51 protein-coding genes, 1 other RNA gene, 1 pseudogene and 1 riboswitch (1 of these 54 running past the window's edge) are annotated in these 56489 nt (G+C 65.3%); of the genes and pseudogenes, 28 read left to right on the top strand and 25 right to left on the bottom strand.

The genetic code is table 11. The features are described from left to right. The 6 genes from mraY to rsmH form a co-directional block, all read right to left on the bottom strand. Positions 1–936, bottom strand: the 5' portion of a protein-coding gene (gene mraY / locus EAV90_RS30415; protein WP_122401968.1) for a phospho-N-acetylmuramoyl-pentapeptide-transferase. The gene continues 168 nt to the left of window position 1, outside the view; only the first 936 of its 1104 coding nucleotides appear in the window; it begins with the start codon at positions 934–936; its stop codon lies beyond the left edge, outside the window. A 182-nt stretch (positions 937–1118) separates the two neighbouring features. After that, on the bottom strand, positions 1119–2501 hold the full coding sequence (locus tag EAV90_RS30410) for a UDP-N-acetylmuramoyl-tripeptide--D-alanyl-D-alanine ligase (RefSeq protein WP_129145568.1): 1383 nt from the start codon (positions 2499–2501) through the stop codon (positions 1119–1121). Next, on the bottom strand, positions 2498–3970 hold the full coding sequence (locus tag EAV90_RS30405) for a UDP-N-acetylmuramoyl-L-alanyl-D-glutamate--2,6-diaminopimelate ligase (protein ID WP_129145567.1): 1473 nt from the start codon (positions 3968–3970) through the stop codon (positions 2498–2500). The genes EAV90_RS30410 and EAV90_RS30405 overlap by 4 nt, the downstream gene beginning before the upstream one ends. 84 nt (positions 3971–4054) lie before the next feature. Further along, positions 4055–5809 (bottom strand): peptidoglycan D,D-transpeptidase FtsI family protein, encoded by a 1755-nt coding sequence (locus tag EAV90_RS30400; RefSeq protein ID WP_122401965.1) that lies wholly within the window; start codon positions 5807–5809, stop codon positions 4055–4057. Beyond that, complete coding sequence (gene ftsL, locus EAV90_RS30395; protein WP_129145566.1) at positions 5806–6198, bottom strand: cell division protein FtsL; 393 nt, start codon at positions 6196–6198, stop codon at positions 5806–5808. The genes EAV90_RS30400 and ftsL overlap by 4 nt, the downstream gene beginning before the upstream one ends. A 3-nt stretch (positions 6199–6201) precedes the next feature. Further along, positions 6202–7191, bottom strand: coding sequence for a 16S rRNA (cytosine(1402)-N(4))-methyltransferase RsmH (gene rsmH, locus EAV90_RS30390; RefSeq protein WP_164937175.1), 990 nt, complete (start codon positions 7189–7191; stop codon positions 6202–6204). Positions 7192–7628: 437 nt separating this feature from the next. On the opposite strand from rsmH, the gene EAV90_RS30385 reads away from it, so the two are divergent. Beyond that, positions 7629–8489, top strand: coding sequence for an N-acetylmuramoyl-L-alanine amidase (locus EAV90_RS30385; RefSeq protein WP_174221563.1), 861 nt, complete (start codon positions 7629–7631; stop codon positions 8487–8489). A gap of 185 nt (positions 8490–8674) precedes the next feature. On the opposite strand, the gene EAV90_RS30380 is transcribed toward EAV90_RS30385, so the two are convergent. Then, positions 8675–9907, bottom strand: a complete 1233-nt coding sequence (locus tag EAV90_RS30380; protein ID WP_129145564.1) for an RNA polymerase sigma factor — start codon at positions 9905–9907, stop codon at positions 8675–8677. Between the two features lie 22 nt (positions 9908–9929). Beyond that, positions 9930–10283, bottom strand: a complete 354-nt coding sequence (locus EAV90_RS30375) for a YciI family protein (RefSeq protein WP_122401961.1) — start codon at positions 10281–10283, stop codon at positions 9930–9932. A 150-nt stretch (positions 10284–10433) separates the two neighbouring features. Between EAV90_RS30375 and rnpB the strand changes: the two genes are divergently transcribed. Further along, an RNA gene (gene rnpB / locus EAV90_RS30370) (RNase P RNA component class A) lies at positions 10434–10914 on the top strand. A gap of 278 nt (positions 10915–11192) precedes the next feature. On the opposite strand, the gene EAV90_RS30365 is transcribed toward rnpB, so the two are convergent. Beyond that, a complete protein-coding gene (locus tag EAV90_RS30365) occupies positions 11193–11621 on the bottom strand; it encodes a DUF983 domain-containing protein (RefSeq protein WP_164937174.1) in 429 nt (142 codons plus the stop codon). A gap of 79 nt (positions 11622–11700) precedes the next feature. Here EAV90_RS30365 and EAV90_RS30360 point away from each other — a divergent pair, with 79 nt between their 5' ends. Further along, on the top strand, positions 11701–13071 hold the full coding sequence (locus EAV90_RS30360) for an aminotransferase-like domain-containing protein (RefSeq protein WP_164937173.1): 1371 nt from the start codon (positions 11701–11703) through the stop codon (positions 13069–13071). Positions 13072–13078: 7 nt separating this feature from the next. Here EAV90_RS30360 and EAV90_RS30355 read toward each other — a convergent pair whose 3' ends face one another. Then, positions 13079–13339, bottom strand: a complete 261-nt coding sequence (locus tag EAV90_RS30355) for a hypothetical protein (protein WP_162500169.1) — start codon at positions 13337–13339, stop codon at positions 13079–13081. A gap of 231 nt (positions 13340–13570) precedes the next feature. Between EAV90_RS30355 and EAV90_RS30350 the strand changes: the two genes are divergently transcribed. Further along, positions 13571–14314, top strand: coding sequence for a sulfite exporter TauE/SafE family protein (locus EAV90_RS30350; protein WP_122401957.1), 744 nt, complete (start codon positions 13571–13573; stop codon positions 14312–14314). A gap of 50 nt (positions 14315–14364) precedes the next feature. On the opposite strand, the gene EAV90_RS30345 is transcribed toward EAV90_RS30350, so the two are convergent. From EAV90_RS30345 to EAV90_RS30330, 4 genes are all read right to left on the bottom strand, one after another. Beyond that, the gene (locus tag EAV90_RS30345) at positions 14365–15771 is read right to left on the bottom strand and encodes an MATE family efflux transporter (RefSeq protein WP_129145561.1); all 1407 of its coding nucleotides are present in this window, start codon (positions 15769–15771) and stop codon (positions 14365–14367) included. A 66-nt stretch (positions 15772–15837) separates the two neighbouring features. Beyond that, positions 15838–17637 carry an ABC transporter ATP-binding protein gene (locus EAV90_RS30340; protein ID WP_164937172.1) on the bottom strand — a complete coding sequence of 600 codons (1800 nt, stop codon included), beginning with the start codon at positions 17635–17637 and terminating at the stop codon, positions 15838–15840. A 338-nt stretch (positions 17638–17975) separates the two neighbouring features. Next, complete coding sequence (locus tag EAV90_RS30335; RefSeq protein WP_129145559.1) at positions 17976–19562, bottom strand: DHA2 family efflux MFS transporter permease subunit; 1587 nt, start codon at positions 19560–19562, stop codon at positions 17976–17978. Between the two features lie 95 nt (positions 19563–19657). Continuing rightward, complete coding sequence (locus EAV90_RS30330) at positions 19658–20956, bottom strand: HlyD family secretion protein (protein ID WP_129145558.1); 1299 nt, start codon at positions 20954–20956, stop codon at positions 19658–19660. 196 nt (positions 20957–21152) lie between these two features. Between EAV90_RS30330 and EAV90_RS30325 the strand changes: the two genes are divergently transcribed. Both EAV90_RS30325 and EAV90_RS30320 read left to right on the top strand, forming a co-directional pair. After that, positions 21153–21788: a TetR/AcrR family transcriptional regulator gene (locus EAV90_RS30325; protein WP_122401953.1), complete on the top strand. Its 636-nt coding sequence runs from the start codon at positions 21153–21155 to the stop codon at positions 21786–21788. 43 nt (positions 21789–21831) lie between these two features. Next, positions 21832–22167: a DUF6665 family protein gene (locus tag EAV90_RS30320; RefSeq protein ID WP_122401952.1), complete on the top strand. Its 336-nt coding sequence runs from the start codon at positions 21832–21834 to the stop codon at positions 22165–22167. Positions 22168–22245: 78 nt separating this feature from the next. On the opposite strand, the gene EAV90_RS30315 is transcribed toward EAV90_RS30320, so the two are convergent. Then, positions 22246–23448: an extensin-like domain-containing protein gene (locus EAV90_RS30315; protein WP_129145557.1), complete on the bottom strand. Its 1203-nt coding sequence runs from the start codon at positions 23446–23448 to the stop codon at positions 22246–22248. A gap of 537 nt (positions 23449–23985) precedes the next feature. On the opposite strand from EAV90_RS30315, the gene EAV90_RS30310 reads away from it, so the two are divergent. Together EAV90_RS30310 and EAV90_RS30305 are read left to right on the top strand one after the other, a co-directional pair. Further along, a complete protein-coding gene (locus EAV90_RS30310; protein ID WP_129145556.1) occupies positions 23986–24759 on the top strand; it encodes a DUF2147 domain-containing protein in 774 nt (257 codons plus the stop codon). 296 nt (positions 24760–25055) lie between these two features. Beyond that, a complete protein-coding gene (locus tag EAV90_RS30305; protein ID WP_245162577.1) occupies positions 25056–26504 on the top strand; it encodes a FecR domain-containing protein in 1449 nt (482 codons plus the stop codon). A 261-nt stretch (positions 26505–26765) separates the two neighbouring features. On the opposite strand, the gene EAV90_RS30300 is transcribed toward EAV90_RS30305, so the two are convergent. After that, positions 26766–27353, bottom strand: a complete 588-nt coding sequence (locus tag EAV90_RS30300; protein ID WP_122401948.1) for an NUDIX hydrolase — start codon at positions 27351–27353, stop codon at positions 26766–26768. 69 nt (positions 27354–27422) lie between these two features. Beyond that, entirely contained in the window at positions 27423–28286 is an 864-nt protein-coding gene (gene asd / locus EAV90_RS30295; protein ID WP_122401947.1) for an archaetidylserine decarboxylase, read from the bottom strand. A 35-nt stretch (positions 28287–28321) separates the two neighbouring features. Between asd and EAV90_RS30290 the strand changes: the two genes are divergently transcribed. Beyond that, positions 28322–29986 (top strand): aminotransferase class III-fold pyridoxal phosphate-dependent enzyme, encoded by a 1665-nt coding sequence (locus EAV90_RS30290; RefSeq protein WP_129145554.1) that lies wholly within the window; start codon positions 28322–28324, stop codon positions 29984–29986. A gap of 326 nt (positions 29987–30312) precedes the next feature. On the opposite strand, the gene EAV90_RS30285 is transcribed toward EAV90_RS30290, so the two are convergent. The 3 genes from EAV90_RS30285 to EAV90_RS30275 all read right to left on the bottom strand — a co-directional run bounded on the left by EAV90_RS30285 (position 30313) and on the right by EAV90_RS30275 (position 32880). Then, positions 30313–30972 carry a hypothetical protein gene (locus EAV90_RS30285; protein WP_129145553.1) on the bottom strand — a complete coding sequence of 220 codons (660 nt, stop codon included), beginning with the start codon at positions 30970–30972 and terminating at the stop codon, positions 30313–30315. A gap of 131 nt (positions 30973–31103) precedes the next feature. Next, positions 31104–31793: a class I SAM-dependent methyltransferase gene (locus EAV90_RS30280; RefSeq protein ID WP_122401944.1), complete on the bottom strand. Its 690-nt coding sequence runs from the start codon at positions 31791–31793 to the stop codon at positions 31104–31106. A 34-nt stretch (positions 31794–31827) separates the two neighbouring features. Further along, positions 31828–32880, bottom strand: a complete 1053-nt coding sequence (locus EAV90_RS30275; RefSeq protein ID WP_129145552.1) for a glycosyltransferase family 4 protein — start codon at positions 32878–32880, stop codon at positions 31828–31830. 273 nt (positions 32881–33153) lie between these two features. Between EAV90_RS30275 and EAV90_RS30270 the strand changes: the two are divergent. After that, positions 33154–33869, top strand: a pseudogene (locus EAV90_RS30270) (L,D-transpeptidase). Between the two features lie 112 nt (positions 33870–33981). Beyond that, positions 33982–34401: a c-type cytochrome gene (locus EAV90_RS30265; RefSeq protein WP_122406503.1), complete on the top strand. Its 420-nt coding sequence runs from the start codon at positions 33982–33984 to the stop codon at positions 34399–34401. Between the two features lie 135 nt (positions 34402–34536). On the opposite strand, the gene EAV90_RS30260 is transcribed toward EAV90_RS30265, so the two are convergent. Both EAV90_RS30260 and EAV90_RS30255 read right to left on the bottom strand, forming a co-directional pair. Beyond that, entirely contained in the window at positions 34537–34860 is a 324-nt protein-coding gene (locus EAV90_RS30260; protein ID WP_245509657.1) for a hypothetical protein, read from the bottom strand. Beyond that, on the bottom strand, positions 34853–35647 hold the full coding sequence (locus EAV90_RS30255) for a DUF899 domain-containing protein (protein WP_129145551.1): 795 nt from the start codon (positions 35645–35647) through the stop codon (positions 34853–34855). The genes EAV90_RS30260 and EAV90_RS30255 overlap by 8 nt, the downstream gene beginning before the upstream one ends. A 150-nt stretch (positions 35648–35797) precedes the next feature. Here EAV90_RS30255 and EAV90_RS30250 point away from each other — a divergent pair, with 150 nt between their 5' ends. From EAV90_RS30250 to EAV90_RS30215, 8 genes are all read left to right on the top strand, one after another. Beyond that, positions 35798–37018 (top strand): HTH domain-containing protein, encoded by a 1221-nt coding sequence (locus EAV90_RS30250; RefSeq protein WP_129145550.1) that lies wholly within the window; start codon positions 35798–35800, stop codon positions 37016–37018. Between the two features lie 30 nt (positions 37019–37048). Continuing rightward, on the top strand, positions 37049–37687 hold the full coding sequence (locus EAV90_RS30245; RefSeq protein ID WP_164937171.1) for a Vgb family protein: 639 nt from the start codon (positions 37049–37051) through the stop codon (positions 37685–37687). 140 nt (positions 37688–37827) lie between these two features. Next, entirely contained in the window at positions 37828–39399 is a 1572-nt protein-coding gene (locus EAV90_RS30240; RefSeq protein WP_122401938.1) for a DUF4403 family protein, read from the top strand. Between the two features lie 311 nt (positions 39400–39710). Beyond that, entirely contained in the window at positions 39711–40820 is a 1110-nt protein-coding gene (locus EAV90_RS30235) for an ABC transporter ATP-binding protein (RefSeq protein ID WP_122401937.1), read from the top strand. A 65-nt stretch (positions 40821–40885) separates the two neighbouring features. After that, complete coding sequence (locus EAV90_RS30230) at positions 40886–41935, top strand: ABC transporter substrate-binding protein (RefSeq protein WP_129145548.1); 1050 nt, start codon at positions 40886–40888, stop codon at positions 41933–41935. A 282-nt stretch (positions 41936–42217) separates the two neighbouring features. Then, positions 42218–43468 carry an ABC transporter permease gene (locus tag EAV90_RS30225; protein ID WP_129145547.1) on the top strand — a complete coding sequence of 417 codons (1251 nt, stop codon included), beginning with the start codon at positions 42218–42220 and terminating at the stop codon, positions 43466–43468. After that, positions 43465–44292 carry an ABC transporter permease gene (locus tag EAV90_RS30220; protein ID WP_162500166.1) on the top strand — a complete coding sequence of 276 codons (828 nt, stop codon included), beginning with the start codon at positions 43465–43467 and terminating at the stop codon, positions 44290–44292. The genes EAV90_RS30225 and EAV90_RS30220 overlap by 4 nt, the downstream gene beginning before the upstream one ends. Positions 44293–44680: 388 nt before the next feature. Next, entirely contained in the window at positions 44681–45892 is a 1212-nt protein-coding gene (locus EAV90_RS30215; protein WP_129145546.1) for an ABC transporter substrate-binding protein, read from the top strand. A gap of 162 nt (positions 45893–46054) precedes the next feature. Here EAV90_RS30215 and EAV90_RS30210 read toward each other — a convergent pair whose 3' ends face one another. Continuing rightward, positions 46055–46576 carry a PRC-barrel domain-containing protein gene (locus EAV90_RS30210; RefSeq protein WP_122401933.1) on the bottom strand — a complete coding sequence of 174 codons (522 nt, stop codon included), beginning with the start codon at positions 46574–46576 and terminating at the stop codon, positions 46055–46057. A 466-nt stretch (positions 46577–47042) separates the two neighbouring features. Then, positions 47043–47243, bottom strand: coding sequence for a hypothetical protein (locus tag EAV90_RS30205; RefSeq protein ID WP_122401932.1), 201 nt, complete (start codon positions 47241–47243; stop codon positions 47043–47045). Between the two features lie 230 nt (positions 47244–47473). Here EAV90_RS30205 and EAV90_RS30200 point away from each other — a divergent pair, with 230 nt between their 5' ends. The 6 genes from EAV90_RS30200 (at position 47474) to thiC (ending at position 53176) form a co-directional block, all read left to right on the top strand. Beyond that, positions 47474–48007, top strand: a complete 534-nt coding sequence (locus EAV90_RS30200; protein WP_122401931.1) for a lytic transglycosylase domain-containing protein — start codon at positions 47474–47476, stop codon at positions 48005–48007. Positions 48008–48195: 188 nt separating this feature from the next. Further along, positions 48196–48337, top strand: a riboswitch (TPP riboswitch). Further along, entirely contained in the window at positions 48325–49335 is a 1011-nt protein-coding gene (locus EAV90_RS30195) for an FAD-dependent oxidoreductase (RefSeq protein ID WP_129145545.1), read from the top strand. It overlaps the preceding riboswitch by 13 nt. After that, the gene (thiS, locus tag EAV90_RS30190; protein WP_122401929.1) at positions 49326–49523 is read left to right on the top strand and encodes a sulfur carrier protein ThiS; all 198 of its coding nucleotides are present in this window, start codon (positions 49326–49328) and stop codon (positions 49521–49523) included. The genes EAV90_RS30195 and thiS overlap by 10 nt, the downstream gene beginning before the upstream one ends. Before the next feature lie 175 nt (positions 49524–49698). Further along, complete coding sequence (locus tag EAV90_RS30185) at positions 49699–50481, top strand: thiazole synthase (RefSeq protein ID WP_129145544.1); 783 nt, start codon at positions 49699–49701, stop codon at positions 50479–50481. Beyond that, positions 50468–51112, top strand: a complete 645-nt coding sequence (locus EAV90_RS30180) for a thiamine phosphate synthase (protein ID WP_122401927.1) — start codon at positions 50468–50470, stop codon at positions 51110–51112. Before EAV90_RS30185 ends, EAV90_RS30180 begins: the two co-directional genes overlap by 14 nt. Before the next feature lie 165 nt (positions 51113–51277). Further along, complete coding sequence (thiC, locus tag EAV90_RS30170) at positions 51278–53176, top strand: phosphomethylpyrimidine synthase ThiC (protein WP_129145542.1); 1899 nt, start codon at positions 51278–51280, stop codon at positions 53174–53176. 100 nt (positions 53177–53276) lie between these two features. On the opposite strand, the gene EAV90_RS30165 is transcribed toward thiC, so the two are convergent. Continuing rightward, positions 53277–53846, bottom strand: a complete 570-nt coding sequence (locus EAV90_RS30165) for a DUF4262 domain-containing protein (RefSeq protein ID WP_129145541.1) — start codon at positions 53844–53846, stop codon at positions 53277–53279. A 29-nt stretch (positions 53847–53875) separates the two neighbouring features. Here EAV90_RS30165 and EAV90_RS30160 point away from each other — a divergent pair, with 29 nt between their 5' ends. The 3 genes from EAV90_RS30160 (at position 53876) to EAV90_RS30150 (ending at position 56301) form a co-directional block, all read left to right on the top strand. Beyond that, positions 53876–54388, top strand: a complete 513-nt coding sequence (locus tag EAV90_RS30160) for a mismatch-specific DNA-glycosylase (RefSeq protein ID WP_129145540.1) — start codon at positions 53876–53878, stop codon at positions 54386–54388. Between the two features lie 351 nt (positions 54389–54739). Beyond that, entirely contained in the window at positions 54740–55387 is a 648-nt protein-coding gene (locus EAV90_RS30155) for a glutathione S-transferase family protein (protein WP_164937170.1), read from the top strand. Positions 55388–55608: 221 nt separating this feature from the next. Beyond that, positions 55609–56301, top strand: coding sequence for a glutathione S-transferase family protein (locus EAV90_RS30150; protein ID WP_129145539.1), 693 nt, complete (start codon positions 55609–55611; stop codon positions 56299–56301). The last annotated feature ends 188 nt before the right edge of the window (positions 56302–56489 follow it).

Here is a 56489-nt window from a genome sequence, read left to right as displayed (position 1 = left end):
GATGACGGAGACCGCCTCCAGCACGAACAGGCCGCCGATCACCGCAAGCACGATCTCGTGCTTCACCGCGACCGCGATGGCACCGAGCATTCCGCCGAGCGCGAGCGAGCCGGTGTCGCCCATGAAGATCGAGGCCGGCGGCGCGTTGAACCAGAGGAAGCCGAGGCCCGCCCCTAGCAGCGCGCCGCAGAGCACGGCGAGTTCGCCGGTGCCCGCGACATATTTGATCTGGAGATATTCGGCGAACACGGCGTTGCCGGCGAGATAAGCGATCATCGCAAAGCTCGCGGTCGCAATCATCACCGGCACGATGGCGAGGCCGTCGAGACCGTCGGTGAGGTTCACCGCGTTGCCGGAGCCGACGATGACGAAGGCGCCGAAGATGACGAAGAACCAGCCGAAATGCAGCACCGTGTCCTTCAGGAAGGGAATCGTCAGCGCAGTCGATGCGGGATCGCGGTTCAGCCGCACCAGCGCATAGCAGGCGACCAGCGCGATCGCCGCCTCGATCAGCAGGCGAAGCTTGCTGCCGAACCCGGTCGTGGTCTGCTTGGTGACCTTGAGGTAATCGTCGTAGAAGCCGACGAAGCCGAAGCCGAGCGTCACTGCGAGCACGATCCAGACATAGGGGTTGAGCGGATTGGCCCACAGCACCGTGCCGACCGTGAGCCCGGACAGGATCATCAGCCCGCCCATGGTGGGCGTGCCCTTCTTGGCGAGATGCGATTGCGGACCGTCGGTGCGGATCGGCTGGCCCTTGCCCTGGCGGATGCGCAAATGATCGATGATCCAGGGTCCGAACAGGAACACGAACAGCGCGCCGGTGACGACGGCGCCGCCGGTGCGGAAGGTGATGTAGCGGAAGACGTTCAGGACCGTGCGGATTGCACCGAAGCCCGGAAATGTATTGGAGAGCTCGATCAGCCAGTAAAACATTCAGACGGTCCTATGGCGCCTTCGCACGCGCAGCCTTGGCCTGGTTCTCGGCCTTCATTTTGGCCTCAACGTGCCTCACGCGCATTCGCTGGTCTTCATCATCGGGTCGGACGCGACCTCAGGGGAAACGGACGGCTTCGTGCCGCAAAAGAGGGATTCGGGAACAGCGCCTTCCAAGCAGTTTACGCCTTTGCCTGCAAGGCGGCCACCAGCCCCGGCACAAACTTGTTGACCCAGAACATCTTCTTGCTGCCCTTGACAACCACGACGTCGCCTGCCTTCAGCAGGCGCGCAACCTCGCTCGGCTTCAGCGTGGCGGGATCGTCGTGCCAGCCGAGGCCCTTGCCCGCTGGCAGCACGTCGTAGAGATGACGCATCAGCGGGCCGACGCAGTAGACCGCGTCGATGCCTTCGAGATGCCTGGCGAGGCCGGTGTGATAGCTCGGTGCGTCCTCGCCCAGCTCGAGCATGTCGCCGAGCACCGCGATGCGGCGACCGCCGCTGATGTTGCGCGCCTCAAGGCTTTGCAGCGCAGCCGCCACGCTGGCCGGATTGCCGTTGAAGCTGTCGTCGATCACGGTGATGTCGCCGATTGCCTGCTCGACGCCGCGGCCGGTCATGATGCCGACGCGGTCGAGCTTGATCGCGAGCGTCGCGACGTCGAGATGCGCAGCATGAATCGAGGCCAGCGCAGCCAGCGCATTGTGCACCCGGTGCGGCGCGCCGGGGGTGAGGCTGAAGGCGATCTCCTTCTTGCCGATCGCGGCCACGACCTGCCAGCTCTCGCCGTGAGGCGCATGCGCGACCTCGTGCACCTCGGTGTGCTCGCCTCCGAAGCGCACGACCCTGCCTTTCCACTCGGGCGCCTTGATCCCGGCGGGCAGCAACAGCACGCCATCTTCGGGCAGGCCGAGCGCGATCGACACCTTTTCGCGCCGGATAGCGTCGAGCGAGCCGAGCTTCTCCAGATGCACCGGCTGGACGTTGACGACGAGCGCGACGGTCGGCCGCGTCAATTCGCTGAGCCGCGCGATCTCGCCTTGCTGGTTCATGCCCATCTCGACGACCCAGAGGCTGGCGTCCGGCTTGGCATTGCACAGCGTCAGCGGCACGCCCCAAAAATTGTTGAAGCTCGAGGGGCTGGCATAGGCGTTCGGATAAGCCGCCAGAAACTCCTTGGTGCTGGTCTTGCCGGCGCTGCCGGTGAGCCCGATCACCGGCCCGCGGAAGCGGGCGCGGGCGGCGCGCGCGAGGCCCCAGAGGCCGTCGATCAGCGTATCCTTCACGACGATCTGGGGAATGCGGATGCCCGCGATCTCGTGCGGCACGATCATCGCGACCGCGCCTGCGGCTTCCGCCTTGTCCGCGAACTCCCAACCGTCGCGCGCGCTGGCGAAGGCCGAGATGAAGCCGCCGCTCGGCGTGCCGCTGAGCGCGACGAACAGGCTGCCCGGCTTCACCAGTCGGCTGTCCTGGGTGACGAAATCGATCGGCGTATCCGGGAAAGATCCGGCGGCGCCCAGCGCACGCGCGACCTCGGCAACCGTCCATATCGGCGCGCTCATGCAATCCTCGACGCTAGTGCGGCGGCAACCGCCTCGTGATCACTGAAGGGCAGCACCTCTCCACCGACGATCTGCCCGGTCTCGTGGCCCTTGCCGGCGATGAGCAGTGCATCGCCGTCTTCCAGCTCCTCGATCGCGGCGCGGATCGCGGCAGCGCGGTCGCCGATCTCGCGTGCGCCCTTCGCAGCGGCGAGGATCGCGGCGCGGATGGCATCCGGCTTCTCGCTGCGCGGATTGTCGTCGGTGATGATGACGCCGTCGGCATTCTCCGCCGCGATCGCGCCCATGATCGGACGCTTGCCGGCATCGCGGTCGCCGCCGGCACCGAACACGACGACCAGCCTGCGCTTGGCATAGGGCCGCAGCGCCTGCAGCGCTTTCGCCAGCGCGTCGGGCTTGTGCGCATAGTCGACGAAGATCGGCGCGCCGTTGCGCTCGCCGACGCGCTCGAGCCGGCCCTTGGCGCCTTCGAGATGTTCGAGGCTTGCGAACACGTTTGCAGCGTCGCTGCCGGTGCCGATGGCAAGGCCGGCCGACACCAGCGCGTTCTCGATCTGGAATTCGCCGACCAGCGGCAGCCGGATCGCGTAGCCCCTGCCGCGATGTTCGACCGTGAGCTTCTGCGCAAAGCCTTCGACCACGGCCTCGGTGAGGCGGATGCCCTCGCCTGCGCCATCACCGTTGCGGCCCACCGCCATGATGCGCAGGCCGCGCGCCTTCGCCGCATCGATCGCTTCCGCCGAGCAATCATGATCGGCCGAGATCACGGCGGCGCCGCCCGGCGGGATCAGCTCGCGGAACAGGCGAAGCTTTGCCGCGAGATAATGCGCGACCGTCGGATGGTAATCCATATGGTCGCGCGAGAGATTGGTGAATCCGCCGGCCGAGATATGCACGCCATCGAGGCGGTACTGGTCGAGCCCGTGCGAGGACGCCTCGAAGGCGAGATGCGTGACGCCTTCGCGCGCGATCTCGTCGAGCTGCCGGTGCAGCGCGATCGGATCCGGCGTCGTCAGCGAGCCGTATACCGTGCGCTTCGGCGAAACGAGACCGATGGTGCCGATGCTGGCGGAGGCATGTCCGAGCCGCTCCCAGATCTGACGCGTGAAGGCGGCAACCGAGGTCTTGCCGCTGGTTCCGGTCACCGCCGCAATCGTTGCGGGCTGCGCGGGGAAGAATCTTGCGGCGGCGAGCGCCAGCGCGCGGCGCGGATTGGTGGCGGCGATGAACGGCACCTTGCATGCTGTTGGCGCATGGTCGCCGACGATTGCGATCGCGCCCGCAGCAACCGCAGCATCGATGAAGCGAGCGCCATCGGTCTTGCTGCCCGCGAGCGCGAAGAACAGATCGCCCGGCTTGACCACGCGGCTGTCGAGCGCAACCCCGCTCACGTCGAGCGCCGCAACGGCGGGCTCGATCGCGGCATCATTGCCCAGAACGTCTTGACCTAAGAGGTCGCGCAGCTTCATGGTCTTCCAGTCGACATGCCCGGCCGGAAAGCCGAATCCTTGGGAAAATCCCGACTCAGCACCGGCGACGGCCCACCCGGTTGATTACTGGGTTGTCCTGGATGCTGCAAGAATAAGGCGCTCGGACGGCGGCAGGTCAAACCGCGGCTCGACGCCCAGAAGCGGCGCGATCCGCTCGATCACCTTGCCGCCGGTCGGCACCGCGTTCCAGCCGGAGGTGATGAAACCCTTCGTCTCGGGAATCGCCTGCGGCTCGTCCAGCATCACCAGGATCTGATATTTCGGATCGTCGCAGGGCATGATGGCGGTGAACGAGTTGAGCACGCGCTTCTTGGCGTAGCGGCCGTTGATGACCTTTTCCGACGTTCCGGTCTTGCCGCCGACATAGTAGCCCTTGATGTCGGCGGTCTTGGCGGTGCCGATTTCGGCGTTGAGCCGCATCAGGAACCGCATCTTGTCGCTGGTCTCCGGCTTGATGACGCGCTTGGCCATGGCCATGGCTTCGGATTCGCTTCGTTTCATGAATGTCGGCGGAATCAGGTAGCCGCCGTTCACCAGCGCGTTGATACCCATCACCGCTTGCAGCGGCGCCACGGAGAGGCCCTGGCCGAACGCGGCAGTCACCGTGTTCAGCTCGCTCCAGCGCCGCGGGATCAGCGGCGCCGCGCTCTCCGGCAATTCGGTGCGCAGCCGCGTCAACTGCCCCATCTTGGCGAGGAAGGCCTTGTGCGCCTCGACGCCCTGGCCGAGTGCGATCCGTGCGGCACCGATGTTGGACGAGTAGGTGAACACTTCCTTGGTGTTGATGAAACGTCCGAGCGGATGGCTGTCGTGGATCGTGAACTTGCCGTAGTGCAGGTTTCCGCGCGCATCCCACATCGAGTTCAAGTTGATCTTGCCGGAATCGAGCGCCATCGCCAGCGTGAACGCCTTGAAGGTCGAGCCCATCTCGTAGACGCCGGTGGTCAGGCGGTTGATGCGGTCGGGGTCGTGCGCTTCCTTCGGATTGTTGGGATCGAAGTCCGGCAGCGAGACCATCGCCACGATCTCGCCGGTCTTGACGTTGGAGACGATCCCGGAGGCGGCCTTGGCGTGGAACTTGTCCTTGGCCTTCAACAGCTCGTCGCGCAGCGCATGCTCGACGCGCAGGTCGACCGAGAGCTCGATCGGCTTCTGCAGCCGGTCGGTGGCAAAGCCGGCGCGGTGGAGATCGGCCAGCCCCTGGTTGTCGAGCCACTTCTCGAGGCCAGCGATGCCCTGGTTGTCGATGTTGACGAGACCGATGAGATGGGCGACCTCGTTGCCGGTGGGATAGACGCGCTTGTTCTCGCGCAGGAAGCCGATGCCGGGAATTCCGAGCTTGTGGACGGCCTGCTGCTGCGCCGGCGTGACCTCGCGCTTGAGCCAGACGAAACCCTTGCGCGTCCTGAGGCGCTCGCGCACCTCGACCTCGTCGAGGTCGGGAATGGTCGCGGTCAAGAGCTCGATCGCCTCGTCCTTGTCGATGATGCGGCGCGGCTCGCCGAACAGGCTCGCCGCCTTGACGTCGGTCGCAAGGATTGCGCCGTTGCGGTCGACGATGTCGGGCCGCGCGGTCGCAACCACCTCCTGCGCCGCAGCGCGGCGCGCGCTGTGGGCGTCGGCGCCGATCGCGAACATCACGAGCCGGCCGCCGATCAAAGCGTAGACCGAGGCGAAGGCGAGCATTGCGAGGCCCACGCGCGCGCGCGCCTTCGCGGCGCGATCGACATTGCGCCCGTAGAGCAGGCTTCGGATCAGCCGCTGCCGCCAAGGCTCGGCCGACTTTTCGGTTGGTCTTGCAGGCGTTGCCGGGCTCATTGCTTGTCCTCGGGGTGAGGAACGGAACCCGTCACCGTGTCAGGGTCGCTCGCGGCTTCGATGGTCTTGAGCATGGCCCCGATCGGATCGGGCTCGCCCGGCCTGAACATCCGCGGCGGACGCTCCGGCAGGTTCTTCAGCGAATCATATTGCGTGCCGTTGATCGGCTTCAGCGACAGATGCCGGTCGGACAGGCCTTGCAGTCGCAAGGGCGCATCGAGCTTGGCCCATTCTGCGCGCAGCGAGGCGATCGCATCGCGCTGTTCGCGGATCTCCGCATGCAGCCGCAGCACCTTCTCGGTGCGCGCCGTGGAGTCCATCTTGATCCGGTAGACATGGGCGGCTGCGAAGATCAGCGCACCGATGACGAGGAGGTGGATGATGCGCATGCGCTAGCCGCCCCTCATCACGTCCGAGAGCTTTGGCCAGGACGATGCCTCGTCGGTCTCGTGCGCCGGCGCCGAGGTGCGCTCGGCGGCGCGCAGCTTTGCCGAGCGCGCGCGCGGATTATGCGCGACTTCGTCCTCGCCGGCGACGACCGGCCGCCGCGTCAGCAGCTGGAAGCTCGGCGCACTTTGCGCGACTTCCGGCAGATGCCGCGAACCGCCGCCCGTCTTGGAACGCTCGGAGAGGAAATTCTTGACGATACGGTCTTCCAGCGAATGGAACGAGACGACCACGAGGCGGCCGCCGGGCTTGAGCACGCGCTCGGCCGCAGCGAGCGCGCTCTGGAGTTCCTCGAGCTCTTCGTTGACGAAGATGCGCAGCGCCTGGAACGTCCGCGTCGCCGGGTGAATGTCCCCGGGCTTCGATCGCACCACCCTGCCGACGAGATCGGCGAGCGCGCGCGTGGTGGTGAACGGCGTTTCCTGCCGGTCCGCCACGATGGCGCGGGCGATGCGGCGGGAATGCCGCTCCTCGCCGAAGAGATAGATGATGTCGGCAAGATCGCCTTCGGAGGCGCGCGCGACGACGTCGGCCGCGGTCGGGCCTGTCCGCCCCATCCGCATGTCGAGCGGACCGTCGAGGCGGAAGGAGAAGCCGCGGCCGGCCTGGTCGAGCTGCATCGAGGACACGCCGACGTCCATCACGACGCCGTCGATCGCCTCGACGCCTTGCGCGGCGCAGACCTCGGCAAGGTTGGAGAAGCGGTCCTCGACCAGCGTCAGCCGGCCCGCGGAGCGTTCGACCAGCTCGGCACCGCCGGCAATCGCGGTGCGGTCGCGATCAATGGCGATCAGTCGGGTTCCCGGCACCTCCAGGATCGCGCGGCTATAGCCGCCGGCACCGAAAGTGGCGTCGACATAGACGCCGCCCTCGCGCGGAGCGAGTTGCGCGATGGCCTCACGGCCAAGAACAGGGATATGCGGCGCCGAGCTCATGCGTGACGCCTGCCGACCACCCAGCCTGACCAAGCGAGATCGGGGTCGAACAAGCCCATAACGCCTCGAATCATTGCGCGTCGCGGCGGTTCCACGACAAAGCCCCCGTTCTGCATGGTAACCGAGCCCGGTCGTCCCGGGCCACCAACCCAGTGTTCCCAGTGGAATTTGTCGGGCAGCCATGGGATTTCGAGCCAAAATACGCTTTGGCCGCCTCCGGACGCGGGTCGGCTCTTCATCTCTCAGTAACGGCCCTTAGCGTTAAGAAAGCGTTGCTCGGCTCGTGACAAGTGGAAAAGGTGACATGGGGGTGATGCTTCATCCACACACATCGCCAAAATGCATCCGTTAACCGCGTCGCGTGATTGCGCACGGTGCAGGGTAAAGGAATAGTAAAGAGAAGGGCTTGCCCCACTCTCCGTCCGTTTGAGCTGCTCATGCCCTCCGGTTCGTCCACGCCGTCTGGATCCGATTCGAAGCGACAACGTGTTCTCCCGGTTCCCAAGACCGTGGCGGGCCTGCGGACGTTCGAGCCCGATTCCTCGATCGTGTCCGACATCATCCCCTCGCCCAATTATGGCGAGCGCAACAAGGGACGGCAGCCGGACATGATCGTGCTGCACTACACCGGCATGCCCGATGTCGAGGGCGCGCTGGCGCGGCTCTGCACGGCCGGCACCGAGGTCTCGGCGCATTATGTCGTGCTGGAGGACGGCCGCATCGTGCAATGCGTGCCCGAGACCAAGCGCGCCTGGCACGCGGGCGTCTCTTCCTGGGCCGGCGAGGACGATATCAACTCCTGCTCGATCGGCATCGAGATCATCAATCGCGGCCATGACTGGGGCTATCCGGAGTATCCGCTGCGCCAGATCGCCGCCGTGATCGCGCTGTGCCGCGGTATCATGCTCCGCCGCAAGGTGCCGGCGCACCGGGTGCTCGGCCATTCCGACGTCGCGCCCGCCCGCAAGAAGGACCCCGGCGAAAAATTTCCGTGGCATTCGCTGGCTAATTCCGGCGTCGGTCACTGGGTAACACCCGCGCCGATCGTTCGGGGCGAGAAGCTGATGCTCGGCACCATCAGCGACGCGGTACTGAGCATGCAGCAGGCACTCGCACGGTACGGCTATGGCGTGCCCCTGAACGGCAAATACGACGCCGCGACCATGGAGGTCGTCACCGCCTTTCAGCGCCATTTCCGTCCGGCCCGGCTCGACGGTGTCGCGGATCATTCGACGCTCTCGACATTGCAGGCGCTGCTGGCGAGCTTGCCGTCGGACGCGACGACGGTTGCGAAGTGAGGGCGACAGCTACATCCTCCGTCATTGCGAGGAGCTCGCGACAAGATTGCGAAGCAATTTTGCGCTGATGCGACGAAGCAATCCAGACTGTTTCCCCCGAGGCAGTCTGGATTGCTTCGCGGAGCCTGTCATCGGGCCGCGCTTCGCGCGGACCCGTTGGCTCGCATGATGACGTTGATACAGCCCTACCCCATCTCCCGCACCCTTCGCGCATAGAGCCGCTGCAACGGCTCGAGTTGCGTCGCCTCGGTCGCCGCACGATACGCCTCGCGCGCCTCCTCCGTCCTGCCGAGCCGCCGCAACAAATCCGCGCGCACCGCGGGCAACAGCTCATAGCCGCGAAGCCCGCCGCGCGCGGTGATGGCATCGACGAGATCGAGCGCTCGTGCCGGCCCATCGACCATCGACACCGCCGCCGCATGGTTCAACTCGATCACCGGCGAAGGACTGATGCGCAGCAGCACCTGGTAGAGCCCCGCAATCTGCGGCCAATCGGTCTCCTCGAAGCTCGGCGCACGCGCATGCAGCGCGGCGATCGCGGCCTGCACCGCATAGGGCTGCGGCCGGCCCGGCACGCGCAGCGCGTCCTCCACCAGCCGCAGGCCCTCATCGATCTGCGCGCGGTCCCACAGCGCGCGGTCCTGCTCTTCGAGCAGCACGATGTCGCCGGCCGGCGTCTCGCGCCCGGCGCGGCGCGCGTCGTGCAGCAGCATCAACGCCAGCAGGCCCTTGATCCCGGCGCGATCGGGCAGCAAGCGGTCCAGCAGGCGACCAAGCCTGATGGCCTCGACGGCGAGATCGGGCCGCATCAGGTCCGTGCCCTCGGTCGCGACATAGCCCTCGGTGAAGACGAGATAGATCACGGCCAGCACGCCATCGAGCCGCGGCGCCAGCGCCTCGCGCTCCGGCACTTCGTAGGGGATGCCGGCAAGCCTGATCTTCTGCTTGGCGCGGACGAGCCGCTGCGCCATCGCCTCCTCGCTGACGAGAAAGGCGCGCGCCACCTGCGCCGTCGACAGCCCACAGACCGTACGCAGCGTCAGCGCGACCTGCACCTCGGGCGCGAAGGCGGGATGGCAGCAGGTGAAGATCAGCCGCAGCATGTCGTCATCGAGCGTTGCCGGCGGCTCGTCGGGGCCCAGCGCGTTGAGCTCGAGCTCATGCACCAGCGCCTGCTGCTTGCCGCGGAAGACCGCCTGGCGGCGGATGCGGTCGATCACCTTGTGCTTGGCGACGTTGACCAGCCAGGCGCGCGGATTGTCAGGGGCCGCACACCCCGCCCAGCGTTCCAGGGCAACGGCGAAAGCATCCTGGAGTGCGTCCTCGGCGAGATCGAAATCGCCGACGAGGCGGATCAGCGTGGCCAGCGCCCGCCCCGCCTCGTCACGGAATATCCTGTCGATCTCGCCAGGGGTCATGCGGCGACGCGCGGCTCGGCCGTCACTTGTCGTAGACCCAGATCGGCCGCACCTCGATCGAGCCGATGCGCGCGCTGGGAATCCGCGCCGCGATCTCGATCGCCGCGTTGAGATCCTTCGCCTCGACCAGGTAGTAACCGCCGAGCTGCTCGCGTGTTTCCGCGAACGGACCATCGGTCGTCAGCGTCTTGCCCTCGCGCACACGCACGGTCGTTGCAGTCGTGGTCGGCTGCAGGCGGTCGCCGGCCTTGAAGTTGCCGCTCTGGATGATGGATTGCGTGAAGGCCTGGTATTCGGCCAGCATCTTCTGGCTGGTCGCCGCGTCGTTCTTCGCGTACTCGACCTCGTTCTGATAGATCATCAGCAGATATTGCATGGCTTCACTCCTGTTGTTCGGCTCACTCGCCGACATCCAGTCGAACGGGGTACGTTCCAAACGACATCTTCAGGATAAATTATTTCGGGCGGATCGTACGTCGCGATATCGGCTTGACGGAACCGTCACAAATGCCCATGCGTAGTCCCGTCAGTCGGCCGGACGGCCGCTCCGGCAGGTGCCGAAAGGCCGCCGGGGAGGAAAGTCCGGGCTCCCTTGACATGCGGTGCCGGATAACGTCCGGCGGGGGTGACCCCAGGGAAAGTGCCACAGAGAACGAACCGCCCGCCGTCGCCCCTTCGGGGCTATGGCGCGACAAGCCCGCAAGGCTCGCCGCGCCGAAGCTGCGCAAGCAGCGTAGGCGGGTAAGGGTGAAAAGGTGCGGTAAGAGCGCACCGCGGTTCCGGCAACGGAGCCGGCATGGCAAACCCCACCGGGAGCAAAACCGAATAGGGACGGCATAGCGGGCTGTTCGCGAAAGCGATAACGCCGCGGGGCGATGTCAGGCCCGCCGTCCGGGTAGGTTGCTCGAGGCCATGTGCAAACATGGTTCCAGAGGAATGGCCGTCGCGTATCGTTCGCGCAAGCGGGCGGTGCCCTACAGAACCCGGCTTACAGGCCGGCTGATACTCTGAAGCGTTTTCGAGCGAAGTGGTTTTCCGGTTCGCGTGAAGAAAACGCGTCCTGCTGAGGAAGCAACGAGGGGTTCGATGCTAGCGCATCGGACCCCTCACCATTTGGAATTTGGATCACCATCGTGATTCCGGGGCGTGCGCAGCACGAGTCCGGAATCCATCGGGCCGCAGTGTTGGTGAATGAATGGATTCCGGGCTCTCGCTGCGCGAGCCCCGGAACGACGACAACAGTTACACCACGATCTCTCGCAACACCGCCATCGGCGCGCTCGATTCAGGCGGCGCGCGTGTCCGCTTTCACCAGCACCGGCGCAAGGCCGCCCGTCTCCCGCCGCAGCTTGCTCGCCTCGAAGCCGTGCATGCCAAGCTGCCATTGCAGCCCGACGATGGCGCCCTTGGTTGGTTGCAGCAGCGCGAGCGAAGCGAACAGCGTCACGGGCAGCCACACCGCAAGCTGCAGCCACTCGGGCGGCGCGTAGGCGGTCTCGATCGCAAGAATTGCCGGCACCACGAGATGACCGACCACGACCATCACGAGATAGGCGGGAAAGTCGTCGGCGCGCTGGTGAAACAGCTCCTCGCCACAATGATCGCAAGCCTCGGTCACTTTCAGGAAACGGCCGAACATATGCCCCTCCCCGCAATTGGGACATTTGCCGCTGAAACCGCGCCACATCGCCTTTGCCAGAGAGACCGTCGCCATGACCACACCTCTTCCTTTTCGACGATCCATACAATAATATCATGCATCCATACATTCAAAGCTTATAGGCCTAAATTGCATGGGCTGGATCCCTACAATCTCGGAGCTCTCGGGGCCGCGCTACCAGCGCATCGTCGAGGCCATGGAGGCCGATATCGCCGCCGGGAGGTTGGTGCGCGGCCAGCAATTGCCGACGCAGCGGGCGCTGGCAAAAGCACTCGGCATCGACCTCACCACGGTGACGCGCGCCTACACTGAAGCCCGGCGCCGCGGCATCATGGAAGCCCGCGTCGGACAGGGCTCGTTCGTGTCGGAGACCAGCGCGCGGCGCGCGGTCGACCTGCCGCATCCGGTCGCGATCGACCTCTCGATGAACGTGCCGCCGCATCCGCTCGAGGCGCAGCTCGACGAGCGCATCGTCGCCGGAATGGAAGCCATCCGCACGCAATCGGGCCTGACGGCGTATCTCAATTATCAGCCGCCCGGCGGCAGCGCGCATGAACGCGAGGTCGCCGCGCGCTGGATGCGCGCACGCGCTCCGCATGCGCAGGCCGAAAGGCTCGTGATCTTTCCGGGCGCACAGACGATCCTCTTCAACCTGCTCGCTCATCTTGCGCGGCCCGGCGAAACCGTGCTGACCGAAGCCCTCACCTTCCCCGGCATCAAGGCCGCCGCAGCACAGCTCGGCGTCAAGCTCGTCGGCGTCCCGATGGACGAGGACGGCATCCTGCCCGATGCGCTGGTAAAGGCGTGCCGCGTGCACCGGCCAAAGGCCGTTTATCTCATTCCGACGCTGCACAATCCGACCACCGCAACGCTTTCGGCTGAGCGGCGCAGCGCCGTCGCAAAGATCGTTCGCGATGCCGGCACGATCCTGATCGAGGACGACGCCTACGGGCTGCTTGATCGCTCGGCGTCGCCGATCGCGAACCTCATTCCGGAGCGGACTTATCTCGCAACCACGCTGTCAAAATGCATTGCGCCGGCGCTGCGCGTTGCCTATCTGGTGACGCCCGATGCCGACGCGCAGCTTCAGATGCGCGGCCACTTGCAGGCCACCGTCCAGATGCCGGCGCCGCTGATGGTCGCTCTGGTGACGCACTGGATCGAGGCCGGTATCGCCGACCGCATCATCACGGCCATCCGCAACGAGGCAGTTGGGCGCCAACAGATTGCGCAACGCGCCCTAAAGGGTTTTCAGTTCCTGGCCAAGCATGCCGCTCATCATCTCTGGCTGCGGCTGCCGGAGGGCCGGCGCGATGTCGCGGCACATCTGCTGCGCAATGGACTCGCGATCGTGGGAGGCGATGCCTTCACCGTGGATGGAACACCGCCGCATGCGGCGCGTGTCTCGCTGGGGGCGGCACGCAACAGGGCGGAATTGACGCAAGCGCTGCGCATCCTGATCGGCGCGCTACACGAGCCCGCCGACACCAGACAGATCGTCTAGACTCTTCTTATCGATGATGACGACGGTGGCGTGGGCGAACGACCGGCGCAACGGCTGCAGGATAGGCCGCATAGGCCTCGCTCGGGGCCAACGCCTCGCCGCGGGCTGCGCGCCCCGCGGGCGTGAGCTGGCCGCCATTGAGCACATCGCGGTCGGGATGTGCGGCCTGATAGGCTGCAGGCTCGGAAAACTGCGCCTGCGCCAATGTCGGCGTCAGGCCGGCGACCGATAACAGCGCGGCCGCAACGGCAATGTTCATGCGGGTCATGATCATGCTCCATCATCTCATCAGGGACGGTGCGGCGTGACGCCCGGCAGGCCCCAAGATTAAAGTGCGAGCATCATGTAGGCGCGTCTTCCGCGAATGCCCGCCCTCCGGCATCACGCTTGCGTGCGGTTTTGAAATTGACCTTCCCGGCCGCATCTGTGCTATGCGCCAGATGACGTTCAAAAGCAGCGATCGAAGTTCGGCATCGCCGCTAACGACAGGAAATGACAGGTGGAAACGTCCACTTACGCGCTGCTGCTGTTCGGCGCGCTGGCCGGCGGCTTCGTCTCGGGACTGGCCGGATTCGGCACGGCGCTGATGGCGCTCGGCATCTGGCTCTACGTCCTGCCGCCCACGCTCGCGGTCCCGCTGGTGCTGATCTGCTCGGTGATCGCGCAGACCTCGACGCTGCCCTCGATGTGGAAGAGTTTTGATCTCTCGCTGGTCTGGCCGTTCCTGATCGGCGGGCTGATCGGCGTGCCGCTCGGGACCATGATGGTCGCGTCGGCCGATCCAAAAGTGTTCAAGCTGAGCGTCGGCGTGCTGATCCTGATCTTCTCGAGCGCGCTGTACCTCAACAAGAGGCCGCTCGCCTTCAAGGCCGGCGGCCGGATTGCCGACGGCGCGATCGGCTTTGCCGGCGGCATTCTCGGCGGCCTCGCCGGACTCTCGGGGCCGCTGCCGATCCTGTGGGCCAACATCCGCGGCTGGAACAAGCACGAGCGGCGCGGCATCTTCCAGCTCTTCAACTTCACGGTGCTCGCCACCGCGCTGGTGCTGCAGACGGCATCGGGCCTCGTCGCCTTCAAGGTGGTCTGGCTCGCGGCTGTCGCCTTTCCCGGCACGCTGATCGGCGCATGGGCGGGCGCGCGCGTCTATCACGCGCTGAACGACAAGCATTTCGGCGATGTCGTGCTCGGCCTCTTGTTCCTGTCGGGCCTCACCCTGGTCTGGAATAGCGTTGGCGCGCACTGACGTGTGCGCCAACGAAGATGCGTCCTTGTCGCGACACGACCAGGCTGTCGCTATGCCGGCGCGCGCGCAGGAGGCGCTTCAGGCTCAGTCTCCACCTCCTCCGGAACCTCGACGTGCCGCAGCGGAGCCAGGCGCTTGCCGAATTCGCGGTACAGCAACCACCCGCTCAACGCAGCCTGAAGCGTCGTTGTCACAATCGACAAATACCAGACGTGCTCCATCCGAAAGCCCGGCCACGTCGAGAGCCAGATCGACGGCAGGGAATAGGTGAGGACCCGCATTGCCGAGCTCACCAGCACGGGCTTGGTGTTGCCGAGTCCCTGGAACATGCTGGAGGTGGTGAAGATCAGCCCCTGCGCCACCATGTTGAACGAGACGATGCGCAGGAAGAGCGACGCAACCGCCAACGTTTCCCGATCACTCGAGAAGCCGGCAAGCAACAGACCCGGCGCGAGTTGCGCGAGGGCCAGGAACACGATCATCACGGCGGTCGCGACAAGCGCCGCCTTGACAAAGGTCTCCCGCACGCGCGCGCCGTTGCCGGCGCCGAAGTTCTGGCCGGCGATGGGCCCCGCAGCCAGCGCAATGGCGAGCGCCGGCATCTGGATCAGGCCGAGGAGACGCGTGCCGATACCAAATCCGGCCTGCGCCGCCGGGCCGAAAACGCTCAGCACATAATAGCCCACGGCCATGATGATGAAGACCATCACGAACTCACCGCCGGCAGGCAGGCCAACATTGAGGATTCTCTTCCACTGCCAAAGCTGAGGCCGCCATTGCGCAGGATGAAAGGCGACGTAGCGCTCCAGCTTCAGGAAATACGTGAGCAGCATCAGCACGCCGATACAGACGGCGATCGAGCTTGCGAGGCCAGCTCCAGCGACACCGAGCGGATGCCCGGTGCCCCAGCCCGAGATCAGGACCGGCGCCAGCGCGATGTTGATGCCCACCGCGAGCGCCTGCACCAGCATGCTCGGCCGCACGATGCCGGTCGCCCGCAATGCGGACGCCATCACTTGCGTCGCGAATTGCAGCGCCAGCGCCGGCATGAACCAGAGCAGATAGAGGGTGCCGGCTTCGATCGTTGCGTCGTCGGCCGCGACCGCGCGCATATAGGGACGCGACAGCGCGAAACCCGCAACCAGCGTCAGCAGCCCGAACAGCACCGACAGGACGACCGATTGGTTGAACACCAGATTGGCATCGTCACGGTCCTTGCGGCCCACGGCATGCGCCATCAACGCAACCGTGCCGACGCCGAGCACCTGCATCAAGGCGTTGACGAGAAAGCCGGCGTTGCCGGCCGCGGCGACGCCCGCGATCGCGGCCTCGCCGAGGCTCGAGACGAAGTAGAGGTCGACGAGCTGGCAGATCATGATCGTGATCATGCCGACCACGATCGGTGGCGCCATGTGCAGGATGTGGCTCACGATGGAGCCGCGCGTCAGGTCTTTCATGTCAATCCATCCCTGCCCTGATCCTTCGCGGCTTGCGGACGTTCTCCTCCGTCCGCAGGCCGCGCCTCATTCCGCTGCTGCGATCTGCCCGAGCTCCACCACCTGGCGCTCGAACAGGCCGCGATAAATGCCCGCCGGCTTGGCCGCGAGCAGAGCATGCGTGCCTTGCTCGACGATCTCGCCGCGGTCGAACACCAGGATGCGATCGAGGCTCCTCACCGTCGACAGCCGGTGCGCGATCACGATCGACGTGCGGCCCTTCATCAGCCGCTCCATCGCCTCCTGGATCAGCGCCTCCGATTCCGAATCGAGGCTCGAGGTCGCCTCGTCCAGGATCAGCACCGGCGCATCCGCCAGGAACGCGCGCGCCAGCGCCACGCGCTGCCGCTCGCCGCCCGACAGTTTGACGCCGCGCTCGCCGACCAGCGTGCCGTAACCCTTCGGCAGACGCAGGATGAAGTCGTGCGCATTCGCGAGCCGCGCCGCCTGCTCGATCGCATCAAAGCTGGCGCCGGGCCGGCCATAGGCGATGTTCTCGGCGAGCGAGCGGTGAAACAGGATCGGCTCCTGCTGCACGATCGCGATCTGGCTGCGCAGCGATTGCTGCGTGGCGAGCGCGATGTCCTGCCCGTCGATCAGCACGCGACCGCCGGTGACGTCGTAGAGCCGTTGCACCAGCTTGACGAAGGTCGTCTTGCCGGAGCCGGAGCGGCCGACGAGACCGACACGTTCGCCGGCGCGGATCCTGACCGACAAGCCGTCGTATAGCGGCGCGCGATGGCCGCCATAATGGAAGGTGACGTCGTCGAACACGATCTCGCCGCCCTCGATCGAGATCGGCCGCGCATAGACCGCATCCGCAATCCCGATCGGCTCGTCATGGATCGCCACCAATTCCTCCATGTCGTTGACCGAGCGCTGGAGGTTGTTGATGTGCATGCCGACGTCACGCAGATAGGCGTGGATGACGTAGTAACTCGTCAGCACGTAGGTGACGTCGCCCGGCGAGGCATATCCCGAGATCCACAGCAGCACGGAGCCACCGATCACTGAGGCACGCAAGGCCAGCAGCAGTGAGAGCTGCGCCATGGCGGTGTAGTTGTAGCGGAACCAGGTCCGCCGCACGCGCACGCGCCAGCGTTTGATGACGCGGGCGAGCCGCGCGTCTTCGCGCAGCTCCGCGCCGAAGGATTTCACCACCGCGTTGCAGGTCAGCGCATCCGCCAAGGTGCCTCCGACCTTGGTGTCCCAGGCATTGGAGACGCGCGCGGCCGGCGCGATGTAGCGGGTCGAGAACAGCACCGTCATCGTGACATAGGCCAGAGCGCCGAGCGCAATCACCGCGCCGAGCGAGGCCCAGTGCACGCCGAGCAGGATCATCGACCCGATCAGAACGACAAACGAGGGCAAGAGCGCCAACAGAAGTGTGTCGTTGAGCAGGTCGAGCGCCCACATGCCGCGGGTGATCTTGCGTACCGTGGAGCCGGCAAAAGAGTTCGCATGCCAGTCGGTCGAGAAGCGCTGCACGCGCGTGAACGCGTCCTGCGCGACGTCCGACATGATCTTGAGCGTGAACGGCACGATCGCCTGGAGCCCTGCGAGCCGCAGCACCATCGAGGCCGCGCCGAGCGCCACGATGGCGCCGAACGCGACCAATGCCGCGTGGCGCGCATCGGGATCGGACGGACCGCGGGTCAGCGCATCGATCAGGTGTCCGGAGAACACCGGCATGAACAAATCGGCGACGGTCGCGCCGAGCAGGCCGCCGGCCACGACGAGGCCGCGCCCCGGCTGCTTCAGCCAGTGCCGAAACACGAAGGGCAGCACGACGCGAATCGCCGCGGGCTTCTTTGACAGAGCGGTCATGGCATCGTCCGGCCGCTTTCGCGCGAGCCGGCTCCATCGAATGGACGCAAGTCGGCCCGAAGGCCGCAACGGCGTCACGTAGAACTGATTTTGACTTGGGAAGCGAAGCGATCGGGACGCTTGGCCAAAACCTTGGCCCAATCGAAGCTGGCGGAAGAGGCCTCTAACGGGCCGCGTACATACCGAGCCAGGAGATCATCGAGCGCGGGCGTACGATCTGCGATTGCGACGAAATCATGCAAATCCCTCCCGGTTCGATTGAATGAGGTGCGCTTTATAGATGTGTCGCTCGTGAATTGCAACGGGGCTCGCGCGAGATCACGCACGAGTGTTGCAAATTAGTGCGCATCGCCGCCGGCGCCGAACGGCGAAGCCGGCTTGTTCAGCAGCGCGACCAGCAGGCTGAGGCCGAGATAGAACAGCGTCAGCATGAGGAAGGCGTCGCCAAAACTCATCACCACGGCCTGGCGATGCACGAGCTGGGAGAGCTGCTTCATCGCCATCAGCGTGGAATCGCCGAGACCCTGGAACTTCTGCATGAACATGGTCAGGGTTTCGGTCGCAGTGGCGTTGCCCCAGGTCACGCGCTCCTGCAGGCGGGTGATGTGCAGGTCGGTGCGGTCGTTGAGCACGGTGTTGATGACGGCAAGGCCGACCGCGCCGCCGAGATTGCGCATCAGATTGAACAGGCCGCTCGCATTCTTCACCCGGTCAGGCGCCAGCGTGCCGAGCGCGATGTTGTTGGTCGGCACCATCGCGAACATCATGCCGATGCCGCGCAGGATCTGCGGCACCAGCAGCTCGTAGAAATCGTAATCGCGGGTGATCCAGGTCATCTGGTAGGAGCCGATCGCGAACACGATGAGGCCGAACGCGATCATGTAGCGCATGTCGAGCTTGGCCATGAGCCGTCCGACCAGCGGGGCGACCAGGAACATGGTGATGCCGGAGACGAACATGGTCTCGCCGATCATCAGCGCGCTGTAGCCGCGCACTTCGGCGAGATAGCGCGGATAGATGTAGGTCAAGCCGTAGAGGCCGATGCCAATGCAGAATTGCAGCGTGCACCCGACGGCGAAATTGCGATTGGAGAAGGTGCGCAGATTGACGATCGGCTCGGCCGCCGTGAACACGCGCCAGAAGAAGGCGATCGCCGAGATCGCGCAGATCCAGGCGCAGATCGCGACCGAGGGGTCCTGCATCCATTCATATTGCGGGCCCTCCTCCAGCACATATTCCAGCGTGCCGAGGAAGCCGGCCATGAACAGCAGGCCCCACCAATCGAAGCGGTCGAGCAGCTCGAAATGCGGCTCGTCGAAATCGACCAGCGCCAGCACGCCGAGGGTGATGCCGATCCCGGGCACGACGTTGATGAAGAACAGCCAGTTCCACGACATCAGGTCGGTGATGTAGCCGCCGACCGTCGGCCCGACCGTCGGAGCCAGCGTCGCGACGAGGCCGATGATGGGACCGACGATGTGGAACTTCGTGCGCGGGAACACGGTGTAGGCCGAGGCGAACACCGTCGGGATCATGCCGGCGCCGAGAAAACCCTGCAGCGCGCGCCAGAGGATCATCTCCTCGATCGTCGTTGCGAAGCCGCAGAGCAGGCTCGAGAAGGTGAAGCCGGCCGCCGAGATCGCGAACAACAGCCGCGTGCCGAAGGCGCGCGACAAAAATCCCGACAGCGGGATCGCGATCACCTCGGCGATCAGATAGGCGGTCTGAACCCAGGAGACCTCGCTGGAGCTCGCCGACAATCCGGCCTGGATTTCGCTGAGCGACGCCGAGACGATCTGGATGTCCAGGATGGACATGAACATCCCGAACACCATGATGATGAACGCAAACAGCCGCTTCGGCGCGATGCGCTCGGAAGCGGAAGCTGCCATCATGGCAGGCGAAGCGGTGGTGGCGGTGGCCATTCTCTCACTCGGCTCGCGCGAGGCGGCACGATCCACCTCTCCCTTCGGGGGAGGTGGAAGACGAAGCGGCGCTCGTCTCGAACATCATAGCGCCCCTACTGCGGATGAATCGCGGTGGGATCGTCGAGATCGACCTCGCTGTCGGCGTCGGCGGCGCCCTTGTTGGTGTCGACGGTCGCGTAGACCGACATGCCGGCGCGGAGCAGGTTCTGCTTCGCCACCGACTTCGGCACGCGGATGCGCACCGGCACGCGCTGCACGATCTTGGTGAAATTGCCGGTCGCGTTGTCCGGCGGCAGCAGCGTGAACACCGAGCCCGCGCCCGCCGCGATGCTGTCGACCACGCCGGAGAACTTGCGCATGCCGTAGGCGTCGACCTTGATCGTCACCGGCTGGCCGGGACGGATGCGCTTGAGCTGCGTCTCCTTGAAGTTCGCGTCGATGTAGACCTCGTCCAGCGGCACGACGTTGCCGAGGCGCTGGCCGACCGCGACGAAGTCGCCGGTGTTGACCAGGCGGTTCGAGAACGTGCCGTTGACCGGCGCGCGCACCGCGGTGAAGCCGAGGTCGCGCTCGGCCTTGGCCAGCGTGGTCTTGAGCTCGGCAAGCTGAGCCTGTGCTTCGGCCTGCTGCGCCTTGGCGACGTCCACATTGCTGACCGCGACGTCGTAGGCAGCCTGCGCGGCCTTGACCGCGGCGGCGCCCTGATCGCGTCCGGCTTCCGAGCTCTCGAAGGTGGCGCGCGAGGCGAAGCCCTTGCTGCTCAGCGCCTGCTGGCGCTCATAATCGAGGTCGGCGCGCTTGAGTCCCGCTTCGGCGGAGACGAGCTGCGCCTTGGCCTGCGCGACCTGGCTGTCGAGCGCGGCGACCTGGCGGCCGATGCGATCGATGGTGGCCTGCTGGGTCGCGATCTTGGTCGCGGCGGCTTCGACCGCGATCTTGTAGTCGCCGTCGTCGATGCGGAAGACGATGTCGCCGGCACGCACCGCCGTGTTGTCGCCGGCGAGGATCGAGGAGATATGGCCGGCAACGCGCGCGCCGAGCATGGTGTTGTTGGCGCGGACATAGGCGTCGTCGGTGGAGATGTAGAAGCGGCCGACCAGCGTGTAGTAGCCTGCATAGCCTGCAACAGCGACTGCGAGGACGAGGCCGACGCCCATCAGGACGTATTTGCGCTTGCCGGACCTGGGCGCAGCGGCAGCGGGTGCGGCCGGCTTGTCGATCAGGGGCTTCTCTGGCGCCTCGCGGGTCGGACGCTTCGTTTCCTCGGCTACATGAGCGCGCAACTGCTCGGCAGGGGGTGCCGATGTCTCGGACGCAGCATCACCGCCGGCCCGGTCCTCCGCCGCTTCCTGGCGAAGGACGCGAGCAGCCTGGTCTCTCGATACGGCCATAAAGGCCTCCCCAATAAGCGCGACCGAGGGCGGCCGCTGCGCAGCCGGCTTCCTCTCGCCGATCCCAGATATCATTGACCGAACGGTTCGGTCAATATACAATAATATTCCCGGCCAAGACTGTACCGCCGCGAATCCTTTATTCGGGGTTTCATGGCCCTGAGCCGGCCCAAAAACCTTTCGAGACGCTGAACCAATGGTTGTAACTGCCAGCGAACATCTGCACGTCATCCAGGAGGACGACGGCTCCAAGCGCCGCCAGATCCTCGACGGTGCCCGCAAGGTGTTCATGGATCTTGGTTTCGACGGCGCCAGCATGGGCGAGATCGCGCGCGCCGCGCAGGTCTCCAAGGGCACGCTCTACGTCTACTTCGCCGACAAATCCGCGCTGTTCGAAGCCATCCTCGAGCAGGAAGCGCTCCAGCACGGCCAGGTCGTGTTCAATTTCGATCCCGCGCGCGATGCCGAGACCACCCTGAAGGAGTTCGGTCGGGCCTATATCCATCTGCTCTGCCGGCCCGGCGGCGGATCGGCGATCCGCACCGTGATGGCGATCGCCGAGCGCATGCCCGATGTCGGCCGCCGCTATTATGCGCGCGTGCTGGACAAGAGCATCAATCGCCTCTCCGACTATCTCAAAGCCCAGGTCGCCTCCGGCGATCTCGAGATCGACGATTGCAATCTCGCCGCCTCGCAATTCATGGAGCTGTGCAAAGCCTCGCTCTTCCTGCCCTTCGTGTTCCAGGCCGCACCCGCGCCGTCGGAAGAGCGCATGACCACGGTGGTCGACAGCGCAACACGGATGTTCCTGGCGGCATACAAGACGACGTAGCTGCGCGTTGCACCTGCGGGCCGGGCAGCACTATATTGCGGCCATGTCTCGTGATCTTCGCCCGCCGGTCGATATCCTCCACTACGAGATCGTCCAGGAACAGGCCTCGGCACTTGGACGGATGGGCCGCGCACTCGAACAGGCGCTGGCGCGCTTGCGTGAGTTCGACGCTGCCCACGCAGCCTCGGAGGTGCCGACCTCGATGCAACCGGCCAGGCGCAAGCTGGTGATGGAAGCCGGCTACGCGCTTTGGATGTTCGTGGTGCAACGTGAGGCGTCCGGCTTGCGCGACAGCCGCCATATCATGCGCACCTACAACGTTCCGGGCGAGGTGCAGCTATGCATGGGGGTGGCGCCGTCGAAGCCGGCGAGATCGTAGCCCGCATGGGGCGAAGCGGAATGCGGGGACTTTCCCGGATTGCGCGCAGCGTCATCCGGGCGACAGGCAAGAGCGCCGCTAATCGTCGGCGTACTCGTCTTCTTCCCGCTTGCGTGTCGCGCTCTTGCGTGCACCGAGCGAGCCGGTCACTGACGGTTCGCGCGCATTCGCATAGGGACTGCGCGATTGCGCGCGCGCGGCGACCTCTTCGCCGGAGACGGCGGCGGGCTGGCAGATCAGGCGGCGGCTGGCGCGACGCATCAGATCGACGTGGATGTGATCGTAGTGATAGACGTTCGAGCCCGGCGCGAGCACGGTGGTGAAATGCGCGCACGCACCCGACTGCACATCGCGCAAGAATCCCTGCTCTTCCGGCATGCCGCGCCAGCCGTCCTTCACGGTGATGCGGCGGCCGTCGGCCAGCACGAAGGCGGAGATGTCCAGTGCATTGCCGAAGGCGTGTTCGGAAATATGAGCATGGGGATTGCCGTTCATGCCGCGGCAGGAATAGGCGGAGATCTGCTTGATCTCGGCGACGCGGACGCCGAACCAGCGCATCGCCGAAGGCTGCACCGTGTCGGCGAGCCAGCGGTCGAGCTCGGATACGATCGGACAGGCGAGCGTCGCGGTCGGCTTGATCGCGACAGGACCGACGGCCGTGACGGAATTGCCCTGCGCCCGGCCAAGACGCGGCAGCGGCTGCTGCGCAGGCGCCTGCGAGTAAGGCGCAGGACGAGCCGGATAGCTCGGTGCATTCATGTAGCGCGCTGCGCCCGCGGCATCGGTGCCCTCGGGGGGCAGATCGATCTCGTCCTCCTGCGGCGCTACGCCCGGTGCGTTCAGCGACATCGGCCCGGTCGAGGCGCCATAGCCCGCGGGCTGGTGTACCGCGCTCTCGGGATAGGTCGAGCGTTGCGGATAGGATGATGCCGGATAATTCTGGCCCTGCGGATAGTTCGACTGCGGCTGCACCGGCCAGCGCGGCTGGTTGCCGATGTTGCCGGGCGGGCGCAACGTCTCGTCGGTAAAGCCATAGGTGCTCGAGGCCTCGCCGATCGCGGCAACCTTCAGCGGATACTCGGCGCCGCACATGCCGGGCCCCGAGATCGGATCGATGCGGACGATGTCGGCGCTCTCCTTGACCGCGCCCGATTTCAGGCACGCCGCTTCCGCCTCGGCCCGCCATGGCTCACGTTCGGCCTGGAAGAAGCCGCGACCGCAACCCGCTAGCGAAACAAGGACGATGGAGCCGACGAGATACAAACGAACTCCGCGCGTCATGCACGCACGTTCGATGAATTTACTTAAGGACTCTTCAACGTGTTGACTTCAGCCTTCCTTAACCATGACGGCCTGCGCTGGCTCGAACGCTGCCGCCGATGAGCGACAGCGAGCCTGACTTTTTCGAGAAGGAACTTTCTGTTAACCATAAGGCTGCGCGCCAAGCGGCGCGCATGGAGGGAGCGACATGACGTTCGCCGGGAGACTGAGCGTTATCACCGCCTACCTCGCCATGGCCTTCGTCGGCGCCATCGTGCTCGGCATGATTTAGAGGCTCAGCACACGGTATCTCTCTTCCCTTCTCCCCTTGTGGAGAAGGTGGCGCGCGAAGCGCGACGGATGAGGGGTTCTATCCTCGCGCGCCGGCCTCGCGGAGACAGGAACGGTCGGCTGCACGGGCTTCCAGCGAGAGCCCCGGCCAGGCGCCGTTGTGACGTCCATCACAGAACGCCTGACCACCTCGGCGTAGGGTCGAGCCACGCTTCAACCGCCAGCGACTTCAGTCCATCTCGGGACCGCGCAATTTCGGAGATTGTCATGAACAAGCTCACCATCGCCGCTGCCGCGCTCTTCCTCGTTTCGACCGCCGCCGCGCATGCCGGCAATTCGATCTCGTTTCAGATCGAGGGCCAGCACATCCGCATCGAGACGCCGCGCAACTGCGCCTCACTGAATTGCGTGACCATCATTGCGCCGGGCCTGTCGGACAAGCCGATCAAGCTGGACAGCATCAACCTCAAGGGCCTTGGCGGCTCCAAGGACGATGACGTCGACACAACGCCGGCTCCCGCGACCACAACGGCGCAGCCCGCGCCGGCTCCGGCGCCGCAGCAGCCGGTGCCGCAGTCGCCAGTGCAGGCGACCGCGCCCACCGCGTCGGCCGTCACCACGCCTGCAGCTTCCGCCCCGTCCAGCTTCGACAACACGCAGCCCGCACCTGTTGCGGCTCCTGCTCCCGTTGCCGAGCCCGCGGCCGTCGCTGCTGCTCCCGTGCCGGCTCCGGTTGCCGCCGCGCCCGTCGCGGTACCGAATTCGCCGATCGGCGTGTGGGCGACCGAAGAGAACAAAGGTAATGTCCGCGTCGAACAATGTGGCCCCAATCTCTGCGGCTATGCCGAGAAGACCAACGAGCGCATCCTGATCAACATGAAGCCCGAGGGCTCGAAGTGGAGCGGCCGCATTCGCGATCCGAACTCCGGCCGCAACTACGACTCGACGATCTCGATGAAGAGCCCGAATGCGATGCGCGTGCAGGGCTGCGCCTTCGGCGGCATGTTCTGCGGCGGTCAGACCTGGAAGCGCGTGAGCTGATGCGCGGAGCGCGTGGTCCCTGAGAGATTCGCGATCTTCGTCATGCCCGGGCTTGTCCCGGGCATCCACGTTCTTGGTGTCGCCAAACAAGGCGTGGATGGCCGGGACAAGCCCGGCCATGACGTTGTCGAGAGAGCCAACCCACGCCGGAGCCGCGCACCGCTCGAACGCTCGTCCCTTCCCGTGCGGCAGACGTTCATCCGCCATTCAGATGCGCCCGGCTGAAATCCGCAGCTCTCGCCTCGCCTTCTCTCCGGGACCTCCTCGTGACTTCGTTGGTAGCTTGGCGCCGCTCCATGTTCGCGCTCGCCCTGCTGGCCTTGCCGCTGGCAGGCACAGGTGTGGCGTTCGCGTCCGATGCCATCGAGCTTGCGCAGGCACAGCCACAAGTGCAGCCGACGCCCGCGCCTTCACCGACGCCATCAGCCTCGCCGACACCGTCCCCGGACGCACAGCCCGCCGCCGTCGAGCCGATCGGCAACGTCGCGACGGTGACGGGGATCGCGACCGTGATCCGCGACAGGAATTCCTATCCGCTGCGGGTGCGCGACGATATCTATCTCAACGACGTCGTGCAGACCTCGTCGAACTCCTCACTCGGCATCACCTTCAACGATGCGACGACGTTCAACCTTTCGGCCAGCGCGAAGATCACCATCGACGATTACGTCTATGAAGATAGCGGCAAGCAGAATTCGGCGATCTTCGACGTCGGTAAGGGCACGGTGGCCTTCGTCGCAGCGGCCGTGGCGAAGACCGGCGACATGAAGATCACGACGCCGACGGCAACGCTCGGCATCCGCGGCACAACGGGGGTTATCGATGTTCCCGAAGGTGCGGCGGCGAACAGGGCGAGCAACGTCAACATCAAGCTCTATCCTGACGCCGACGGCCGGGTCGGCCACATCGATGTCGACGACCGCAGCAGCGGGGCGCGGCTCGGCGCGCTGACGCAGGCCGCGAGCGGCTTTGCGATCCGGCCTGGCGCGAGCGGCACCGGCGGCGTCATGCGCTTTACCGCGGTACCGATCACGATTCCCGCGCAGCAGATCGCGCGCGACCGTAGCTTCGTCAGCCAGGTACATCTCGCCCAGACCGCGGGCCGGCAAATCGTCATCGAGCAGCGCGACTTCCGCCGCGCCAATCCGGCCGCGATCAGCCGCATTCCGCGGCCGGTGCAACCGCCGCAGCAGCAACAATTGCGGCCGACGACGGCGCCGGGCCAGCAACCGCAGCGGCCGAACGGACAGCCCGGTCAGAACAATCGTCCAGGTCAGCAACAGCCGGGCACGCCGGGCCGGCAAGGAACGCAGCAAGGCGCGCAACCGCCGCAGCGACAGGGACAAGGACAACAAGGTGGCGCGGTGCAGCCGGGTACGCCGCGTACCGGCCAAGGGCAGCAGCAAGGGCAGCAGCAAGGGCCGCGGCAACAGGGCGCTGGTCGCCCGATGGGCGCGCCTCGCGCCGGACAAGGCGCTCAGCAAGGCATCCAGCCGGGCGGCACGCCGCGAGCCCAGCCGCAGCGCAGTGGACAAGCTCCGGTGCAGCCCGGAGTCATCGCGCCGCCACAGCCGGGGCTCACCCCGCAGCCGCAAATGCCGCGCACAGGATTGCAGCCAGGCCAGCCGCCGGCGATCCAACAGCCGGGCATGCAGCGTTCCGGCGGAGTCCAGCAACGCCTGCCGGGCGCTCAACGCCCCGCCGCGCCGCGCAAGCCGGCTCCCAAAGAGAAGGAGCGGCGGTGACATTTCACTTTCGCCCGTCGCGCCCGCATGTGCATCTTCGGCCCGGCGGTGGCCTCTGAGCAAAGAGTGCGAGAGAGGCGCACTCAGCCATCTCCACGTCATTGCGAGGAGCGAAACGACGAAGCAATCCAGAATCTTTTCGCGGAGAGATTCTGGATTGCTTCGCGGCGCTCGCAATGACGATGTGGAGGAAGTTGACGCTCACCTGATCGCATCAACCTGCGGATGCCGTCTCACCTGCGAGCAGCGCGGCTCGAGACTTCACGCTTCGCCGCGCAACCAGGCCTTCACCTTCTGCAACAGGCCGTGCCGCAGTTCATCCACGGACGCAGCTTCCGCCGGTGTCAGCGTTTGCAGGGCTGACTCGATATCGTCGGTGGCCAATGGCGATACCGGCTCGGAATCCTGCTTCGACTCCGGCGCGGACAGAGGCGCCAACCCCGCCGCCGCGAGCGCGATCGGGCCAACTTCGTTGAGGAACGCACGCTCATATTCGCGCGAAAGGCGGGCGATCGCATCGTCCAGCGTCAGCCAGTCGACCGCCTTGATGTCGTTCATCAGCTTGCGGACCGGCGCTCCGTCAGCCTGCATCCGCCAGAAATGCACGATCTTGGAGCGCCCGCCGGACTGATAAGCGAGCGTGCCCAGAAATTCGTGCACGGCAACGTCGTGGCCGGTCTCCTCCAGCACCTCACGGTGCGCGGCTTGCTTCGGCGTCTCGCCGTCATCGAGCTTGCCCTTGGGCAGCACCCATTCGTTGCGCTTGCGCTGGCGCACGACCGCGATCCGTGGCGCAGGTCCACGCCGCAGCACAATTCCACCCGCTGCCATCACCGGCGCCCGCGCCATCGCTCAAATCCGTGTCGATCGAATCGTCCCCGAACGACGATATAGGCAGCGGGGACGGCGGATTGAAGGCTACTTTTTTCTGAGCAGCGCTTGACCAGCGCGAATGCGCGTACCCTCGGCAATGCCATCGCAGAAGATGAAATCGCCGGGCGCCAGGATGATGATGGTCGAGCCGTGCTCGAACCAGCCGAGTTCCTCCCCCTTCGCCACATTGACGTCGCAGGGGAAATTGACCGGGCCGCGGGTCTGCGCGTTCAGCACCATGTCGAGGAAGTGCAGGCGGATGCTCGCGACCAGGATCGCCGCAACGGGCACCAGTGTCACCGCTTCGCCGGTCGCTAGGTGCGTCCGGATCACCGCGCGCTCGTTCTTGCAGAAGAGACGCTCGACGCGCTTGAGCGCGATCGGGTTGACGTTCCAGACATCGCCATGAATCAGCGTGACGCGTTCGATATGGGCGTCATAGGGCGCGTGGAAGCGGTGATACATGCTCGAGGTCAGCCGCAGCGTGACGAAGGAGCCGTTGCGGTGCTGATCGACCAGCGCGGAATCGCCGAGGAGATCGAGTAGCGAATAGGGCGCGCCCTTGACCTGGAACAGCTCGGTGTCCGCGATCTTGCCGTGAGCGCCGACAATGCCGTCCGAAGGGCTGGCAACAATCGAGGGGTCCGGATCGAACGGCCGCAGGCCCGGCTTCAGCTCGCGGGTGAAGCAGTCGTGCAGGCTCTTGAAGTGGGTCTTGCGCGCCTCCGACAGGTCGAGGTCGGAGAACAGCTTCCACAGCGCGATCGAGAAGTCCCGCACGAAGGGATTCTCGATCTTGGAGAACCAGCCCATGAAGCGGGTCAAGGCCGCGCGGGGGATGCGGTTGGTCAACAGGAAGTTGAGGTCTTCCTGCTGGGTGAAAGAGGCGATGAGGGCTTTGACTGTCATGAATCTGTCAGCTCGCAGGTTTAGCGCTTGTTGTCATGGAAACGACACTCCCGATTCTCTCGATGTCCGTGGCCGCCGCAGCCTCCGCTGCCGCCGTCCTCCCGAAGATCAAGGCGCGGGTCGAACTGTCCCGCGCCAAGCACCGCTCGCTCGCCGGGCACTCCAAGATGTCGCGGCGGGTGGCGCGGCTGCTCCCATTCTACGAGTTCGAGGGTGACAGGTACTTCGGATGCGACGGTGCGCCCGCCAACATCGTGGCCCGGCGCAAGGACGCCTTCTTCCGCCTCGCCAGGCTTTACGCCGAGCGCTACCCGAAGGGCCGCGCCCTGACGAAGGAGGCGGCGGAGGCGATCTCCGACCTGAACTTCACCGAGAGCTACCGCGTGCCATTCCAGTTCTCGCGTCTCGTGCGCGAGCACCTGGGCACCTCGACCTTCATGGAATCCTCGCGCGGCGTCACCGTCACCGATGTCGACGGTAACACTTCCTACGACCTCACCGGATCTTACGGCGTCAACATCTTCGGCAACGACTTCTACAAGGAGTGCATCGAGGGCGCCGAGAAGCGCGCGCATGCGCTGGGTCCCGTGCTCGGCCCCTACCACCCGGTCATCCTCGAGAACGTGAGCCGGCTCCGCCAGATCTCCGGCCTCGACGAAGTCTCGTTCCACATGTCCGGCACCGAGGCCGTGATGCAGGCGGTGCGGCTGGCGCGCTATCACACCAAGCGCACGCATCTGGTCCGCTTCGCCGGCGCCTATCACGGCTGGTGGGGCGACGTGCAGCCCGGCGTCGGCAACCCCATTCCTGCGCACGAGACCTACACCCTCGCCGAGATGTCGGAGAGGACGCTGCATGTGCTGAAGACGCGCAAAGATATCGCCTGTGTGCTGGTCAATCCGCTGCAGGGCCTGCATCCCAACGTCAACGCGCCCGGCGATTCCTCGCTGGTCGATTCCTCCCGCGGCGGCGACTTTGATCGCGCGGCCTATACAGAATGGCTGAAGAAGCTGCGCGAGGTCTGCGACCAACGCGGCATCGTCTTGATCTTCGACGAGGTCTTCGTGGGCTTCCGTCTCGCCGCCGGCGGTGCCCAGGAATATTTTGGCGTCAAGGCCGACATGGTGACCTACGGCAAGAGCCTTGCCGGCGGCCTGCCGGTCGGCGTCGTCTGCGGCAAGCGCGAATTGATGCGCCGCTTCCGCGATGATCGCCCCGCCGACATCTGCTTCGCCCGCGGCACCTTCAACTCGCACCCCTACGTCATGACGGCGATGGACGAGTTCTTGAGCCGGCTCGCCAGCCCCAACTTCCGCGCCGTCTATGACGGGCTGGAAGAGACCTGGAATGGCCGTGTCCAAAAGCTCAACCAAATGATGAGCGATGCCGACCTGCCGGTGCGCTTCGCCAACTTCTCGTCGATCTGGACGGTGAAATACACCACCCCGTCCCGCTACAACTGGATGCTGCAATATTACCTGCGCGCCGAGGGCCTGGCGCTGAGCTGGGTCGGCACCGGAAGGCTGATCTTCAGCCTCAACTACACCGATGCCGACTTCACCGAGGTCGCCGAACGCTTCGTCCGCGCCGCGCAGAAGATGAAGGCCGACGGCTTCTGGTGGCACGATGGCGCCCTTACCAACAAGCAGATCAAGCGGCAGATCCTGAAAGAGATGCTGGCCAAGCGGTTCGGGCGCTGAGGCTTTATCGCGCGGGCTTGCTCCGCCTCTCCCGCTTGCGGGAGAGGCCGCCGCGCTCGCAGAGCGCGGCGGGTGAGGGTTCTCGCCACACGGGGACGCCGTCAGCAATCCCCGACAATCCCGACGCGGAGACACCCCCACCCCAGCCCTCCCCCGCAAGCGGGAGAGGGAGCCTACTTTCAATGCCGCTACATTGGCACCATGTGCGATTGCCCCACCGCGCGCGGAGAGAGGCGAAGATGCAGCCCCCAAGACGTGGATGCCCGGCACGAGGCCGGGCATGACGTAACCAGCAGACATAGGAGTGCGTTGTGTCCGCCGCGCGCTCAGGCGTGCTGCTCTTCGAGCGTGGGCTCGCCGATCAGGCCGAGGGTGTGCTCGGGGTTGAGATGCAGGCCGGGGTCCATGAGCTCGCCGCGCATCAGGGCCAGCGGCGCCTTGCGATAGAGCATCAGGTCGTGGAACGGATCGGTCAGGATCTTGGTCATCCAGACGAGACCGGTCTCGACGTCGCGGATGAAGAACAGGTGCACGGTGCGGAACAGCAGGCCGCCGCCGCCGACCACGAGCCAGATCTTGGCGACCTGACGCATGAAGTCGGTCGCGCTTTGCCACGGCGTGAACAGGCCGAACAGGGTGGGATCGGCAACCAGCACCAGCGGCGAGAGCGCCCAGATCGCCATCAGCACCACCTTGCGCTGCAGGTTGTAGCCGACCTTGATCTCTTCCTTGTACTCGTGCGTCGCCTGGTTGATGTGGTCGTAAGTGTGCGGCTCGAAGAAGAAGTGACCGGCCTGGCGCGAGGTCATCGAGACCAGCCAACCGACCAGCGCGGAGACCACAGGATCGATGAACAGCCAGACATAGGCGAAGAGGAAGCTCAGCGCGCTGACGAAATGCAGGCTCTGATTGATGCGGCTGTGGTGATAGTAGCGATGGTCGTCCCAGCGCTGGATCCGCAGCTGCTCGAGATAGTTCTTGATCATGCTCTCCCCCAAAATGCTTTCGGGTCCGGGATTACAGGGATTCGATGTAGGCCGTGTGACATCATCATTTCGTCATGTGACGATGTGCAGCGGCGCGATGACGCACGCGACGCGTGAGCTCACGCCGCCTTTCAAGCCGCCTTGGCGACGTCGACCTTGCGGAAGCGCACCAGCGAGAAATGGCCGAGCGGCGGAATCAAACGGCGCTCGGCGAGCTCCATGCCATGCGCACCAGCCAGCCACTTCGCGTAACGCGACCAGGCGAACTCCGCCGTGCGGAAGCCGAGCGGACGCACCACCGGCTGCAGCTTCTGCTCGATGAAGCGGCGCATGCCGGTGTCGGCGCTGACGCGGGTGAGGATGATCAGCTCGCCGCCGGGACGCAGCACGCGGGCGAATTCGTCGAGCGCCTTCTCCGGGTTCGGCACGGCGGTGACGACGTATTGCGCCATCACGACGTCGAAGGAATTGTCGGGGAATTCGAGCTTCTCGGCGTCCATCACCGCGAGGCCCTCGACGTTCTTCAGCTTCTGCTCTTTCACGCGCCGCCGCGCCTTGTCGAGCATCGCTTCCGAGATGTCGGTGCCGAAGATGCGCAGGTTCGGCGCGTAGAGCGGCAGCGAGATGCCGGTGCCGACGCCGACCTCGAGCACGCGGCCGCCGATCTTGTTGGTTGCCGCGATCGCGGCCTGTCGACCCTTGGCGAACACGCCGCCGAACACGAGATCGTAGACCGGCGCCCAGCGGTCATAGGCCTGCTCGACCGTGCCGCGGGTGAGGTCGAGCTGCTGGGTGCCGTCAAGGTTCATGATCTTGGCCATCGATGAGGTTCTCGCTGTGGGTTCGAATTGACGATCAGCTGCGCACCGGCCGCCGCGCCATGCGAGGCGAGGCGCGCAGGACACGGCTGGGCTGAAGTGAGGTGAGATTGCCGACGAACTGGCGCGCGCTGTTCTCCCAGGAGCGCTCAAGCGCGAAATTGCGGCAGGTCTCGCGCGACATGGTGAGTGCGCGCAGGCACGCGGTGCGCAGATCGTGGTCGATCGCGCCGATCGGGTGATCGGCGATGACGTCCTTCGGACCCGTGACCGGAAAGGCCGCAACCGGCGTGCCGCAGGCGAGCGCCTCGAGCTGCACCACGCCGAAGGTGTCGGTCAGGCTCGGAAACACGAAGACGTCCGCCGCGGCGAGATGCGCGGTGAGATCCGCACCCTTCTTCTCGCCGAGGAAAACCGCGTCCGGATACTTCTTTTCGAGCGCAGCCTTCTGCGGGCCGTCGCCGACGACGACCTTGGTGCCGGGCAGGTCGAGTGAGAGGAACGCTTCGAGGTTCTTCTCCACGGCCACGCGCCCCATGGTCATGAAGATCGGGCGCGGCAGATCGAGGCTCGCGGGAGCGTCGGGATGGAACAGCTCGGTGTCGACGCCGCGCGTCCAGAAGCCGAGCCGCTTGAAGCCGCGCTCGGACAGCTCCTGCCGCAGCGAGGGTGTCGCCACCATGGTCATGGCGGCGGCATCGTGGAAATGGCGCAGCACGGCATAGCCGACCGCGGCCGGAATGCCGGTCCGCACCGAGACATATTCCGGAAAGCGCGTGGTGTAGGAGGTGGTGAAGGCGAGCCGGTTGCGGCGGCAATAGGCCCGCGCGGCCCAGCCGATCGGGCCCTCGGTCGCGATGTGCAGCGCCTCGGGCGTCGCCCTCTCGATCCGCCGTGCGATCTCCTTCCCGCTCGGCAGCGCAATGCGCAGGCCCGGATAGGTCGGCAGCGGCCAGGACGGAAAGCCGTCGGGGGTGAGGAAGTCGATCTCGACATCGAGGGCCTTGGCCGCATTCGCCAGCGAGGTCAGGGTGCGGACCACACCGTTGACCTGCGGATGCCAAGCGTCGGTCGCGATTAATACCCGCATGGGAAAGTCCCGAGAGTTTGATGATTCTCAGGTACCGACCATCAACGAAGGATATTTCAGGCGTGTGACGTCACAGAAGTGTCGGCCCACTGTTTTGTTCGTTAATGGCCTCGCGGAGCCACGAAACTGTCATGAAACAATCCTTGCCGCCATGAAACCGTTTTCGGTTTTCCGCGCAAATGTCCCGAAACGTTTTGCAGTTAATGATCCACGCAACGGAGCACCGAAACGGTGCCGCGGTGAGCAGAACACCGAGCAAACAGGGGCGATCACATGTTCAATCTGGACACGTTCAAGACGTTTTCGCGCGCCGTTGCATTCGGCGCAGTCGCGGTCTCCGCAATCGCATTCGCTGGTGCAGCCAAGGCCGCGCCGGTGCAGCTCTTCCCCTTCTTCCAGCCGCTGCCGCCAATGGCCGCGCCGCAGCCGATCCAGCCTTATCAGCCCTATCAGGCAGCGCCTTACCAGGCCGCGCCGTCCGAGGATCAGGACACCGTCGAGATGCCGGCCCGCTTCCGCCGCCAGACGGTTTCCTACGCGACGCGCGAGGCGCCGGGCACGATCATCATCGATACGCCCAACACCTATCTCTATTACGTGCTCGGTAACGGCCAGGCGCTGCGCTACGGCATCGGTGTCGGCCGCGACGGCTTCACCTGGTCCGGCATCCAGTCGGTGAGCAAGAAGGCCGAGTGGCCGGATTGGACCCCGCCGCCGGAGATGATCGCCCGCCAGCCCTATCTGCCGCGCCACATGGCCGGCGGCCCGGCAATCCGCTCGGCGCGCGCGCCATGTATCTCGGCAGCACCATCTACCGCATCCACGGCACCAACGCGCCCGAGACCATCGGCAAGCACGTCTCCTCCGGCTGCATCCGCATGACCAACGACGACGTCACCGACCTCTATTCCCGCGTCAACGTGGGCACCAAGGTGATCGTGCTGCCGATGACCGAGCGGCGCGCGGATCTCGGCACCGCGACGCGCTAAAGCGACCGGACATTGTGACGCAAACGGCCCCGGAACCCACCGGGGCCGTTTTCGTTTGCCCTCGAGATCCCGACGCGCGCTCGCTGCGGTGCGGTCTCCGACGGAGGCGCAGATGCAATCACGCCAGCAACCATCGTCAGGCACGCGGCTGCGCTCGATTGCAGGCGCGGGCGCATTGACGCTGCTCCTGTCGGCACCCTCCTCGCTGGCGCAGCAGCCGGCGAGCGATGACAGCGGCCAGCAGGCCTTCAACAATTCCTGCCGCACCTGCCACTCCGTGAAGGAAGGCGACAACCGCCTCGGTCCCAACCTCAACAAGATCGTCGGACGCAAGGCCGGCTCGCTGCCGAACTACAATTACTCCTCGTCGATGAAGGAAGCCGGATTCGTCTGGGATCAGGACAAGCTGACCCGCTTCATGGTCAAGCCGGACGAGGTCGTCTCCGGCAACAAGATGCAGCCCTATGGCGGCATCTCGGTGGATGAAGCGGGCAAGATCGTTGCGTATCTGCAGGCGGCGGGAGCGCAATAGCGGCGCAGGCGCCGCGTGTTGGGGCTTGCATCGAAAATCGCGGCGCATCCTTCGAGACGCCCGCCGGCGGCGGCCCTCAGGATGAGGGTTGAGTGTGCGGCTGCATTTTCGCCGCCGGGCCGCTGCCAGTCAGCCTCATCCTGAGGAGCGCGCTCTTGCGCGCGTCTCGAAGGATGGGGCGTTCACACCGGCGGAAGTCGACCGGTTCGAGATCAACCTCAGCCACGCCGCCGAATGAAACGCGCTCATCAAGAGATACATCGGCACCATCCCGCCGAGCAGCGATCCCTGCCCGGCGCCGCACAGCATGTTTGCCGCTCCGTCGCCGAGCACGGCCGTCAGCAGCGCCATGACCGCGAAGGTGGGCGTGGCCGCAAGGCCAAGCCATCTGGCGAGGTGGCGCGCGGGCACCATGCCATAGCGACGGGCGGGCGCGGTTGGGCTCAGCGGACTAGTCACGACCTTCCGCGGCCTCCTTGCGAAACGCCTTCTCGCCGGCGTCCGAGATCTCGATCCACTTCTGATCGGGCGCCGCTCCCTCCGTGTAGCTGTCGTGCCAGTTCCACCATTTGTAGGTCGGCGTCTGCGGATAGCCTGCCGGCGAATCCTCCCACACCTCCTGGCGGCCGAGCGGGGTGATGTCGAGATAGTTCCAGGTGCCGCCCATCTGCTCGTCGCCGCGGCTCTTGACGAAATAGGTGCGGAAGATGCGCGTTCCGTCGCGGTAGAACACGTTGGTGCCGTGCCATTCGCCGACGCCGAAATCGGCGTCGAAACTGTCGGTGATGGTGACCCATGGCATGATCCAGCCCATCCGCTTCTTCAGCCTGATGATGTCGGCCTGCGGCGCGCGCGAGGCGAACACAAGCGTGGTGTCGCGTGCGTTGAGGTGGGCGACATGGGCGACCTGGTCCGCGACCATGGAGCAGCCACGGCAGGCGTGATCGGGCCAGCCGAACACGCCTGGCTCGAAGAAGGCGCGGTAGACGATCAGCTGCCGCCGGCCCTGGAACAGGTCGAGCAGACTGAGCTTGCCGCCGGGGCCCTCGAACGCATAGGTTTTGCTGACTTCCATCCACGGCATGCGCCGGCGCTCGGCGGCCAGGGCGTCGCGGGCACGGGTATGCGCCTTTTCCTTCACGAGCAGTTGCTGGCGGGCGGCCTCCCAATCCTGCGGCGACACCACCGGTGGGGTCTGCATGGCGGTCTGTCCGTTCGTCCCTGCTTTGTCTGCTGAAGTCATCATGGTTCTCCAAACTCCTTGCCTGACGTCTCGTCCGGGCGACCTTCCCGCGTCTCGCGGAACCGATCGTCCCTCGCCGCACATTGTCGGCCGTCAGCGATGTCTGGCACCAAGCGGCTGGGCGGTGGGAGTAACAAGTGTGGCGGGATTGACATGGAGTCGCTGATCACCGCCGCCGCGCGCGCGCTCGAAGCCGGCGATCCGCTCGGTGCCCTGAACCGCGTTGCGCTGCGCAACGATGCGCCGTCGCTGGCGTTGCGCGGCATCGCGATGGCACAGCTCGGCGAGCTCGCCAAAGCCAAGTCGCTGCTGCGCACTGCCGCGCGCGCCTTCGGTCCGCGCGAGGCCGTGGCACGCGCGAGGTGCATCGTCGCCGAAGCCGAGATCGCGCTGGTCTCGCGCGATCTGAGCTGGCCCGTGAAGACGCTCGCGGCGGCGCGCGCGACGCTCGAAAACCACGGCGATCTCGTCAATGCCGCCCATGCAGGCCATGTCGAGGCGCGTCGCTTGCTTCTGGTCGGGCGCCTTGATGAGGCCGAGCGCACGCTGGCCGAAGTCCGCCCTGCGCCGCTCCCGCCTGCCTCCCAGGTCGTCCGCGAGCTCGTGGTCGCCGGCATCGCAATCAGGCGGCTCAGGACGAAAGAGGCACGCGCGGCCCTCGGCCGCGCGGCTCACGCGGCGCGCCTTGCGAGAATCCCGGCGCTCGTGGCCGAGGTCGAGAGCGCGAACATCATACTCGACACGCCGGCAGCGCGCCTGATCGCGCGCGGCAGCGAACACCCGTTGTTGCTTGGAGAAATCGAACGACTGGCGACCTCGACGGCGCTCGTCGTGGACACCTTCCATCATGTGGTGCGCAGGCAAGGCGTCGTGGTGTCGCTGGGAACGCGCCCCGTGCTGTTCGCGCTCGCTCGTCTGCTGGCGCAGGCATGGCCGGCGGATGTCTCGCGAGAGACGTTGATATCAGGCGCGTTTCAAGCCAAGCACGCGGACGAGTCGCACCGCGCGCGATTGCGCGTCGAGATCGGACGGCTCCGCACCCAGCTCAGGCCTTTGGCCGATGTCAGCGCGACCAAGCAGGGCTTTGTGCTGGCGCCGCGGAAGATTCGCGACGTCCTCGTGCTGGCGCGGCCCAATGAGGAGAAGCACGCCGCTGTCCTCGCTTTTCTCGCCGACGGCGAGCCGTGGTCGAGCTCGGCGCTCGCACTTGCGCTTGGGATCAGTCCGCGCACCGTGCAGCGCGCCCTCGAGGAGCTGGCGCGCTCGGGCAAGGTGCAGTCCTTCGGACACGGACGCGCGCGCCGCTGGATGACGCCTCCCGTTCCGGGTTTCCCGACAGGCTTGTTACTCCCCACGCCGCTCCTGAAGACATAAGGTGTGCACCAGTTCACAGGTATCGAGCACATGAAACGTTCAGCCGCCGAGATCGTCACGGAGTATGGACCGTTTCCGGGTGTCGAGGCCGTGCACGGCGTGACCTATGACGGCAAGCATGTCTGGTTCGCATCCGGCGACAAGTTGAACGCTGTCGATCCGGCCAGCGGCAAAATCGTGCGCTCCATCGACGTCGCGGCGCATGCGGGAACGGCGTTCGACGGCCGGCACCTGTTCCAGATCGCCGAAGATCGCATCCAGAAGATCGATGCGGCCTCGGGCAAGGTGCTCGGCACCATCCCGGCGCCCGGCGGCGGCGGCGATTCCGGCCTGGCCTGGGCCGAAGGGTCGCTTTGGGTGGGACAATATCGTGAGCGCAAGATCCATCAGGTCGATCCCGAAACGGGAAAGGTTCTCCGCACCATAGAGAGCAAGCGCTTCGTCACCGGCGTGACCTGGGTCGACGGCGAGCTCTGGCATGGCACCTGGGAGGGCGAGGAGAGCGATTTGCGGCGGATCGACCCTGAAACGGGCAAAGTGATCGAGCAACTCGACCTGCCCGCCGGGGCAATCGTGTCAGGGTTGGAGTCAGATGGCGGCGATCGCTTCTTCTGCGGCGGCGGTGGTAGCGGCAACGTGAGAGCGGTCCGCCGTCCTCGGCGCAGCTAGCCCCCGTCGTGATGACTTGAAGCGGGCGACGGCGCGTTCGCAGCCGTTAACCTGTTCGCCCCAATTCCACCCAACCGGTGCGCTCTAGCGCCCTCCTCGCCCGCCCTGTAAAATCTCCGCCGGGGCGGCTTGGGGGATCGATGCGACTCACGTTGAATTTGAAGACCATCCTGATCGGCGTCGCAGTGCTCGCGGGATCGTTCTTCATCAGCCTGAAGGTGATGGACGTCCTGTCGCCGCGCGCGACGAATTCGGCGCCGCCGGTCGTCGCGCAGCTGCCGCCGCTGCCGCCCGCCTCGAAGAGCTCCATCGTCGTCGCGCCGGTCGCCATCGCGATATCTGCGATCCGCGAGCAGGCCGAGAAGGCCGCGCCGCGCAATTTCGCCGGTAAGGCCGACAACCCGATCTCGCAGATCCTGGAGAACGCCGATATCGGCTGGTCCGCCGCGCGCGGGCCGATGGCAGCGAGCGGCGACAAGGACGTGCTGACGATCTCGACCCCGCTCACCGGAAAGCTCAACGTGACGGGCTCGCTGTCGTCGAAAGCCACAGGCGCGCTTGGCGACGCACTCGGCAGCGTACTCGGCGGTGACGCAGCGAAGCGGATCGGCGCGGTCAACATCAAGAACCTGAACGCCAGCGCCGAGATCAAGGGCAACGTCGTCGTCACCTCGCGCCCGAAGCTCGCCGCTGCCTGGCATCTCGAGCCCAATCTCGGAGCCCAGGTCAATCTCGGCGACACCAACCTCAACGTCGCCGGCGCGAAGGTCAACGTGCCGGCGCAGGTGAAGCCGCTGATCGACAAGAATGTCGGCGAGCAGATCAACGCCGTCTCCGAGCGCATCCGCAACGATCCATCGCTGCGCGAGAACGCGAAGACGCAATGGGTCAAGGCCTGCCGCTCGATCCCGCTGCAAGGCTCGGGTTCATCGGCCGCGCTGCCGCCGCTCTGGCTCGAGATGAAGCCGGTGCGGGCGATCGCGGCGCAGCCGCGCGTCGATGCGCAGGCCGTGACGCTGCTGCTCGGCCTCGAGGCCGAGACGCGCGTCACCTCGACGCAGACCAAGCCGGAGTGTCCGTTCCCCGACAAGATCTCGATCGTGCCGCCGACCGGCACCGGCGTGAACATCGGCGTGCCGATCGACGTGCCCTTCACCGAGATCAACAAGCTGATCGCAGCGCAGATGGTCGGCCACACCTATCCCGAGGACGGCTCCGGCCCGGTCGACGTCACCGTCAAGAGCGCCAACGTCATCCCCTCGGGTGACCGGCTGCTGATCTCGCTCTTGGTGCGCGCCAAGGAGAAGAAGAGCTGGTTCGGCTTCGGTGCCGAGGCGACGGTGCACATCTGGGGCCGGCCGGTGCTCGACCAGGCGCGGCAGACGCTGCGCCTCGCCGACATCCAGCTCGCGGTGGAGTCCGAGGCCGCCTTCGGCCTTCTGGGCGCCGCCGCGCGCGCGGTGGTGCCGCAGATGCAGCAGGCGCTGCTCCAGAAGGCGACCCTCGATCTGAAGCCGATCGCCGCCAACGCGCGCGAGAAGATCGCGGCCGCCATCGCCGACTACCAGAAGAGCGAGGACGGCCTCAAGGTCGAGGCCAGGATTGAAAGCCTCACTCTCGCCGACATCGCGTTCGATTCCAAGACCCTGCGCGTGGTCGCGGAAGCCGGCGGCTCGCTGAATGTGTATGTGACGAAGCTGCCCGGAATGTAGCGCGCCCCCACTCACCGCGAGGCTATCGCACCATCCTACGAGACGCCCGCTTTAGGCGGGCTCCTCAGGATGAGGACGGAGTGCGCGGCTGCAGTCTCAACGAGCCCTGCCGCCGATTTGCCTCATCCCGAGGAGGCGCGTAAGCGCCGTCTCGAAGGACGAGGCGTGCGCGCAGGCCTCCGCGACGAGTCGCATGCGATGCCTTGCCCACTCACCAGGCCTCGCACGCCTCTTCGTCGCTTGCGCCGCTGGCATTCTCGCTGGAGGATGCTAATCTCGCACGGCACGGTAGGGGACAACGCGAGGACAACATGGAAGCCGGCATGGTCACACCCGCGCCGGCGCTGGTGCGCTTTTCCGGCATTCAGAAGACCTATGATGGCGAGCATCTCGTGGTGAAGAACCTCGATCTCGACATCAGGAAGGGCGAGTTCATCACCCTGCTCGGCCCGTCGGGCTCGGGCAAGACCACCACGCTGATGATGCTGGCCGGCTTCGAGGTGCCGACCCATGGCGAGATCTACCTCGCGGACCGCCCGATCAAGAACGTGCCGCCGCACAAGCGCGACATCGGCATGGTGTTCCAGAACTACGCCCTGTTTCCGCACCTGACCATCGCGGAGAACATCGCCTTTCCACTATCCGTTCGCAACACGAGCAAGGCGGACGTGCAGGAGCGCGTCAGCGCGGCGCTGCGCATGATCAAGATGGAAAGCCTGGCGCAGCGGCGGCCCGGGCAGTTGTCCGGTGGCCAGCAACAGCGCGTGGCGCTGGCCCGCGCGCTGGTCTTCAATCCGCAGCTCGTGCTGATGGACGAGCCGCTCGGCGCCCTGGACAAGCGCCTGCGGGAGCAGATGCAGCTGGAGATCAAGCAGCTGCACGAGACGATGGGCATCACCATCGTCTACGTCACCCACGATCAGAGTGAAGCGCTCACGATGTCGGATCGGATCGCCGTGTTCAACGACGGCATCGTGCAGCAGATCGACAGGCCCGACGCGCTGTATGAGCATCCGGTGAACAGCTTCGTCGCTCACTTCATCGGCGAGAACAATGTGCTGGCCGGCACCGTCGAGACGATCGACAAGGAGTTTTGCCGGGTTGTGCTGGCCGGAGGCGGCGCCGTGACCGCGCGGGCTGTCAACATCTCAGGCGCGGGTGCGTCGACCTCGCTGTCAGTGCGGCCGGAGCGGATCGCCATCGTCCCGGACGGCAGCACCAGCGACGGGGTCAATCGCCTGCCGGCAAAAGTCCAGAACACGATCTATCTCGGCGACCACGCGCTGGCCGTACTCGAGGTCGCCGGCAACGGCGAGTTCATGGTCAAGCTTCAACCGGGAGCGCATCACAGCCTCACACAAGGGGAAAGCGTCTTCATCACCTTCCGCCCCGAGGATTGCCTGGCTCTCGACCCCGTCTGATCCAACGCAAAGCGGACATGAAACAATCAATCTCGACGCAACTCACACAAGAAGGAACGAAGACCATGCTGAATCGCAAGATCGCTCTGGGGTTCGCCGCGGCACTGAGCGCCAGTGCTGCGCTGGCGACAGTTGCGCAAGCGCGCGATCTCACCGTCGTATCGTGGGGCGGCGCGTATCAGGATGCTCAGAAGAAAGTCTATTTCGAGCCGTTCAAGAAGGTAACAGGCGTTGCGATGAACGACGAGGCCTGGGACGGCGGCGTCGGCGTATTGCGCGCCAAGGTGCAGGGTGGTGCCGCCACCTGGGACGTCGTCCAGGTCGAAAGCGACGAGCTCGCAGTCGGCTGCGAGGAAGGCCTGTTCGAGAAGCTGGACTATTCCAAGATCGGCGGCGAGGCCGCCTACATCCCGCCGGCGGTCAATCCTTGCGGCGTCGGCGCCATCCTCTACGATTTCGTTCTCGGCTACGACAAGGACAAGCTGAAGGAGGCACCCCAAGGCTGGGCCGACTTCTTCGATACCAAGAAGATTCCCGGCAAGCGCGCCTTGCGCCAGGGCCCGAAGACCACGCTGGAGATCGCCCTCATGGCCGACGGCGTCGCACCAAAGGACGTCTACAAGGTGCTGGCGACCGACGAAGGCGTCGATCGCGCCTTCAAGAAGCTGGATACCATCAAGGGCGACATCGTGTGGTGGAAGGCCGGCGCCCAGCCGCCGCAATTGCTCGCCTCCGGGGAGGTGGCGATGACCTCGGTCTATAATGGCCGCATCGACACCGCGAACAAGAACGAGAAGAAAAACTTCGGCATGGTGTGGGACGGCGCGCTGTTCACCCTCGACAGCTGGGTGATCCTGAAGGGCAGCCCGAACAAGGACGCGGCCTACAAATTCCTGGACTTCGTCGGCAAGGCGGAGAACCAGTCCAAGCTCTCGGAGAACATCGCCTATGGCACTTCGAACAAGGACGCCGCCGGCCGGCTCGCGCCCGCCGTCCTGAAGGACCTGCCGACAGCGCCTGACAACATCAAGAACGCGGTCGAGATCAACGTTGGCTTCTGGCTCGAGAACATCGACCGCCTGACCGAGCGCTTCAACAAATGGGCAGCGAAGTAGGTCCCGACAGCACCGGCGTGCGGCGCAGGCGGAGGGAAAAACGTGGCGGATAGCTCGCCCGCGGTGCATCCTTCGAGACGCCCGCCCATGGCGGGCCCTCAGGATGAGGTCTGAGTCTGTGGCAGCGACTTTACAGACACCGATGTCGAGGAGCCTCATCCTGAGGAGGCCGCCAAGCGGTCGTCTCGAAGGACGAGGCGCGCGCTCAGACCGGCCCGAAATGCCATATGCGATTGCCCGCCCGGAAATGGCGGGGGACGTCCGGTCAAAGAGGTTCGCGCCATGACAGCGGCGTCCCTGACCGAGACCGAAGTGCCGCTCAAGCGCCAGTTGAGGCGAGCGGAGCGGGCACGCCAAGTCAAGGCATTGGCGCTGGTCCTGCCGCTTCTTGTCTTCCTGCTCTTCACCTTCGCAGGCCCCATCGCCGGCATGCTCTGGCGCGCGGTCGATGACCGCGAGGTGCGCCAGGTTCTGCCGCAAACCATAGCTGTTCTCGCGGACTGGGACGGCAAGGACCTCCCCAACGAAAAGGCCTATGCCGCGCTGGCAAGCGACATCATGGCGGCGCGTGGTGCCGGCAGCATCGCCATCGCGGCCAAGCGGCTGAACTACGCACTCAACGGCTTCCGCACGATCCTGACCAGCACGGCGCGCAATCTGAAGGCGGCTCCGGAGCCGGGCACGGCCAAGGAGACGTTGGGCAAGATCAACCCGGCCTGGCGCGAACGCGCCACCTGGGCGACGATCAAGGACGCCGGTGGTCCCATCACCGGATTCTACCTTCTCGCCGCGCTCGACCTGACGCGGAACGCGGACGGCGCGATCGTCGCAGCCCCGAAGGATCAGGCCATCTACCGCGAGGTTTTCGCCCGCACCTTCCTCATCAGCCTCGGTGTCACGGCACTCTGCCTGATCCTCGGCTTCCCGGTCGCCTACTTGCTGGCGACGCTGCCGCCGGTCCGGTCGAACCTCTTGATGATCTTCGTCCTGCTGCCGTTCTGGACGTCTCTGCTGGTCCGCACCTGCGCCTGGATCGTGCTGTTGCAGAGCAAGGGAATCGTGAACGACAGCCTGCACTGGCTTGGCATCATCGACGAACCGTTGCGCCTGATCTACAATCGCTTCGGCGTCTGCGTGGCCATGACCCACGTTCTCCTGCCGTTCATGATCCTGCCGCTGTACAGCAGCATGAAGGCGATCTCGCCTGCATACATGCGTGCCGCCGCCTCGCTCGGCGCGCCTCCCCTCACCGCCTTTCTGCGGATTTACCTGCCTCAGACCTTGCCCGGCATCGGCGCGGGAAGTCTGCTCGTCTTCATCCTCGCGCTCGGCTATTACATCACGCCGGCCCTGGTCGGCGGCGCCGCAGACCAGATGATCAGCTACTTCATCGCACTCTACACCACCGAGACGGCCAATTGGGGCCTTGCTTCGGCATTGGGGGCGGTGCTGCTCTTGGCCACCGTTCTGCTCGCTCTCGTCTACGGCAAGCTGGTACAGGGACAGCAGGTCACGGGAGGCATGAAGAATTGAGCGACAATTCCTCCCTCCGCACGCCCAGCCAGCGCATCGCGTGGACCGCGACCATCGTCGTCTCGACGCTGGTGTTCATCTTCCTGATCGCGCCCATCCTTGCGATCATGCCGCTGTCCTTCAGCTCGGGCTCGTACCTGACCTATCCGTTACCGGGCCTGTCCTTGCGTTGGTACGACGACTTCATCACTTCGCCGCGCTGGATGCATTCGTTGAAGAACAGCATGATCATCGGCGTCGCCTCGACGGCGCTGTCGATGGTGCTTGGCACGCTGGCCGCGCTGGGGCTGGCGCAGTGGAAGAGCCGGTTCAAGCCGCTCGTACTGGCTTTCGTGCTGTCGCCGGTGGTCGTGCCCGGGGTCATCACCGCGGTGGGCCTGTATTTCTTCTTCGCGCCGATCGGACTGACCGGCAGTTATCTCGGCCTGATCCTGGCCCACACCGCGCTGGCGACGCCGTTCGTGGTGATCACGGTCGGTGCGACGCTGCAAAGCTTCGACACCAATCTGTCCCGCGCCGCCGCCTCGCTCGGTGCTTCGCCAATCTACGCGTTCCGCCGCGTGATCCTGCCGCTGATCCTGCCTGGCCTCGCTTCAGGCGCGCTGTTCGCCTTCGCGACCAGCTTCGACGAGGTGGTGATCGTGCTGTTCATGGCAGGTCCCGAGCAGCGCACCCTGCCGCGCGAGATGTTCAGCGGCATCCGCGAGAACATCAGCCCGACCATCACGGCAGCGGCGGTGATCTTGACGACGGTCTCGGTCATCCTCCTCGCCACCCTGGAAGGCTTGCGCCGGCGTAACGAACGGCTCAAGGGCGGCGGCTGAAAGGCGGCGCTCCTCCTTCTCCCCGCGCGCGGAATGGCAATCACATATGGCATTCTGCGCAACCTAAGCGCGCGGCTCGTCCTTGACGACCGCTCCGCGGTCTCCTCAGGGATGAGGCTAAGCGGCATCGGTGCTTGTTGAAACGACTGCCGCACACTCGGTCCTCATCCTCAGGGCCCGCCAACGGCGGGCGTCTCGAAGGATGCCACAGGGGGACTCTCTCCCATATGCGGTTATCCTGCCGCAGGCGGGGAGAGGCGAAGGGAACACCCCGCCCCTTCTGATTTTGCATTCCGCTATGACGCGCGCCGCTTAGCTGCCGCGACCGATTGCCGCTACAACCGTCCCCGCAACAACGCTCCAACAACAACACACAGGGAGAAACACGATGCAAAAGCTATTCGCCGCCGTCGCGGCCGGCCTCGCGCTCGCCGCGACTTCCGGCGCCGCGCACGCCCAGATCTCCGACGACGTCGTCAAGATCGGCGTGCTCACGGACATGTCGAGCCTCTATGCGGACGCGACCGGCAAGGGCTCGCTCGCCGCGGTCGAAATGGCGGTCGCCGATTACGGCGCCAAGGTCGCGGGCAAACCGGTGCAGGTGGTCGCTGCCGATCACCAGAACAAGCCCGACGTCGGCGTCAACATTGCCCGCAACTGGTACGACAACGACAAGGTCGACGCGATCTTCGACGTGCCGACGTCATCGGTAGCGCTGCCGGTCTCGGCGCTGACGCGCGAGAAGAACAGGATCCACATCAATTCCGGCGGTGGCTCGTCCGACATCACCGGCACCGCCTGCTCACCCAATACCGTGCACTGGACCTACGACACCTATGCGCTGTCGAACGTCGCCGGCAAGGCAATGGTCAAGCGCGGCGAGGACACCTGGTTCTTCGTCACCGCCGACTACGCCTTCGGCATGGCGCTGGAGCGCGACGCCGCCAACGTGGTCAAGGAGAGTGGCGGCAAGGTGCTCGGCGACGTCCGCCATCCGCTCAACTCGTCGGACTTCTCCTCATTCCTGCTGCAGGCCCAGGCCTCCAAGGCCAAGGTCGTCGCGCTGGCGAATGCCGGCGGCGATACCACCAATGCCCTAAAGCAGGCTTCCGAATTCGGTCTGACCCAGGGCGGCCAGAAGATGATCGCGCTCTTGCAGGAGATCACCGACACGCATTCGCTAGGCATCAAGTCGACGCAAGGCCTGATCGTCACCGACGCCTTCTACTGGGACATGAACGAGGAGACGCGCGCGTTCTCGAAGCGCTTCAACGAGAAGGTCGGGCACATGCCGACCATGATCCAGGCCGGCCTTTATTCGGCAACGATGCACTATTTGAAGGCGATCGACGCGATCAAGACTGACGCGGCGCCGAAGGTGATGGAGCAAATGCGCGCGACTCCGGTCAACGACTTCTTTGCGAAGAACGGCAAGATCCGCATCGACGGCCGCATGGTCCACGACATGTATTTGTTCGAGGTCAAAAAGCCCGAGGAATCCAAGGGCGAGTGGGACCTCTACAAGCTGATCGCCACCGTGCCCGGCGACGAGGCCTTCCGCCCGCTCGACAAGGGCGGCTGCCCGCTGGTGACGCATTAGCCTCCGCAACTTCCGTCATTGCGAACGAAGCGAAGCAATCCAGAATCCCTCCGCGGCGACAGTCTGGATTTGCTTCGTCGCAAGAACTCCTCGCAATGACGAAGACACGACAGCGCGCCCGGTGGAAACCAGGCGCGCTTCGTTCAGCCGACTAGAAGTCCATTACTCCGAGTACTTGAACTCGGGCATGTTCTTCAGCTCGTCCTTGCTCGCATTGAACACGGCGTGGTCGGGGTACCACTTCGACGCGGACGTCGTGGTCGTCGCGGTCTTGTCGGTTCCGGTCGCTGCGCCGGTCGTCGTGGTCGAGGCCGGCCGGCCGGGCGGGTTGGTGGCGGCCGTGCCGGTGTAGGCGACGGGCTCGTTGACGAACTTCAGTTTCTCGTAAGGCACCGCAACGAGGTGCTCGCCCATGCCGAGGAAGCCGCCGACGCCGATCACGGCCATCTTGACGTTACCGCTCTTGTCCATCAAGAGGTCGTTGATCGAGCCGATGTTCTCGTTGGCCTCGTTATAGACCTTCACGCCCGACATTTTCGACACGCGCCACTGGTCGGACGCGCTCGTCGTCGTGGCGGTGGCCGCCGGTGCCGCCTTGTCGGTGGTCGCGGTCGGCGCTTGCGCGAACGCAGCGGTCGCCAGCAGTGCTGTGCCGGCAAGGCCGGCAACGATCGATTTCATCATGTTGTCCTCTCCTTCAACGAAAACCTTGTGTGGAGAGAACAGCGCTGATCACGCGCAGTTCCGTGCGCACCGCAATTTCGTTGCGCAATGCGCGAGCGGAGAATTCACGAGACTTGTTCCTGCGTCACTCAGGAACATTTTGCGACGCACGGTTCCCCGCCGATTGATCATGCGCCCTGGGTGAAGCATGACCGCGGCGAGGACCGCGCCGACCTGGAAGCTGTCGCTGCACGACCGCAAGCTGCACGGCTTGATCGTGCGCATGCAATTGCCGGTCTGTCGGGAGCCGCGGCTGGCGGCTGAGGCACTTCTTTTTTCACCTCTCCCAAGCGGGGAGACGTCGATTTGCGTAGCAAATCGGGTGAGGGGGTGCAGATCCCACGAGAGAACGCACCCCCTCACCCGGCGCTACGCGCCGACCTCTCCCCATGGGAGAGGTGACGAGATCGCGATGTGTGGCAAAGCCTCAGGCGGCGAGCGGCGGATGCTCGATCGCGTGCTCATCGAAGATCGCGACCGCCTCGAAGCGGTAGCCGCAGGCCTGGCACTTCCAGAGATAGGAAACGCGCCCCTCGCCCGGCTCGATCCAGTCCGGGAACGGGATCGGTGTGCCACATTGTGCACAAGGGTTCTGCCTGGGAATGTCGTCGATGTCTGCTGGGGTCATGGACGTCCTCCCGAGTGCTGGTTTGGATCAGCGATTTTGGGCGAATGCGCCAATGGACAGACCCGCTGTCGCGTAAGGGCGCGCCGCCAGCTCCAAGCTTAACCCAGGTTTAAGTCGTAAAAGCGACGAGCCGGCGAAAATCGCCGCGGGTGACGTTTCGCCACATCATCGCCGTGTTCCCACTGCCTAACGCGCGAGGGTGCAGGTCCGTTCTGCCGAGGAATATTTCGATGAAAATTTTGCGTATTGCCGTGCTTGCAGCGGCAGGGCTGATGATGCCGCAGGCTGCATTCGCCGGCGAAGCCGAATACGCCGAGATGGTTGCAGCCCATGCCCGCGCCAACGGCGTGCCGGAGGCGCTGGTGCATCGTGTCATCATGCGCGAAAGCCGCTATCAGCCGCACCTCGTCGGCCGTGGCGGCACCATCGGGCTGATGCAGATCAAGCTCGCGACCGCCCGCGGGGTCGGCTACACCGGCGATGCCGCCGGCCTGCGCGATCCCAACACCAACCTCACTTATGCGGTCAAGTACCTCGCCGGCGCCTATCGCGCCGCCAACGGCGACCACGCCCGAGCCGTGCGTTATTTCGCGGGCGGCTATTACTACGCTGCAAAGCGCCAGCGCCAGGAGGCGATGCAGGTCGCCAATGCGGGCGAGACCTTGCTCGAGCCGAACGGCAATCCGCAGCCGATGTTCGGCACGCCGCCGCATCGCAAGCTGGCACAGGGCGTCCGTAACGCGCGGGCGCAGGCGCCGAAGTAACTTCCGTGTCCCGGACGCGCTGCAACGTGTAGCGTTGCTGCGCAGAGCCGGGACCCAGCATCTCCACGAAGATGGGCCCCCGCTCAGCAGCGCACCACGCCGCAAAAGGCGCGTGCGTCCGGGGCACGGCTGCAGTGCAGTTCCGTGCCAACACGCGTTGACCACTCCGCCCCACTGGCATACATTGACGCCGTTCCGAGGGGTGCTCCGAGGAGGAGCTGAGATACCGCTAAATGGGCAATTCGGCCAACACCGGCTGCTCAAGACCGCGGTGACCCTTTGAACCTGATCCGGGTCATGCCGGCGAAGGGACAGGGATGTACCAGACCACCAAGCGGCCGGATTCACCGGTATCCATCATCGGCGCAGGCATTGCGGGCGCCTGGCACGCCCTGCTGTTCGCACAGGCCGGTCACGCCGTCACCTTGCACGAGCGCGGTGACGAGGCGATGACGGACTCGACCAGCCATTGGGCCGGCGGCATGCTCGCGCCCTATTGCGAGGCCGAGGTCGCAGAACCCATCATCAGCCGATTGGGGCTTCGCTCCCTGGACATCTGGCGGCGCGAGCTGCCCGACACGCCTTTCAACGGCTCGCTCGTGGTCGCCCATCCGCGCGAGCGCAACGATTTCGAGCGCTTTGCGCGCATGACCGAGGATCACCGCCGGCTCGATGCCGCGGGCCTTGCCGAGCTCGAGCCGTCGCTGGAGGGCCGCTTCCGCGACGCGCTGTTCTTCCCCGCCGAGGGCCATGTCGAGCCGCGGCGCGTGCTGCCGAAGCTGCACGAGCGCATCCGCGCCGCCGGCGGCACCATCAAGTTTTGCAGCGACGTCAGCGCAAACGACCTCGACGGCATCGTGATCGACTGCCGCGGGATCAGTGCGCGCGACGAGCAGAGCGAGCTTCGCGGCGTCAAGGGCGAGATGATCCTGATCGAGACCCGTGAGGTGCAGCTGGCGCGCCCGGTGCGGCTGATCCATCCGCGCTGGCCGCTCTACGTGATCCCGCGCGAGAACGGCCTGTTCATGCTGGGCGCGACCTCGATCGAGGCGGAGGACACCGGCGTCAGCGTGCGCTCGGCGCTGGAGCTTTTGGGCGCGGCCTATACGGTGCATCCGGCCTTCGGCGAGGCGCGCATCGTCGAATTCGGCTCAGGGCTTCGGCCTGCTTTTCCCGACAACCTGCCGCGCATCGGCATTCGCGACAGCAGGATCAGCGTCAACGGGCTCTACCGCCACGGCTTCCTGCTCGCGCCGGCCCTCGCCGAGCTGACGCTCGCCTATGTCCATCGCGGCCAGATCGACAACGAGGTGATGCAGTGCTTGTGATCGTCAACGGCGAGCAGCGCGAGGTGAGCGCGGCCAGCGTCGGCGCGTTGCTCACCGAGCTCGACTACGAAGGCACCCATTTCGCCATCGCACTCAACTACGACGTCGTGCCGAAAAGCCGCTGGGCCGAGACCGCGCTGAAGGCCGGCGACGAGATCGAGATCATCACGCCGCGGCAGGGAGGGTGAGGATGGTGGCTGTCCATTCGTCGCCCCGGCGCGCACCAAACACTCCGCTGTCATCGCCCGGCTTGACCGCGCGATCCAGTACGCCGCGGCTTCTCCGCATTGCGGCACGGCCTCGGGAATACTGGACCCCGGCTTTCGCGGGGATGACACCGTCATTCAAGGAGACACCTTCAACATGGTGACTTTCTACGGCAAGACCTTCCCTTCCCGCCTCCTGATCGGCAGCGCGCTCTATCCCTCGCCGGCGATCATGCAAAGCGCGATCCGCGCCTCCGGCGCCAACATCGTCACGGTGTCGCTGCGGCGCGAATCCGGCGGCGGCAAGACCGGCGATGCGTTCTGGAAGCTGATCCGCGAGCTCGGCGTCACCGTGCTGCCGAACACCGCCGGCTGCCGCACCGTGCGCGAGGCGGTGACGACGGCCAAGCTCGCCCGCGAGCTGTTCGGCACCAGCTGGATCAAGCTGGAGGTCATCGCCGACAACGACACGCTGCAGCCCGATGTCGTCGGCCTGGTCGAAGCAGCAGGCCTCCTGATCAAGGACGGTTTTGAAGTCTTCCCCTATTGCACCGAAGACCTCTCGGTCGCCAATCGCCTGGTCGACGCCGGCTGCAAGGTGGTGATGCCCTGGGCCGCGCCGATCGGCAGCGCGAAAGGCATCACCAACCGCGATGCGCTGAAGCTGTTGCGCGAGCGGCTGCCCGACATCACGCTAGTGGTCGACGCCGGCTTAGGGGCGCCTAGTCACGCCGCGCAGGCGCTCGAGCTCGGCTATGACGCCGTGCTGCTCAACACCGCCATCGCCAAGGCCGCCGATCCCGTCGCGATGGCGAATGCCTTCCGCCTCGGCTGCGATGCCGGCCGCACCGCCTATGAGGCCGGGCTGATGAACGCCCGCGACTTCGCCTCCCCCTCCACCCCTGTCGTTGGGACCCCGTTCTGGCATGCCGTATCCTGATCGCCACGCGTATCCTGATCGCCACGCGTATCCTGATCGCTTTTATCCCGTCGTCGACAGCCTCAAATGGGTCGAGCGCCTGACCAAGCTCGGCGTCGGCACCATCCAGCTGCGCGCCAAGGAGCTGAACGACGCCGACGCGCTGCAGATCGTCACTGACGCGCTGGCGATCACCGAGGGCACGCAAGCCAAGCTGGTGGTGAACGACTACTGGCGCGCCGCGATCGTCGCCGGCGCGAAGTACTTGCATCTTGGCCAGGAGGACCTCGCCGAGGCCGACCTCAAGGCCATCCGCGAGGCGGGCCTCAATCTCGGCATCTCCACCCATGACGACGAGGAGCTTGCGACCGCGCTCGCGGCAAAACCCGACTACGTCGCGCTCGGCCCGATCTTCTTCACCACCTTGAAGTCGATGCGTTTCGAGCCGCAGGGCATTCCCAAGATCACGGAATGGAAAAAGCGCATCGGCACCATCCCGCTGGTTGCGATCGGCGGCATCAAGTTCGAGCACGCCGCGGAGATCTTTGCGGCGGGGGCGGATTCCATCGCCGTCGTCAGCGACGTCACCCAGAATGCCGACCCCGATGCGCGCGTGCGGCAGTGGCTCGGCCTGTCAAAGGAGGCGGCATGACCGAAACTCTCTCCGCTCGTCATTGCGAGCGAAGCGAAGCAATCCAGAATCCCTCCGCGGAGACAGTCTGGATTGCTTCGTCGCAAGAGCTCCTCGCAATGACGGAGCAAGAATTCACCGCCGTCGCTCAAACGCACGCACACCAGAATTAAACCGGAGGATCCCATGAACATCCGCTCCAACCCCGAGAAGACCGTCCCCGCCGTTACTACCGGCCCGCTGCCCTCCTCGCGCAAGATCTTCGCGACACCGGACGCCGCGCCCGATCTGCGCGTGCCCTTGCGCGAGATCATCCTCTCCGAAGGCGCCGGCGAGCCCAACCTGCCGGTGTACGACACCTCGGGCCCCTACACCGATCCTGATGTAACCATCGACGTCAACGCCGGCCTGCCTCGCAACCGCAAGCAATGGGTGCTGGAGCGCGGCGGCGTCGAGGAATATGAGGGCCGCCAGATCAAGCCGGAGGACAATGGCAGCGTCTCCACCGACAAGGCCGCCCGCGCCTTCTCGGCCTATCACAAGCCGCTGCGCGGCCTCGACGGCCACAAGGTGACCCAGCTCGAATTCGCCCGCGCCGGCATCATCACCAAGGAGATGATCTACGTCGCCGAGCGTGAGAACCTCGGCCGCAAGGCCCAGCTCGAACGCGCGGAAGCGGCGCTTGCCGACGGCGAAAGCTTCGGCGCATCGGTGCCCGCCTTCATCACTCCGGAGTTCGTGCGCTCGGAGATCGCGCGCGGCCGCGCCATCATCCCCTCCAACATCAACCACAGCGAGCTCGAGCCGATGATCATCGGCCGCAACTTCCTGACCAAGATCAATGCCAATATCGGCAACTCGGCGGTGACCTCGTCGGTCGAGGAAGAGGTCGAGAAGATGGTGTGGGCGATCCGCTGGGGTGCCGACACCGTGATGGACCTCTCGACGGGGCGCAACATCCACACCACGCGTGAGTGGATCCTGCGCAACTCGCCGGTGCCGATCGGCACCGTGCCGATCTACCAGGCGCTGGAGAAGTGCAACGGCGATCCGGTCAAGCTGACCTGGGAGCTCTACAAGGACACCTTGATCGAGCAGTGCGAGCAGGGCGTCGACTATTTCACCATCCACGCCGGCGTGCGCCTGCAATACATCCACCTCACCGCCAATCGCGTCACCGGCATCGTCAGCCGCGGCGGCTCGATCATGGCGAAGTGGTGCCTGGCGCATCACAAGGAAAGCTTCCTCTACACCCATTTCGACGAGATCTGCGACCTCATGCGCAAGTATGACGTCTCGTTCTCGCTCGGCGACGGCCTCCGCCCGGGCTCGATTGCCGACGCCAACGACCGCGCGCAGTTTGCCGAGCTGGAGACGCTCGGCGAGCTCACCAAGATTGCGTGGGACAAGGGCTGCCAGGTCATGATCGAGGGCCCCGGCCACGTGCCGATGCACAAGATCAAGATCAACATGGACAAGCAGCTCAAGGAGTGCGGCGAGGCGCCGTTCTACACGCTCGGACCGCTGACCACCGACATCGCGCCGGGCTACGACCACATCACCTCAGGCATTGGCGCTGCCATGATCGGCTGGTTCGGCTGTGCCATGCTCTGCTACGTCACGCCGAAGGAGCATCTCGGCCTGCCCGATCGCAACGACGTCAAGACCGGCGTCATCACCTACAAGATCGCCGCCCACGCCGCCGACCTCGCCAAGGGCCATCCCGCCGCGCAGCTGCGCGACGACGCCCTCTCCCGCGCGCGATTCGAATTCCGCTGGACCGACCAGTTCAACCTCGGCCTCGATCCGGACACCGCAAAAAGCTTCCACGACGAGACTCTGCCGAAGGAAGCCCACAAGGTCGCCCATTTCTGCTCGATGTGCGGCCCAAAGTTCTGCTCGATGAAGATCACCCAGGACGTCCGGGACTACGCCGCGACGCTGAACGATCCGAACAGCGTGGGGATGTCGATGCAGGGCACCGCCGAGGACGGCATGGCGAAGATGAGCGCGAAGTTCAAGGAGATGGGCGAGAGCCTGTATCTGGATGCGGAGAAGGTGAAGGAGAGTAATCGGGTGTTGTGAGGGGCTGGTGCTCAGCTCGTCATGCCCGGGCTTGACCCGGGCATCCATCTGAAAATTGAGAGGCCGGGCAAAAAGCCCGGCTTTTTTGCGAGGCATCCCTTCAAGAAACCATTTTCTTCAACAGCGGCTGATCCTTTTTGACAGTGGGTGAGCATTCCTTTTCCCAGGGGAAACGCCTATTGGCGTCTTGCCAAATGACTTGGAGACACGGGAACGCGAACCGCGACTTCTGGTAAAACCAGATCGCCGTGCCAAGATATTCGCGATAGACACCGAGCGGCACCTGCCAGAAGCCGAGCTTGTAGCCGTTCTCCAGCATGTCGTCGGCGACATCGCCATCGACGAATTGATGCCCTGCTGCAACGCGGTCGCGGATAAGGTTGATGATGGCCTGCGCCGTTTCGGCTCTCTGTCCGAAAATGATGAGTTCGGGATGCCCATAGTTCAGATGCAGACCGATCGAAAATGAAAACGATGGATTCGCATCTGGTATGCCCGTGATATGGCAGCCGTGATTGCGGACGTTACGCAAGATTATCTTGTCGGCTTCGTGCTCGGGCTCGGGCCATTCGAACTGATCTTGCATTTTCTCCTCAGATGAAACAAGCGTAGCCCGGATGAGCGTAGCGACATTCGGGGTCTTTGTCGCCTCGCATTCGCTGACGCTCATGCGGGCTACAACTCCACGGATAACTGATTTTGTCCGATAGCAAGCTCCACCGCCTCCCCGACCAGCTCCGTCCCAACCTCCACCTCGTCTTCGTCGGCACCGCCGCCTCGACGCGATCGGCCGAGCTCGGGCACTATTACGCCCATCCCGGCAACCGCTTCTGGCGCGCGATCCATGAGGCCGGGATCACGCCGCGGCGCTATCAGCCAGGCGAGTTCGCGTCGCTGATCGAGCTCGGGATCGGCTTCACCGATCTCTGCAAGACGGGCGCCGGGATGGATCACCAGATCGCGGCGAAGGCGATCGACGTGCCGGGCTTCAGGGCGAAGATCGAGACGTACCGGCCGCGAACGATTGCGTTCACGAGCAAGAAGGCGGCGAGCTTGTTTTACGGCAGACCGTCGGCTGCGATTGTGCTGGGGCGGCAGCCGCCCGATGCAAGCTGGCCGGAGACATTCGTGCTGCCCTCGCCGTCGGGTGCAGCATCCGGGCATTGGACGCTGGAGCCGTGGCGTGAGTTAGCCAAGTGGATCGCTGCGTAAGGTGGGCAAAGGCGCTCTTGCGCCGTGCCCACGATCTTTCCGTGGGTCCCGCAAGACGTGGGCACGGCGCGCGAAGAGCGCGCCTTTGCCCACCCTACGGCGCTGCCGGATTGCATCAGCTCTCGTGTCCCGGGCAAGCGCAGCGCAGACCCGGGACCCAGAACTTCCGCTGCTGATCATGGGCCCCGGCTCTGCAGCGCATCACGCCGCACTGGACGATGCTTCGCATCGCCAGGGGCGCGCTGCACTGCGTCCGGGGCACGCCACCGCCGATATTTCGCACGTAGTCTGTCGGAAGCCGCATCCGTCGTTCGTCCTCCGAACCAAAGCACGATCCCCCGGAGTCCCCCCATGCCCACCATCACCGCCTTCGAAAACTCCCCCGACCGCGGCAAGGGCCACGCCCGCGACATGCGCGTCCGTTGGGCATTCGAAGAGGTCGGCCAGCCCTACGACGTTCGCCTCCTCTCGTTCGCGGCGATGAAGCAGCCGGCGCATCTTGCGCTGCATCCGTTCGGGCAAATCCCGACCTATGAGGATGGCGATCTCACGCTGTTCGAGTCCGGGGCAATCGTCCTCCACATCGCCGAGCGCCAAGATGGCTTGCTGCCGAAGGATGCCAACGCGCGCGCTCGCGCGATCGCGTGGATGTTCGCCGCGCTTGCCACGGTGGAGCCGCCGATCGTCGAGCTCACCATGGCCATGCTGTTCGAGCGCGACAAGGGCTGGTACGCCGAGCGCCTGCCGATGTTGCACGACCGCGTCCGTGTCCGGCTCGGCGAATTGTCCCGCCACATCAGTGAGGCCGATTGGCTCGACGGCGCCTTCAGCGCCGGCGATCTCATGATGGTGACCGTGTTGCGGCGATTGAACACGTCGGGCCTGCTCGACGAATTCCCTGATATCGCCGCCTATGTCGCCCGCGGCGAGGCGCGGCCGGCGTTCAGGCGCGCGTTCGATGCGCAGCTGGCGGTGTTCAACGCGGCGTCGCGTCCGTAATTCGTAGGGTGGGTTAGACGCGCGGCTGCGTGAAGCGCAGGCCGTGCGGCGTAACCCACCACTTCTGTCGCCGTGGATGGAGAAGTGGTGGGTTACGCCTTGCGCCTTCGCGTGTTGAACCACCGCGCGCGTGAGCGGCTAACCCACCCTACGAACGCGGCACCCATTGCGTCCGCCGCCACACCCCTGCATGCTGGTCCCCACCCCAGAGGAGCCCGCCCATGCTGACCCTCTACTCCTACCCAGACCTCTTCGGTGTCGCCGACAACAACGGCTACGGCCTCAAGGTTTACGCCTTCCTCAAGCTTGCGGGCGTGCCGTTCGTGCATGAGCACGTGTTCGATGCCTCCGCCGCGCCGCGCGGGCAGCTGCCTTACGTCGTTGACGACGGTGAGACCATCGGCGACAGCGAGACCATCATCGCGCATGCGACCGCGAAATATCGCCTGACGATCGATGCCGGCCTGTCGCAGGCCGCACGCCGCACCAACCATTTCGTCACGCGCATGCTGGACGATCTCTACTGGGTGATGTCCTATTCGCGCTGGAAGGACGAGCGCTTCTATCCGGCGTTCCGCGACGCCTTCATCGCGCAGCATCCGCAGATCGATGCTGCCGGCTTCGAGAAGGCCAAGGCCTACAACGCGCAGCGCTATCACTTCCAGGGCATCGGCCGCTACACGCCCGAGCAGGCCTATGCGCGGGGGCTCGCCGACTTGCAGGTGCTGGCGGAGATCGTCCCAGTGCAAGGCTTCGTGCACGGCGCGGCGCCGACGAGCGTTGATGCCGGCATCTACGGCTTCATCGCCAACATCTATTTCTTCCCGATCCCGACGCCGCTGAAGGCCTTCGTCGATGCGCGTGAGAATCTCGTTCGGCATTGCGATCGGATTCATGCGATGGTGAGTGCGTAGTCCACGCTCTCGTAGCAACCATTAGATTCGCCCGATCGCTGAGGGTAGCATGACGCCGTGCTTGCGGCCGTCAAGGCGTGGCCTGGCGGCAGCGGAGATGGAGTTGAGGCCAGGGCGACGGCCAGCCTTTGACGGCCGCGGCGCGCGGCGTCTTTGTGACGGCAGGTCGGGACGAAGAAACGGTGCTT

Source organism: Bradyrhizobium vignae, from assembly GCF_004114425.1.
Lineage (GTDB): Bacteria > Pseudomonadota > Alphaproteobacteria > Rhizobiales > Xanthobacteraceae > Bradyrhizobium > Bradyrhizobium vignae.
Note: the sequence above shows the minus strand (reverse complement) of the source record. Positions and strands in the feature narration are given on the sequence as shown.

Excerpts from the sequence above, each read along its gene's own strand:
- EAV90_RS30200 (WP_122401931.1), top strand. The coding sequence starts at position 47,474 with ATGAAAATTTTGCGTATTGCCGTGCTTGCAGCGGCAGGGCTGATGATG.
- rsmH (WP_164937175.1), bottom strand. The coding sequence starts at position 7,191 with ATGAGCTCGGCGCCGCATATCCCTGTTCTTGGCCGTGAGGCCATCGCG.
- EAV90_RS30290 (WP_129145554.1), top strand. The coding sequence starts at position 28,322 with ATGGAAACGACACTCCCGATTCTCTCGATGTCCGTGGCCGCCGCAGCC.
- EAV90_RS30285 (WP_129145553.1), bottom strand. The coding sequence starts at position 30,972 with ATGATCAAGAACTATCTCGAGCAGCTGCGGATCCAGCGCTGGGACGAC.
- EAV90_RS30265 (WP_122406503.1), top strand. The coding sequence starts at position 33,982 with ATGCAATCACGCCAGCAACCATCGTCAGGCACGCGGCTGCGCTCGATT.
- EAV90_RS30185 (WP_129145544.1), top strand. The coding sequence starts at position 49,699 with ATGGTGACTTTCTACGGCAAGACCTTCCCTTCCCGCCTCCTGATCGGC.
- EAV90_RS30280 (WP_122401944.1), bottom strand. The coding sequence starts at position 31,793 with ATGGCCAAGATCATGAACCTTGACGGCACCCAGCAGCTCGACCTCACC.
- EAV90_RS30375 (WP_122401961.1), bottom strand. The coding sequence starts at position 10,283 with ATGCAATATCTGCTGATGATCTATCAGAACGAGGTCGAGTACGCGAAG.
- thiC (WP_129145542.1), top strand. The coding sequence starts at position 51,278 with ATGAACATCCGCTCCAACCCCGAGAAGACCGTCCCCGCCGTTACTACC.
- asd (WP_122401947.1), bottom strand. The coding sequence starts at position 28,286 with ATGACAGTCAAAGCCCTCATCGCCTCTTTCACCCAGCAGGAAGACCTC.
- EAV90_RS30210 (WP_122401933.1), bottom strand. The coding sequence starts at position 46,576 with ATGATGAAATCGATCGTTGCCGGCCTTGCCGGCACAGCACTGCTGGCG.
- EAV90_RS30355 (WP_162500169.1), bottom strand. The coding sequence starts at position 13,339 with ATGACCCGCATGAACATTGCCGTTGCGGCCGCGCTGTTATCGGTCGCC.
- EAV90_RS30360 (WP_164937173.1), top strand. The coding sequence starts at position 11,701 with ATGGGCTGGATCCCTACAATCTCGGAGCTCTCGGGGCCGCGCTACCAG.
- EAV90_RS30310 (WP_129145556.1), top strand. The coding sequence starts at position 23,986 with ATGAACAAGCTCACCATCGCCGCTGCCGCGCTCTTCCTCGTTTCGACC.
- EAV90_RS30275 (WP_129145552.1), bottom strand. The coding sequence starts at position 32,880 with ATGCGGGTATTAATCGCGACCGACGCTTGGCATCCGCAGGTCAACGGT.
- EAV90_RS30255 (WP_129145551.1), bottom strand. The coding sequence starts at position 35,647 with ATGATGACTTCAGCAGACAAAGCAGGGACGAACGGACAGACCGCCATG.
- EAV90_RS30365 (WP_164937174.1), bottom strand. The coding sequence starts at position 11,621 with ATGGCGACGGTCTCTCTGGCAAAGGCGATGTGGCGCGGTTTCAGCGGC.
- EAV90_RS30300 (WP_122401948.1), bottom strand. The coding sequence starts at position 27,353 with ATGGCGCGGGCGCCGGTGATGGCAGCGGGTGGAATTGTGCTGCGGCGT.
- EAV90_RS30225 (WP_129145547.1), top strand. The coding sequence starts at position 42,218 with ATGACAGCGGCGTCCCTGACCGAGACCGAAGTGCCGCTCAAGCGCCAG.
- EAV90_RS30215 (WP_129145546.1), top strand. The coding sequence starts at position 44,681 with ATGCAAAAGCTATTCGCCGCCGTCGCGGCCGGCCTCGCGCTCGCCGCG.
- ftsL (WP_129145566.1), bottom strand. The coding sequence starts at position 6,198 with ATGCGCATCATCCACCTCCTCGTCATCGGTGCGCTGATCTTCGCAGCC.
- EAV90_RS30335 (WP_129145559.1), bottom strand. The coding sequence starts at position 19,562 with ATGGCCACCGCCACCACCGCTTCGCCTGCCATGATGGCAGCTTCCGCT.
- EAV90_RS30230 (WP_129145548.1), top strand. The coding sequence starts at position 40,886 with ATGCTGAATCGCAAGATCGCTCTGGGGTTCGCCGCGGCACTGAGCGCC.
- EAV90_RS30345 (WP_129145561.1), bottom strand. The coding sequence starts at position 15,771 with ATGAAAGACCTGACGCGCGGCTCCATCGTGAGCCACATCCTGCACATG.
- EAV90_RS30240 (WP_122401938.1), top strand. The coding sequence starts at position 37,828 with ATGCGACTCACGTTGAATTTGAAGACCATCCTGATCGGCGTCGCAGTG.
- EAV90_RS30340 (WP_164937172.1), bottom strand. The coding sequence starts at position 17,637 with ATGACCGCTCTGTCAAAGAAGCCCGCGGCGATTCGCGTCGTGCTGCCC.
- EAV90_RS30400 (WP_122401965.1), bottom strand. The coding sequence starts at position 5,809 with ATGAGCCCGGCAACGCCTGCAAGACCAACCGAAAAGTCGGCCGAGCCT.
- EAV90_RS30235 (WP_122401937.1), top strand. The coding sequence starts at position 39,711 with ATGGAAGCCGGCATGGTCACACCCGCGCCGGCGCTGGTGCGCTTTTCC.
- EAV90_RS30305 (WP_245162577.1), top strand. The coding sequence starts at position 25,056 with ATGTTCGCGCTCGCCCTGCTGGCCTTGCCGCTGGCAGGCACAGGTGTG.
- EAV90_RS30405 (WP_129145567.1), bottom strand. The coding sequence starts at position 3,970 with ATGAAGCTGCGCGACCTCTTAGGTCAAGACGTTCTGGGCAATGATGCC.
- EAV90_RS30250 (WP_129145550.1), top strand. The coding sequence starts at position 35,798 with ATGGAGTCGCTGATCACCGCCGCCGCGCGCGCGCTCGAAGCCGGCGAT.
- EAV90_RS30245 (WP_164937171.1), top strand. The coding sequence starts at position 37,049 with ATGAAACGTTCAGCCGCCGAGATCGTCACGGAGTATGGACCGTTTCCG.
- EAV90_RS30165 (WP_129145541.1), bottom strand. The coding sequence starts at position 53,846 with ATGAGCGTCAGCGAATGCGAGGCGACAAAGACCCCGAATGTCGCTACG.
- EAV90_RS30150 (WP_129145539.1), top strand. The coding sequence starts at position 55,609 with ATGCTGACCCTCTACTCCTACCCAGACCTCTTCGGTGTCGCCGACAAC.
- EAV90_RS30410 (WP_129145568.1), bottom strand. The coding sequence starts at position 2,501 with ATGAGCGCGCCGATATGGACGGTTGCCGAGGTCGCGCGTGCGCTGGGC.
- EAV90_RS30325 (WP_122401953.1), top strand. The coding sequence starts at position 21,153 with ATGGTTGTAACTGCCAGCGAACATCTGCACGTCATCCAGGAGGACGAC.
- EAV90_RS30330 (WP_129145558.1), bottom strand. The coding sequence starts at position 20,956 with ATGGCCGTATCGAGAGACCAGGCTGCTCGCGTCCTTCGCCAGGAAGCG.
- EAV90_RS30195 (WP_129145545.1), top strand. The coding sequence starts at position 48,325 with ATGTACCAGACCACCAAGCGGCCGGATTCACCGGTATCCATCATCGGC.
- EAV90_RS30320 (WP_122401952.1), top strand. The coding sequence starts at position 21,832 with ATGTCTCGTGATCTTCGCCCGCCGGTCGATATCCTCCACTACGAGATC.
- EAV90_RS30155 (WP_164937170.1), top strand. The coding sequence starts at position 54,740 with ATGCCCACCATCACCGCCTTCGAAAACTCCCCCGACCGCGGCAAGGGC.
- EAV90_RS30315 (WP_129145557.1), bottom strand. The coding sequence starts at position 23,448 with ATGACGCGCGGAGTTCGTTTGTATCTCGTCGGCTCCATCGTCCTTGTT.
- EAV90_RS30380 (WP_129145564.1), bottom strand. The coding sequence starts at position 9,907 with ATGACCCCTGGCGAGATCGACAGGATATTCCGTGACGAGGCGGGGCGG.
- EAV90_RS30205 (WP_122401932.1), bottom strand. The coding sequence starts at position 47,243 with ATGACCCCAGCAGACATCGACGACATTCCCAGGCAGAACCCTTGTGCA.
- EAV90_RS30180 (WP_122401927.1), top strand. The coding sequence starts at position 50,468 with ATGCCGTATCCTGATCGCCACGCGTATCCTGATCGCCACGCGTATCCT.
- EAV90_RS30385 (WP_174221563.1), top strand. The coding sequence starts at position 7,629 with ATGCCCTCCGGTTCGTCCACGCCGTCTGGATCCGATTCGAAGCGACAA.